Origin of the sequence: Catellatospora sp. NPDC049111, assembly GCF_040648615.1 — a bacterium.
In the GTDB taxonomy this organism is placed as follows: domain Bacteria; phylum Actinomycetota; class Actinomycetes; order Mycobacteriales; family Micromonosporaceae; genus Catellatospora; species Catellatospora aurea.
The window spans coordinates 1-54,909 of the sequence record NZ_JBEZEB010000055.1 but is presented as its reverse complement, the minus strand read 5'-3'; the positions used below and the strand labels follow the sequence as shown (position 1 = coordinate 54,909).

Sequence of the window (54,909 nt, the reverse complement as noted above, 5' to 3'; positions counted from 1 at the left end):
CGCGCGGCCGTCGTGCCGCGCGCGGGCCGGTGGCGTCGGTCAGCCGCGACGCCACTTCTGGTTGGCGCCGCCGGTGCAGTCCCAGGTCTGCAGCGGGGTGCCGGTGCCGCCCCAGGCGGTGACGTCCACGCACTTGTTGGCCTGCGGGTTCACCAGGTCACCCGCGCCGGTGAGCACGAACTGCTGGGCGGGGTTGCCACTGCACCCGACGATCTGGATCGCCGCGCCGGCCGCGGTCGAACCCCAGGCGACGTCCATGCACAGGCCGTTGACGGTGCGGATGGTGCCGTCACCGGGGAAGGTCCAGTTCTGCGCGTTGGTGCCGTTGCAGTCCCACAGCTGCAGGCGCTGGCCGTCGACGAAATTCGAGTTCGGCACGTCGATGCACTTGTCCTGCCAACCGATGATGCGGCTGGTCGAACCGCCGCCCCCGGTGGTGGTGAGGGTGAGCCCGTACGCGCCGAGGATCTCGTTGACGGGCTGGTAGAAGGTGGTGCCACCGGTGGAGCAGTTGCCCGAGCCACCGGAAGTGACGCCCTGGGCCTGGTTGCCGCTCATCCACGCGCCGCCGGAGTCGCCGCCCTCGGCGCAGGCCGTGGTCTGGGTGAGGCCGTACACGGTCCGGCCACCGGAGTAGTTGACGGTCACGTTCTTGGCCTGGATGACGCCGCAGCGCCAGCCGGTGGTGCGGCCCGAGCGGCAGATCGACGCGCCGATCGCGGCCTCCTGCGACCCGGCGACGGCGACGTTGCCGCCTGCGTAGTTGTTGACCCAGGGCCGCGGGGTCCAGTTGGCGTTGGTGCGCACCCAGGCGTAGTCGTTGTTCGGGAACGACGACCCGGCGAAGGTGCCCTGGCTGACGTTGTTGTAGCCGAGCGTGGGGCTGCCCGCGCCGCCGCAGTGACCCGCGGTGACGAAGCCGCCGTTGTTGACCGAGAAGCCGATCGAGCACAGCGTGTTGCCGTTGATGACGTACTGGTCGCCGCCGCGGATGTCGTACAGCGGGCGCGGTGCCCGGCCGGTGACGATCCGCACGTCGGCGGCCGGTAGACCGCTCGCGGCGACGAAGCGGCGCGCGGCGGCCTCACTCGTCGCGCTGACGGTCACGGTGTTGGCGGCAACATCGACGTACCAGCCGTGCACTTCGGAGCCGGCCGCACCGGCCTTGCGGTCCAATGCCGCCTTCGCGGTGTCGAGCTGCCGTTCGGTGCGTGCCACGCGTACGGGCAGCGCGCCCGCGGCGCGGGCCTGCTCGGCGGCGGCCTCGTCAAGCACGCCGACCTTGAGCCGGCCGTCCTCGGGCGAGTACCACGCGCCGGCGAACCGGCTGCCGAGCCGGGCGCGCACGGCGCGCTCGACGACGGGCGCGCCGGCTTCGTGCGCCTGGCGGATCCGGGCCTGGGCGGCGGTCAGGCCCAGGTCGCGTTGCAGTGCCTGCTCCATGCCGGGAGCGGGGTCGGTGGTGGGGGCGGCGGAGGCGGGTGCGGGGGCGATCAGCGCCACGGCGAGCACCGCCGCGCTGGTCAGCGCAGTGAGTCTCACGTCGAGTCCTTCGGGGGTGGGACGGTTCAGGGCGTGAGAGCGCTCTCAAGAAACAGACTTTACTGTGGACCCTTCCGAAGTCAATAGATGTCGATGAATTACTCTGCGTGCCGCACGCGCCACCCCGCGCGCAGAGATCGCCCGACTTGCCAGGCACACGGGCGAAAGCGCGGTCAAGATACGCACAGGTGCCCGGCAAGTCGGGCGATCAAGCGGGCGGCCGCGCGGCGGCGGGCGGCGGGTCAGGGTTCGGGGAAGGACTCGCGGGCGAGGGCGAAGATCTCGTCCGGCGCGGCGGCGTCGTCGGCGGAGGTGACGGCGTCGGTGACGGCCATCGCGATCGCCGCCAGCCGGCTCAGCTCCTCGGCGGGAACCTGCTCGCGCAGCGCGTCGAACTCTTCCTCCTCCTCCAGCTCACCGTGCTCGATCACGGCGTCGCGCAGGTTGGCCAGCTTGTCGGCGAAGTCGTCGTGCTCCAGGCCCAGCTCGTACAGCTCCGTCAGGTCCTGCTCGGCCTGGTCCTCCTCCTCGACCCGGGCGTCCACGACGGCGTCGCCGTCGGCCAGCCGCGCCCGCGCCAGCGGGTGGACCAGCAGCTGCTCGATGCTCTCGTGCACCGCGAGCAGGCGTACCAGCTCGGCGAACAGGTCCCGGCGGCGCGCGCCGCGCGCTCCCTCCAGCTCGTCGAACAGGTCGCCGAGCTGCTGATGCTGCACCAGCAGGATGTCGATCACGTCGCCGTGCTCGTCGGGCGGCATCGGCTCGGCCGCCGGGGGCACCCGCTTGGCCGGGCGCTGCGCCTTCGGCACCTTCGAGCCGGGCGCGCCGTCGTCGGGCGGCACCACGCTCTTCTTGCCCGTGGCGACCTTCGCCATGGGGCGGGCGCGCTGGTCGGAGTGCATGGTCTTGACCAGCTCGCGGACCAGCTCGTCCTTGTGCATGTGCGAGGTCCCGGGCACGCCCGCCTCGCGCAGCAGGGCGCGCAGCTCCTGCACCTTCATCCGGTACACGTCGCGCTCGGCGCGGCCGGGCCGCTCCTGCTGGGCGTCGCCGGGCGTCTCGTCGTCCGCCGGCTCGCGCTCGGACATCCCGCGTCACCTCACAAAGTCCGTTTCGTCACCATAGTGACCGACCTCAGGGACACCGCGGGCCGAAACGGCGGCATACCCACCATGCGGGAACCCCCGCCGCCGCGGCCGCACCGCCCATGATCGCCCGACTTGCCAGGCAACCGGGCGAATGGCTCCTCAAGATACGCACAGGTGCCTGGCAAGTCGGACGACCTTGGTGTGGTGCGGCACCGCACCGCACCCGTGCCGCGCGGGTGGGCGGGGCTGCCGGAGTCCTCGCGATCCGCGAAGATGGGCGCATCCATCGACGGAGGTCGCCATGATCGATAGTGTCCGGCACGAAGGCTCGCCCGCGTTCCGCATCGCCATGGCGGTGATCGTGCTCGCGGCGGCCGGGGCGGCCGCGGCCGTCATGGCGGTGCCGGGGCGCGGCCTGTGGGCAGGCAACACCGGCACGCTGTACACGGCCCACCACAAGATCCTGGTGGGCCTGCTGGGGCTCTGCGCGCTGCTACTGGCAACCGGGCGGCAGCCGCGATTCGTCGGGGCGGCGGGAATGGCGGGCGCGATCACCGCGGCGCAGCTGTGCGCCATCGGGGTGTGGGCGGCCCGGCACTGGCGGCCGATGATCGGCATGAACGGCATCCCCGAGGCCAACCTCGGCCAGGTCCGCACCCTCGCCCTGGTCATGGCCGCGAGCGCGGCCGTCGCGACGCTCGCATGCCTGGCCGTCGTACGACGCAGCGGAGTGTGGCGGCCCGCCGCCCTGGACGGTCCCCGGCGGCGCGGGCTGCTGCTCGCCGCGACGGTCGCCGTCGCCGTCCTGCCGGTGCTCGGCATCGTCGAGCGGGACTTCCTGACGATGAAGATCGCGACGCATGTCCTGCTGTACTCGCTGCCCTGGGCCCTCGCCGTCGCGGCGTGCGTCCGGCTGCACCGGCCCGCCGCCGCGGCCGCCGCGCTCGCCGTAGGCGTGAGCGCGCTCGCCCTCACCGGCGGGACCGCCGCCAGCGCCGCCAAGTACGGCGAGGTCTCCTACCTTCTGCCCGCGCTGGTCGCGTTCTCGGCCGTCGCCGCGGTCGCGGCCGGTGTCCTCGTGATCGCCCTCCGGGACGCCGACGAGCAGCTCCCGGCGGCGCTGCCCGAGCACGGCTAGCCGAGTCAGCCCGCGGTCAGCCGCCCAGGTCGCCGGAGCGGTAGTGGCGGCGGCAGAGCACCTGATACCGAACCTCGGCCTGGTCGGCCGCGGCCGTGTCGCCGATGACGACCTGCTCGCCCTCGCGGGCCACCGAGCCGTCGACGATGCGGGCGTTGAGCAGGCCCTCCCGGCCGCACCAGCACAGCACCTCGACCTGCAGCCGGTTCACCTCGTCGGCCAGCTCGAACAGCCGCTGCGCCGCCGGGAACAGGTATGACCGGAAGTCCGACGCGAGCCCGAAGGCGTACACGTCGACGTCGTAGGAGTCGACCAGGTCGGCCAGCTGCTCGATCTGCTCGACGGTGTAGAAGCACGCCTCGTCGCAGATCAGGTAGTCGATGCGGGCCCCGTCGCCCCACTCCTTGCGCACCAGCGCGATGAGGTCCAGGTCGTCGGTGACCTCGACGGCCGCGTGGGCCAGCCCGATCCGCGTGGTGACCTGCGGGCCCATGGACCGGTCGTTACGGGTCAGCACCAGGCCGCGGCGGCCCTGGCGGCCGTGGTTGTGATCCATCTGCAGGGCCAGGGTCGACTTGCCGCAGTCCATCGGGCCCCAGAAGAACTTCAGGGCCGCGCCGTGGCGCAGTCGGCCGTCCCCCGCGGACTGGCAGTGCGCCGGGGCGATGGTGGGTTCGTCAGCAGCGGTCACGGTGGGGCAGCCTAGTGGCTGCCCCACCGTAATCGGGAATCCGTCCCGGCGATTCGCCGGCCCCGGGCGTGTCAGAGCTTCTCGGGGGGCGTGTTGCCGACCGCGGCGATGGCCCGCGCCATCGGCACCATCAGCAGCATGATGAACCCGGCGACGAAGAACACGATCAGCGAGATGATCGCGATCCGGTACGAGCCGGTCAGGTCGTACGCGAGGCCGAACAGCAGCGGCCCGAGCCAGCTGGTGCCCTTGTCGGAGATCTCGTAGAGGCCGAAGTACTCGCCCTCCTTGCCGCGCGGGATGAGCTGGCTGAACAGTGAGCGGCTCAGCGCCTGGCTGCCGCCGAGCACGATGCCGATCGCGCCGCCGAGGATCACGAACGGGACCGCCTGGCCGTATGGCAGGAAGAACGCGGCGATGAGGATCGCCGTCCAGCCGACCAGGCTGCCGAGCACCGTCTTCCACGCGCCGTAGCGCTTGGCCAGCCTGCCGAGCAGCATCGCGCCCGCGAACGCCAGGAACTGCACCATCAGGATCGTCGGCATGAGCACGGTGTTGTCGAAGCCGAGCTGCTTGGAGCCGTACGTGCCCGCCATCGCGATGACGGTCTGGATGCCGTCGTTGTAGATGAGGAACGCGCCGAGGAAGAACAGCGTCAGCGGGAACGCCCGCATCTCCTTGAGCGTGTGCCCGAGCTGCTTGAAGCCGTCGATCAGCACCGAGCCGCGCGCGGTGCCCGCCGGGGACGGCCGGTCGCGCAGCCACAGCAGCGGCAGCGTGGTGAACGCCGCCCACCACACGCCCGCCGACACCAGCGACCAGCGGGCGATCTCGCCCTGGTTCTCCTCGCCGCCGATCAGCACCACGATCACGTTGAGCAGCAGCAGCAGGCCGCCGCCGAGGTAGCCGAAGGCCCAACCGCGGCTGGACACCCCGTCGCGCTCGTTCTCGTCGGCGATCTGCGGCAGGAACGAGTTGTAGACCACGATGCTCGCGCCGAAGGCCAGGTTCGCCACCAGGAACAGCCCCGCGCCGAGCTGGTAGCGGTCACCGGTGAGGAACACCAGGCCGCAGGTCGCGCCGGCGCCGATGTACGCGAAGATCGCGAGCCAGATCTTCTTGCGCGCCGCCCGGTCGGCGATCGCGCCGACCACCGGCAGCAGCAGCACCTGCAACACCACCGACAAAGAGGTGGTGTACGCGAACAGCGAGCCCGCCTTGAACGACATGCCGAGCAGGTGCACGTCACCCGCGGCGTCGGCCCCGTTCTCGGCGATGGCGGTCAGGTAGGGGCCGAGGAAGGCGGTGACCACCGTGGTGGAGAACGCGGAGTTGGCCCAGTCGTAGAAGTACCAGCCAACCCGTTCACGTTTGGTGCTCTCGCCGTAGCCCTCAGCAGGAGCGGGGGGTGCGCTGACATCAGCGGTCATGCCTTCTCCTCGCTTTGCTCGTCGGCAGCATGGCTAAGCCCGCTGATTCGTTCGCTGCGCTCCCTCATGCAAGGTCCTTCCAGAGGCCCCGGTGCGTGAAAACTTCCCGTAACACGTCGATGCGATCGGTCATGATGCCATCCACACCGAGATCAAGTAACCCCTCCATCACGGCAGGATCGTCGACCGTCCACACGTGGACCTGGAGCCCCAGCGCGTGCGCGTGGTTCACGAACCGCCGGTCCACCAGGCGCACCGCACCGAAGCGGATCGGCACCTGAGCAGCCACGACCGAGGGCGGCAGCGCGATGCGCCGGCCCAGCCGCGAGGACAGCCAGAGCCGGGCCGTCTCCCGCTGCGCCAGCGAGGTGGCGTACGCCGGACCGGCCAGCGCCCGGGTCCGCTGCAACCGGGCGTCGGAGAAGGAGGCCAGCAGCACCTGCTCGGGGGTGGCCCGGTCGTGCACCGCGGCGACGGTCGGCTCCACCGCCGCGTCGGCCTTGATGTCGATGTTGAACCGGATCTCCGGCCAGGCGTCGAGGACCTCGTCGAGCCGCGGCACGGCGGCCGCCCCGGCGACGCGTACCGTCTGCAGGTCTTGCCAGGTCATCGAGGCGACCGCCTGCGGCTCACCGGCGACGCGGCGCAGGTTCGCGTCGTGCAGCACCACCGCGACCCCGTCGCGGGTGGCGTGCACGTCGGTCTCCACGTACCGGTAGCCGGCTTTCACCGCCCGGTCGAACGCGTCGGCGGTGTTCTCGTCGCCCTCCGCCGCGCCACCCCGATGGGCGAAGGCGAGCGGCGGCGCGGCGAGATACGGATGGGGGTGACCCTGCGGCGTCTCCATCTGGGAAAGCTTGCCACTGCCGGGTGCGGATGGATGGCCCGCGTACTGACCGCTCGCCAACAACGGGCGACATCGGTGAGAATGTCCGCACCACCGCGTCGAAACAAATCGATCTTTCCAGGGACGTTCGTGTCTTGAAGGGGTGCTCAGGTGGCCGACGACGACCCAGTGGACTGGCTGCGACAGCTGTCCCCGGTCCAGCGTGCGCTGCTGGACCGGCTGGCTGACGGCGCGACGATAGCCGCGGCCGCCGCCGCGGAATACCTGTCGCTGCGCACGGCCAACCGCCGCATCGCCGACCTACGCCAGGAGCTGGGCCTGGCCACCACCCGCGAACTGGTGGCCGCCTACCGCTCACGCCGGGGTTGACGCTGCTCAGCGCGCGGTGCGCGGCCTCGCGCGGCGGGTCTCGGTGGGGCGGGACGGGTCGGTGAAGCGGGGCGCGTCGGGTTCGTCGGCGCGCAGCGGGACCAGCTCGGCCGCGATCGCGTCGATGATGCGGTCGGCGATGCGCTGCGCGGCGCCCGGCCGGGCCTCGTCGATGCCGGACAGGTCGACCGGCGGGCCGACGTGCACCCGCACCCGCGGCCGGTGCCGCAGCGACCGCCAGACCATCGGCCACATGCCGGTCGGCGCGGCGTACGGGATGACCTCGTGGCTGCCCCAGATCGCGATCGGCACGACCGGTGCGCCGGTGGCCAGTACCAGGCGGCCGACGCCGGTGCGGCCGCGCTCGGGCCACATGCCGGGGTCCAGGCCGATCCGGCCCTCCGGGTAGATCATCAGCGGCGCGCCGCCGTTGAGCGCGGTCACGCTGTCGGTGACGGCGTTGCCGGCGGTCGGCTCACCCCGGTCCACCTGGATGTGACCCTGCCAGCGCATCAGCGGCCCGATCACCGGAGTGCGGAACAGCCCCGCGTTCGCCATGATCCGCGGGTGTACGCCCAGCCTGCGGAACGCCGCCGCGACCGCGACCGGGTCGAACGGGCTGATGTGGTTGGCCGCGAGGATCAGCGGGCGGCCGCGCAGTGCCGCGGGGATGTCCCCGGTGACCTCCATGCGGGTCAGCAGCCGCACCGCGCCCTCGGCGAGCAGCATCGCGAAGCGCAGCAGCGGGGGCGGGGACCAGTCGGTCGAGGGGCTCACGGTCCACGATCCTGCCATGCGCCGTCCACGGCCCGGGGAGTTGTTCGACGCAGGGTCCGCAAAGTCGGCTTCCCGGTCCGCCACCTGTGCTTATCGTCAGCGGAAGGGATGATTTCGGAACGGGGATTCCACGCCATGGACGCGACGGACCTGGCTCGCTGGCAGTTCGGCATCACCACCGTGTACCACTTCCTCTTCGTCCCGATCACGATCGGCCTGTCGTTCCTCGTCGCGGGGCTGCAGACGGCCTGGTCGCGGACCGGGGACGAGAAGTGGCTGAAGCTGACGAAGTTCTACGGCAAGCTGCTGCTGATCAATTTCGCGATGGGCGTGGTGACGGGCATCGTGCAGGAGTTCCAGTTCGGCATGAACTGGAGCGTGTACTCCCGCTTCGTCGGCGACATCTTCGGCGCGCCCCTGGCGATGGAGGCGCTGCTGGCGTTCTTCCTGGAGTCGACGTTCCTCGGGCTGTGGATCTTCGGATGGGAGCGGCTGCCCAAGAAGATCCACCTGGCCTGCATCTGGATCGTCGCGGTCGGCACGGTGCTCAGCGCCGCATTCATCCTGGCGGCGAACTCGTGGATGCAGAACCCGGTCGGGTTCAGGATCAACCCCGAGCGCGGGCGGGCGGAGCTGACCGACTTCGGCGCGGTGCTGACCAACAAGGTCGCCCTGATCACGATCCCGCACACGATCGCGGGTGCGTTCCTGACCGCAGGGGCGCTGGTCGCCGCCGTGGCCATGTGGCACCTGGTCCGCCGTCCGGGGCGGGACACGGCCGCGTTCCGCAGCGCGGTGAAACTCGGCTCGTGGACCACGCTGGTGGCGATGGCGCTGCTGTTCATCACCGGCGACGTCCAGGGCAAGATCATGACCGAGGTGCAGCCGATGAAGATGGCCGCCGCCGAGGCCCTCTACAACACCGAGCAGCCCGCGCCGTTCTCCCTGTTCACCATCGGCACGCTGGACGGCAGCCGGCCGGTCTGGTCACTGGACGTGCCGCGGCTGCTGTCTTTCCTGGCCACCGGCACCTTCGACGGCCGGGTCCAGGGCGTCAACGACCTGCAGGCCGAGTACACGGCGCGGTTCGGGCCGGGCGACTACGCGCCCAACATCCCGGTCACCTACTGGTCGTTCCGCCTCATGATCGGCTTCGGGGTGCTGGCGGCGCTGTTTGCGCTGTGGGCGCTGTGGGCGATCCGCAAGGGCCGCTCGCCCGCCCCCGAGCGGCGCGGCACCCGGTTCCTGATGTGGGGCATGATCGCGCTGCCGCTGATGCCGCTGGCCGCCAACTCCTTCGGCTGGATCTTCACCGAGATGGGCCGCCAGCCCTGGATCGTGTTCGGCCAGATGAAGACCGCGGTCGCGGCCTCGCCTGCCGCCTCGTCCGGCGACGTGATCACCTCGCTGATCGTGTACACGCTGCTCTACGGCGTGCTCGCCGTCGTCGAGGTGGGCCTGCTGCTGTACTACGCCCGCGCCGGGCTGCCCGACGTCACCCCGCCGCCCCCGGCCGAGTCCGACGAGGACCGGCCACTGGCGTTCGCGTACTAGGAGGACGCCGTGGAGCTGTCGACCGTCTGGTTCATGCTGATCGCGCTGCTGTTCATCGGCTACTTCGTGCTGGAGGGCTTCGACTTCGGCGTCGGCATGCTGCTGCCCGTGCTCGGCCGCGACGAGCGCGAACGCCGCGTGATGATCAACACGATCGGGCCGGTCTGGGACGGCAACGAGGTCTGGCTGATCACCGCGGGCGGGGCGATGTTCGCCGCGTTCCCCGAGTGGTACGCCTCCCTGTTCTCGGGTTTCTACCTGCCGCTGCTGCTGATCCTGCTGGCGCTGATCCTGCGCGGGGTGGCGTTCGAGTATCGCGGCAAGCGCCCCGCCGCCTCGTGGAAGCGGCGCTGGGACTGGTGCATCGTGTTCGGCTCGGCGGTGCCGGCGTTCCTGTGGGGCGTCGCGTTCGCCAACATCGTGCGCGGCGTGCCGCTCAACGCCGAGCACGACTTCACCGGCAACCTGTTCACGCTGCTCAACCTGTACGCCATCCTCGGCGGTCTGACCACGCTCGCGCTGTTCCTGACCCACGGCGCGGTCTTCGTCGCGCTGAAGACGGTCGGCGACATCCGGCACCGGGCCAACCTGCTCGCCGAGCGCCTGGGCGTGTTCGCGGTGATCGCCGCGGCGCTGTTCCTCGGCGTGACCCTGCTGCGGCGGGCCACCCCGGCGGCCGTGGTGCTGGCCGTGCTCGCCGCGCTGTGCCTGGTCGGCGGCCTGGTCGCGAACCGGATGCCGTCGCGCACCGACCCCGCGGGCCGCCGCGAGGGCTGGGCGTTCGCGGGCACCGCCGCGGCGATCGCGCTGGCCGTGGCGTCGCTGTTCGCCGACCTGTACCCGTTCGTGCTGCCGTCGACGGTCGACCCGCTGACCAACAGCCTGACCGTGGACAACGCGTCGTCCACGCCGTACACCCTGAAGATCATGACCTGGGTCGCGGTGGTGTTCACCCCGCTCGTGCTGCTCTACCAGGGCTGGACGTACTGGGTGTTCCGCAAGCGCATCGGCACCAGCCACATCCCCGAAGAGGCGGCCCCGGTCCCGGGCCGCGCCGCCTGAACACAAGCCCTGCTCACAGGCGCGCAGCGTTAGGAAGGGCACCTTCTACATCGCGAAGCGATGTGAAGGTGCCCTTCCTAACGGACCGCTCGGCGCGGTGGGGGTGCCGCTCGCCGACGGGGGGGGCGGCACGCGCTGCCGGGGCATTCATCGCCGCCACTACACTCGCGGATCGGGAGCAGCGACCGTCCACCCGGGTGGCGGCGACATCCGACTGCCGAGGGCACACCGGGCCGAGCCCGCGTGGCGGCAGCGACCCCCGCACGTCACGGCCGGACCGGCCGGTGACCGTGCATCTCCTCGGCAAGGAGCAAGCTCCATGACCCCACGCAGAGCCCTGCACGCCCTGTGGCTCGCCGTCGTCCCCCTCATCGCCGCGGTGGTCCTCACCGTGGCCTCCCCCGCCGCCGCCGCGACGCTGACCGAGGTCACCGGCTTCGGCGCGAACCCCGGCGGCCTGCGCATGTTCCTGTACGTCCCGAACACCGTCGCGCCCCGGCCCGGCCTGCTGGTCGCGGTGCACTGGTGCCACGGCGACGGCCCCGCGATGTACAACGGCTCCGACTACGCCCGGCTCGCCGACCAGTACGGCTTCATCGTGGTCTACCCGTCGGTGACCCGCAGCGACGGGTGCTTCGACGTCGCCTCGACCGCCACGCTCACCCACGACGGCGGCGGCGACTCGCTGAGCATCGTCTCGATGACCAGGTACGTGCAGCAGAACTTCAACGCCGATCCGGCCCGCACCTACGTCACCGGTGTCTCCTCCGGCGGCATGATGACCAACGTCCTGCTCGGCGCGTACCCGGACGTGTACCGGGCGGGCTCGGCCTTCGCGGGGGTGCCGTTCGGCTGCTTCGCCGGCACCGAGAGCTGGAACAGCGCCTGCGCCCAGGGACAGGTCGTGAAGACCCCGCAGCAGTGGGGCGACCTGGTCCGCAACGCGTACCCCGGCTACACCGGCGCGCGGCCGCGGATGCAGCTGTGGCACGGCGTCAACGACGAGGTCCTGTCGTACGTCAACTTCGGCGAGGCGATCGAGCAGTGGACCAACGTGCACGGCGTCAGCCTGACGCCGACCTCGACCGACACCCCGCAGTCGGGCTGGACCCGCACCCGCTACGCCAACGGCTCCGGGCAGGTGCTGGTCGAGGCGATCAGCATGGCCAACACCCCGCACAACCTGCCGGTGCAGTACGGCGCGGCGGTCGCCTTCTTCGGCCTGAACACCACGGCCAGCCCGTCGGCGAGCCCGTCCGCCCCGCCGAGCGCCTCACCGTCGGTGTCGCCTTCGCCGTCCCGACCGCCGTCGCCCAGCGCGTCGCCTTCGCCGAGCACCTCACCGTCGCCGAGCGGTTCGCCTCCGGCACCCGGCGGCTGCACCGCCGTGTTCACCGTGAGCAACGCGTGGACCGGCGGATTCGTGGCCGCGGTGCGGGTGACCGCGGGCAGTGGCGGCGTCAACGGCTGGCGGGTCGCGCTGGCGCTGCCGTCCGGGGCGAGCCTCGTCAACGGCTGGAACGGCCAGTTCACCGGCACGACTGGCACGGTCCAGGTGGGCAACCTCAGCTACAACGGCAAGCTGGCGGCGGGGGCGTACACCGAGTTCGGCTTCCAGGCCAACGGCGCCCCGGCCGGCACCACGGTGTCGTGCACGGCACTGTGACCGTGCCAGGCGCATTCAGCTCGGGACGCTCCTGCCCCAGGAGGAGCAAGCCGCTTTGCGGCACCTCCGCCGGGCGAGCCCGGCACTGATCACGCCCCGGCTGTCGCACCCACCGGCACGCACGAAGAAGCGGGGTGGCCGTCACGGCCACCCCGCTTCGCGAAGAACTCAGGCGCCTGCCGCGCCCAGTTCGGCTAACTTGGCCTCCAGCTCGGCCAGCTCGGCGCGCAGCTTCAGCGCGTGCGCCTCGGCCTCGGCCCGCTCGGCGGCCAGGATGTGCTCCACGGCCTCCTGCACACCGGGCACGTCGAGCATCGACACCATCTTCAGCGCCTCCTGCGCCTTGATGATGTAGGGCTTGGCGAGCGCCTTGGTGCCCTGGACCGCGCCGACCGTCCACTCGCCCTCGGTGTAGGCCAGCGTCACGGTCAGCCCGGCCGGCGGCTTGACCTTGGGGCCCTTGCCGGCGGCGGGCTTGCGCGGGGCGGGCGCCACGGCGGGGGTCTCCGGTTCGGACACCTCGGGATTCACGGACACTGGTCGCTCCTGACGGACGGGCTTCTCACGGATGATCATGAACTCGGGCTCGGGCGGGGCGACGGGCTCCGGCACCGGCTCGGGCGCGGGCTTGCGACCCGTGGCGCCCTTGGGCGGGATGCTGAGATCGCCGGGAGCGAAGGGCAGCACGTCGCTGCCGAACTTCACCATGATCCACTCATCGTGGGTATCGGGGTCGTCGAGCTGCACGACCTGCCCCAGCTGGCCCGCGATCTGGCCGGCCGCCTCGGTGAACATGACCCGGGGCCGCTTGCCCGACGCAAGCGTCTCCTGGATCTGCGTCAACTCCTGAGTCGACAGTCCCGCCATAACCGCGCTCCCACACCCTCGCCGAACACATGTTTGATACGCATGTTCTATCAGAGCCCACCGACAACAGCGGAACTGACACCATGCGGAAAGTGGGGACATCTTCGCAGCACCGGCCCGTTCCGCGCACCGGGTGTGTCGGCGGTGACAGTGTCACGGTCGCGTGACGGTTGTTCTAATGGACCGATGGGGATCATCATCGTGACCGGCGGCAGCCGCGGCATCGGCGCTGCGACCTGCGTGAAGCTCGCCGCGGCGGGACATGACGTCGTGGTCGGCTACCGCGGGGACGCCGACGCGGCGGCCGAGGTCGTGGCGAAGGTGGCCGCGGCCGGACGGCGCGCGATCGCGGTGCGCGTCGACGTGTCCGACGGCGCGCAGGTGCGCGAGCTGTTCGACCGTACGCAGGCCGAGCTGGGCACGCCCACCGGCCTGGTCAACAACGCCGCGGTGAGCAGCGCCATCGGGCCGTTCACCGAGCTGTCCGAAGCCGACCTGCGCCGCGTGGTCGAGGTCAACGTCATCGGCGCGATCCTCTGCGCGCAGGAGGCGGCCCGCCGGATGGGCCCCGGCGGCGCGATCGTCAACGTCTCCTCGGTCGCCGCGACGCTGGGCAGCCCCGGCGAGTACGTGCACTACGCCGCCTCGAAGGCCGCGGTGGAGACGCTGACCGTCGGCCTGTCCAAGGAACTCGGCCCGGCCGGGATCAGGGTGAACACGGTCTCCCCCGGCGTGATCCACACCGGATTCCACGCCGGCAGCGGCGAGCCCGGCCGCGCGGACCGGCTCGGACCGGCCGCCCCGCTCGGCCGCTCCGGGCAGCCCGAGGAGGTCGCGAACGCGATCGCCTGGCTACTGAGCGACGAGGCCTCGTACATCACCGGCGCGACCCTCAAGGTCTCCGGCGGCCGCTGACCCGCCCCGGCGCGGCGCGGCTCATGATCCACCGACTTGCCAGGCACCTGGGCGAATGGCGTCTTCAAGATACGCACGGGCGCCTGGAAAGTCGAACGGTCATGGTGCGGCCCGCGCCCGCACCGGCAATGCGGGCAAGGGAAACGTGGCAAAGGCGGTTGACGACATCAGGCACATGCTAGATAGTGATGCTATCCATTATCGGCCACCCCCAGCGAGGCCCTCATGTCCCACGCCACCCTGCTCACCGCGGGCATCCTGCTCATCACGGTCTCGACCATCGTCTTCGGCGGGCTGTCGCTGCTGATGAGCATCGTCAAGCGGATCCCCGGCTACCTCGACAACCCGGTCCGGCGAGCGCTGTGGACCGCCGGGCACGCCCACGCCGGCGTGCTGGTGATCTTCGCGCTGGTCGCCCTGCCCTACCTCGACCAGACCGGCTACAGCCCGGGCACGCAGACCCTGGTCCGCGCCCTGCTGGTGGCCCCGCCGATCGTGATGTCGCTGGGCTTCTTCCTGTCCGTGGTGCGCCCGACCGACACCAAGCCGAACAAGCTCATCTGGCTCGTGCCCCTGGGCGGGGCATCGCTGGTGGCGGGCACGCTGACCCTGGGCCTCGGCCTGGTCTGACCCGGACCGCGAGCACAAGAACATGAGGGGGCGGCTACCGTCCCCTCATGTTCTTCGACGGCATGCCCGGCTCCTGGGAACCAATGCCCCTGGCCCAGGCGGCGCGGCGCTACGACCTGGGCGAGGCCAGCTACGACAGCGTCCACCTGGAGGACCTGTTCGGCGAGGAGCCGGAGCACTTCCACGTCCACTCCGGCAACCTCGTGGTCGACGGGCCGCTGGCCCTGGGCAACCTGCCCGGCGAGGACGACGACACCGTGTACGTCGTCGACGGCGACCTCACGGTGCACGGCCCGGTCGGCTTCCGCAACCTCGACGTCTACACGTCGCTCTACGTCACCGGCACCGTCACCGTGCACGACCTGGTCTGCCTGTGGGACAGCTGCCTGTTCGTCGGCGGCTCGCTGCACGTCGGCGGCCTGCTGGCGACCTCGCTGACCGACGCCGGCCACCTTGTCGTGAAGGACCGGCTGACCTGCCCGGTCTGGCTGGACGATCGCGGCCGCGGCGCGATCTACGTCGACCCGGAGCCGGGAACCCGCTTCCTCGGCGACGCCGACAACCCGCTGCGCCCCGCCGACTCCCCCGCCGAGGAGGTCGCCGCGGCGCTGCGCCCGGAGTTCCTGGAGAAGGGCCGCGTCGACGTGGACGAGATCCACGGCGCAGTGCTGTCAGGCCGGCCCGTGCTGCGCTGAGGGCGGCCGGTCAGGGGTGATCGTGGGGGACGGGCAGCCCCGCAGCCACGATCACCGGCTCGGCGAGCGGGTGCGCGGAGCGGGGCAGGATCACCCGTACCACCAGGCCGCCGCCGGGGCGGGGCACGGCGACCGCGTCGCCCCGGTGGGCCTGCGCGACCGCGCGCACGATCGACAGCCCGAGGCCGCTGCCGCGCGAGGAGCCGACCCGGTCGGTGAGCCGCCGGAACGGCTCGAACAGCGTCGGCACCTCGTACGCCGAGATGACCGCGCCGGTGTTGCTCACCACGATCTCGGCGTGGCGGGGCCGGGCGATGGTCTGCACCCGCACCCAGCCGCCCTCGATGTTGTAGCGCGTCGCGTTGTCGATCAGGTTGCGGATCAGCTGCTCCAGCAGGATCGGGTCGCCGGTCACCGGCGCCGGGGCCAGGTCGCGGCCGATCTGCACGGACAGCCGCCCGGCCAGGGCCTCGGTCGTGTCGGCGGCGATGCCGGCCAGCTCCGCGATGTCGACCAGGCGGCGCTCGGTCACCGCGTCCTCGGCGCGGGCGAGCGTCAGCAGGGCGTCGATTAGCCGCTCGTGGCGCTGGTTGACGGCGAGCAGGTTCTGGCCGAGCTGGTGCACCTGCGGCGGGCTGTCCGGGCGGCTCATCGCCACTTCGACCAGGGTGCGGTTCAGCGCGATCGGGGTCTTCAGCTCGTGCGCGGCGTTGGCGATGAACCGGCCCTGGCCCGCGAAGGCCTCGTCGAGCCGGTCGAGCATGCTGTCGAAGGAGTCGGCGAGGCTCTTCACCTCGCCGGGCGGGGCGTCCAGGTCGATGCGCTTGTGCAGGGTGCGCCCGGCGATGCGGTGCGCGGTCGCGGTGATCATGCTGAGCGGGCGCAGCAGCCGCCCGGCCACGAACCAGCCCGCGGCGGTGGCCAGCACCCACATCGCCAGCAGCGTCAGGCCGCCTTTGAACAGCAGGTTGGCCTGCATCGAGTCCATGATCGTCTGCTTGGAGGCCTCGATGGAGCCGGGGTTGATCGTCCCGGCGCTGGTGTAGTCGAACGGAGCGCCGTCGCGATACTTGTCGGCCAGCAGGATGCCCATGCTGTACTCCATGGCGTTGTCGACCAGGATCAGCACGCCCGCCAGCACCGAGCCGCCCGCCAGGGCGAACACGAGGCTGAACACGACGGTCAGGCGTACCCGCAGATTGCCCCGCCACTCGCCCATCAGCGGATCCGGTAGCCGACGGCGGTGACCGTCTCGATCGGCTGCGGCTCGCCGAGCTTACGGCGCAGGCCGCTGATGGTGACCCGGACGATGGTGGTGAACGGGTCCATGTTCTCGTCCCAGACCTTCTCCAGCAGCGTCTCGGCCGACACCACCGCGCCCTCGGCCCGCAGCAGCTCCTCGAGCACCGCGAACTCCCGGCGGGACAGGCTCACGTAACGGCCGTCCCGGTAGGTCTCGCGGTGGTGCGGGTCGAGCCGGATGCCGGCCCGCTCCAGCACCGGCGGCGCGGCCGGGCGGGCCCGGCGGCCCAGCGCCCGCACCCGGGCCACCAGCTCGGCGAACGCGAACGGCTTGGGCAGGTAGTCGTCGGCGCCGAGGCTCAGTCCGGCGACCCGCTCGGCGACCGTCACCGACACGGTGAGCATCAGCACCCGCACGTCCAGGCCCTGCGCCACGACCTGGCGGCACACCTCGTCGCCGTGCACGCGCGGCAGGTCCCGGTCCAGGATCATCACGTCGTACGCGTTGACCGAGAGCTTCTCCAGCGCCGCCGCCCCGTCGTAGGCGACGTCGACGGCGATGGCCTCCTGCCGCAGCCCCTCGGCGACGGCCTCGGCCATCAGCTCCTCGTCCTCCACGACCAGGACCCGCACCCCGCCACCTCCTCGACGAACCGACCGCCAAGTATGCACGGCCGGTGTTAGCGCAGTGTTAGTGAAATCCCTCTCGGCACCCTCACACCCCCTGCTGTTGGCTACCCACCGTGACTGGAGAGCTGGCTGAGGCGGTCGTCGACCTCGCGGCGATCGAGGCCAACGTCGGACGGATCGCCGGGGCCACGACCGCCGCGGTGATGGCCGTGGTGAAGGCGGACGGATTCGGCCACGGCGCGGTGCCGGTGGCGCGGGCCGCGCTGGCCGGCGGCGCCACCTGGCTCGGGGTCACCAGCGCCGCCGAGGCCCTCGAGCTGCGCGGCGCAGGGCTCACCGCGCCGGTGCTGAGCTGGCTGCACAGCCCGCGCACCGACTTCGCCGCGCTGGCCGCCGCCGACGTCGACGTGTCCGTGGCCGCCTCGGAGCTGCTCGACGCGGTCGCCGCCGCGGCCCGCGCCACCGGCCGCCCGGCCCGGATCCACCTCAAGATCGACACGGGGATGTCACGGCACGGCGCGACCGCCGCGGGCTGGCCGGAGCTGGTCGCCTGGGCGCGCAAGTACGAGCGGGAGGGCGTGCTCGCCGTGCGCGGCGTGTGGTCGCACCTGGCCACCGCCGACTCCTCGCCGGACGGCGTGACCGCGCAGACGGCCGCGTTCACCGAGGCGGTGGCGTACGCCCGCGACGCCGGGCTGGAGCCCGAACTGCTGCACCTGGCGAACTCGGCGGCCGCGTTCACCGCCCCGCACACCCACTTCGACCTGGTCCGCGCCGGCATCGCGGTGTACGGGGTCGAGCCCGTGCCCGGCCGCGCCTTCGGACTGCGCCCGGCGCTCACCCTGCGTACCGAAGTGATCATGACCAAGCGGGTGCCCACCGGCACCGGGGTCTCCTACCAGCACACCCACGTCACCGACCGGCCCACCACGCTCGCGCTGATCCCGCTCGGCTTCGCCGACGGCATCCCGCGCGGCGTCGACGGCCGGGCACAGGTCCTGCTCGGGGGGCGGCGACTGCCGATCATCGGCCGCGTCGCCATGGACCAGTGCATCGTCGACGCCGGCGACCTGGACGTCCGCATCGGCGACCCGGTCACCGTGCTCGGCCCCGGCGACACCGGCGAACCCACCGCCACCGACTGGGCCGAGTGGGCCCAAACCAACCCCCACGAAATCCTCACCGGCATCGGCACCCGCGTGCCCCGCCACCACCGAAGGAAGGGCACCTTCACATCGCACGTCCGTGTAGAAGGTGCCCTTCCTCACCGCACCACGGAAGGAAGCGTTCGATGAGGCTTGGCGTGATCTATGGCGGGCGGAGCGGGGAGCACGACGTGTCGTGCAAGAGCGCGCGGAGCATCCTCGCCCACCTGGACCGGAGCCGGTACGACATCACCGAGGTGGTCATCGGCCGCGACGGGGCCTGGCATGTCGACGGCATCCCCGTGAGCATGGGCGACGCGCTGCGCACGCTGGGCCGCGTCGACGTGGTCTTCCCCGCGCTGCACGGCCCCTACGGCGAGGACGGCACGGTGCAGTCGCTGCTGGAGATGGTCGGCGTGCCGTACGTCGGCAGCGGTGTGCTGGCCAGCGCCACCGGTATGGACAAGGAGTTCACCAAGAAGATCCTCGCCGCCGACGGGCTGCGGGTGGCCGACGGCGTGGTGCTGCGGCCCGGCCAGGACGACGTGTCGCCGGCCGACCGCGAGCGCCTGGGCCTGCCCGTCTTCGTCAAGCCCGCCCGGGCGGGGTCGAGCATCGGGGTCACCCGCGTCGACGACTGGGCGCAGCTGCCCGCGGCGCTGGCCGCGGCCCGCGCGTGCGACGGCAAGGTGCTCGTCGAGGCCGGCGTCGCCGGGCGCGAGGTGGACGTGGCGGTGCTCGAACACCCGGACGGCACGCTGCAGGCCGGGCCGCCGCTGGAGATCCGGGTCGCCGACGGGCACGGCTTCTTCGACTACGACGCCAAGTACACCGCCGGTGAGGTGGTGTTCGACATCCCGGCCCGGCTCGACCCGTGGGTCATCGCGCTGCTGCAGTGCCGGGCGCTGCAGGCCTTCGCCGCGCTGGAGTGCCGGGGGCTGCTGCGGGTGGACTTCTTCCTGCCCGAGGGAGGCGGCGAACCGGTCCTCAACGAGGTCAACACGTTCCCGGGGTTCACCTCCGCGTCGCAGTACCCGCGGATCTGGCAGGCCGCCGGGATCTCCTACCCGGATCTGCTGGACACCCTGGTGAACACGGCGGCCGCGACGGCGGCCCGCTCCCTGACCGCCCTGGCCGGGCGGCGCTGAGACGCCGCGGAGCCCGGCCACTGGGGTAGTGCCGGGCTCCGCGGACACCTCGCGCCGGCCCGGGGAACGCCGGCCGCCCGAACCTGGCGGCTTAGGCGGCACGGCTTCCCCGGGCCGGCGCACCACGCTCAGGAGTGCAGCACCTCGGCGAGGAAGGCATCGACCCGCGCCTCGACCTGGTCACCGGGCACGCACGCCAGGTCGGCGCACATGTAGGTGCCGACGGTGTCGCCCCGGCGTCCCGCGTCGCCCTTGCGGCGAGCGGTGAACAGGGTCACCTCGTCGGACGGGCGTACCGCCTGGCACAGCAGGCACATCGCGGCCCGCCGCCGTGACATCACCGAGTCCGCGGCGCGCAGCAGCAGCCCCACCGGCCTGCCGTCGCGCCAGCCCAGCAGGTAACCGCGCTGCTCCAGCTTGCCGTCCCGCCAGCCGAGGAAGGTCCGCCCCGCCCAGTCGAGCTCCGCGAAGTCCTTCGGCAGGGTCATCGCCGACGCGTCGCCCCGCGAGCAGTTCGCCATGGCCCGTCTGATCTGCGGTTCTGTCATCGGTTCCACCCGGCGCACGGTACGCGCGGCCCGTCGGCGCGAGCCACCCGTTTTCCGCCGGTGACCGGCGGCACCCAGGCCGCACCCGTGCGGGGTATCCGCCCCCGCGCCCGATATCCTGGGCAGATGATCAAGGCAGTGGTGTTCGATGTGGGCGAGACGCTGATCGACGAGACCCGCATCTGGAGCCGCTGGGCCGACCGCCTCGGCGTGCCCCGCTTCGCCATGCTCGGGCTGCTCGGCGGCATGGCCGCGATGGACCGCCCGCACGGCGACGCTTTCGCGCTGCTGCGCCCCGGCCTCGACGTCGACGCCGAGATGGCCGCCTGGGCCGCCGACGACCCCGACGGGCTGCGCGAGAACTTCGACGAGGCCGACCTCTATCCCGACGTGCGCCCGGCCTTCGCCGAACTGCGCCGCCGCGGCCTCACCGTGATCATCGCCGGCAATCAGCCGCCGCAGGCCAAGGCCGCCCTGGAGCGGATGGACCTGCCCGTCGACGCGATCTACACGTCGGCCGAGTGGGGCATCGAGAAGCCCCACCCGAGCTTCTTCGCCAAGGTCGCCGAAGTCGCCGACCTGGCCCCGGCGGCGATCTGCTACGTCGGCGACCGGGTCGACAACGACGTGCTGCCCTCCACCCGCGCGGGCATGAAACCGGTCCTGGTGCGCCGCGGCCCGTGGGGCTACCTCGGCTCGGAGAAGCCCGAGGCGGCCCGGCACGCAACCATCGTCGACGGCCTGGAAACCCTGCCCGAACTGCTGCGACCCGCCTGATCGGGTGCTGATTCGCCAACCGCCTGCGCCCGCCGTCCGCGCTCCTTAGCGTGGAGGTGATCCGTCGAGGAGGAGCGATGCCCAAGAACAACCAGTCCCGTCGGCACCCGCGCCAGGACAAGCCGCGTGTCGAGCAGGACCAGCCCGGAACGCCGCACGCCGAGCACGACCACGCGCCCGGCGAGCACGCGGCCTGGGCGTCGGAGCACGCGCAGGAGCAGTCGCGCCAGCGCGCCATGGCGGCGCGGGAGAAGGCGACCCGTACGCAGATGTCGGTCGGCCAGTCCGGTGTGATGCGCCTGAAGAAGGGCAACCAGCCCCGCGGCGGCCGCTGACCGGTCCGGCAGACCCGGCCCCAGGGCCGTGACCTGCTGCTACCGTTGACCGAATGGAAGGCTGTGATACCAGGCCGGGCCGACGCCCGGCCTGCGCGTACCGGCTGTCACTCCAGGCGGGCCCCAGGTGATCGATGGTGGGCGACCACTGGATACAACTGGTTCTGGTAGCCGTACTGATCGTGTTGAACGCGCTGTTCGCCGGCAGCGAGATGGCGCTGGTCTCCCTGCGTGAGGGCCAGCTGCGCCGGATGGAGCAGCAGGGTGGCGGCGCCGCGGCCGCCGCGGCGCTGGCCCGGGATCCGAACCGGTTCCTTGCCACCATTCAGATCGGCATCACCCTGGCCGGCTTCCTGGCCTCGGCGACCGCCGCCATCGCCTTGGCCGAGGTGCTGCAACCCGCCCTGGGTTTCCTCGGGGCCGCCGCCCGGCCGGTCGCCGTCGTCGCCGTGACCCTGGTGCTGACGTTCCTCACCCTGGTCTTCGGCGAACTCGCGCCCAAACGCGTCGCCATGCAGCACGCCGAGCGGTGGGCACGCGTGGCGGGCCGCCCGCTGACCGTGCTTGCGACCATCTCCCGGCCGTTCGTCTGGGTGCTGAGCAAAGCAACAGACCTGGGCGTACGCCTCATGGGCGGCGACCCGCACCGGCACCGCGGCGACGAGATCACCCCCGCGGAGGTGCGCGACATGGTCAGCGTGCACCGCGGCTTCACCGCCGAGCAGCGGCTGATCATCGCCGGGGCGGTGGAGATCACCGAGCGGGTCCTGCGCGAGGTGCTGATCCCGCGCCGCAACGTGTTCACTCTCGACGCCGACATGCCCGTCGAGGTGGCCCGCAAGGAGCTTGCCGGCTCGGGTTTCTCCCGCGCTCCGGTCGTACGGCGGCGCAACCTCGACGACACGCTCGGCATCGTGCACCTGCGGGACCTGCTCGCCGACGACGTCGCGGGCCTGGCCGACCTAGCCCGCCCCGCGCTGCTGCTGCCCGACTCCCTGCACGCGGCCGACGCGCTGCGCAGGTTCAAGCTCGAACACCAGCAGTTCGCGCTGGTCGTCGACGAGCACGGAGCCGTCGACGGCATCGTGACCCTGGAGGACCTGCTGGAGGAGGTCGTCGGCGAGATCTACGACGAGACCGACCGGGACGTGATGGCGGTCCAGCAGGGCGACGACGGGGACATGCTGCTGCCCGGCACGTTCCCGATCCACGACCTGCCCGATATCGGGGTCAACCTGGACGAGCGGCCCGGCGGCGACTACATCACCATCGCGGGGCTGGTCATCGCGATGCTCGGGCACGTGCCGACCCGGACCGGCGAGATCGTGCACCTCGACGGGTGGACGGCACAGGTCACGTCGGTGGACCGGCACGCCATCACCGAGATCCGGCTGCGCCCCTGCGGCGGCCCCGCAGGCGACGCGCTCTGCCCGCCGAAGCCGCGCACGGGGTGACCCCGGACCGGCCCTGCGCGGCGGCGTCTCGGACTACGCGGGCGCGAGCAGGGTGTCGAACACGGTCGTGAAGAAGGTGTCGAAGGCCGCCGGCGAGCGGTCGGTGCGCGCCCTGATCAGCGTGCCCTCCCAGGCGTCGACTAGGAAGCCGGCGGTAGTGGCGGGGTCGAGTCCGGCGCGGACCGCGCCGGTGCGCGCGGCCTCGGTCAGGGCCGCCGCGACCAGCGCCGTCCACGCGTCGAGACTGCCGCCGACGGCCTCGCGGACGGCGTCGATGTGGTCGGCGATCTCAACGCCGAAGTTGCCGTAGAGGCAGCCGCGCCCGTACCCGTGCCGGACGACGTCGTCGCGCAGGAACGTGAAATGCGCCCGGAGCCGGTCGAGCGGCGCGACGCCGGTGTCGGCGAGGTCCTGCAGGCGACGGCTTTCGCCGTAGCGTTCGAGCACCACCACGGCGAGGTCTTCCTTGCTGCCGAAGTGGTTGTAGAACGAACCCTTGGGCACCCCGGCGGCGTCGGTGATGTCCTTGACCGCCGCGGCGTGGTAGCCGCGGCTGTGGAACTGGTCGAGCCCGGCCGCCACGATCTCCTCGCGCATGCTCTTCCTGCCCATCACCCAGCACCTCCGTCCCGAATATGACCGGTCGTCTCGCTATCGTCAAGCCCTCCCCGCCGTGATCCAGCGCTCGTTGCCGCGACTTAAGACGACCGGTCATATTTGAGTCCCAGCCGGGTCGACAGGCCCGACGATCCCGCCACGGAGGCAGCGCAGTGAACGACCTGACCGACTTCGTCATCGAGGCCCACGGTGGCCTCGACCGCTACCGCCGGTTCACCTCGGCGACGGCCCACTTCCGCACCGGTGGGGCGCTGTGGGCGGTGAAAGGCCGGGCGGGGATCCTCGCCGAGGCCGAAGTGCGCGTCGACCTGCAGGAGCAGCACGCCTCCCACCGCCCCTTCCCCGCACCCGGCCTGCGCACCTCGTTCACCGCGCAGCGGGTGGCCATCGAGAGCGACACCGGCGAGGTGAAGGCCGAACGGCTCGACCCGCGCGCCGCCTTCGCCGGCCACACCCTGCACACCCCTTGGGACGACCTGCACGTCGCCTACTTCGCCGGTTACGCCATGTGGACCTACCTGACGGCCCCGTTCTCGTTCGCCTCGCCAGGGTTCCGGACCGAGCAGTTGAGCCCGGTGCAGGAGGAAGGGCAGACCTGGCAGCGGCTCAAGGTCACCTTCCCGGACCATGTCGCCACCCACTGCCGGGAGCAGACGTTCCACTTCGACGAGTCCGGGCTCCTGCGCAGGCACGACTACACGGCCGAGGTCATCAACGCCGGTCCGGCCGCCCACTACTGCTCCGACCACCGCGAGTTCAACGGGATCATGGTGCCCACCCGGCGGCGCGTCCACCCGGTCGGCGCGGACGGGGCGGTGGACCGCGACCTCGAACTCGTCACCATCGACATCGACGAGGTCTCGTTCACCTGATCCGCACGCCGGGTCCGGTCAGCGCGGCGCTCCGGCCCGGCTCGACGCCGTCCGCCTGATCCGCTTGGTTCTGCCGTGGTGCGCCAGCAGTTCCAGCACCCCGGGGACCGTGGAGACCTCCGACAGCGTTCGCTGCAGCCAGTCGGTCCAGGTCGGGATCATCGCGGGGCCGAGGCCGGGCACGTCGCCGTACGCGTCGAGGATCGCGTGTTCGGCGGCGCGGCGCGACGCGTACGCGAGGTCCTTCTCATCGCGGGCCAGCGCCACCCAGTGGTCCCGGCCATCGCGGTCGATCTCGAGCATCTGCAGCACCACCGCCAGCACGAGGACGGAATCGGGATCGGCGGCGACCGTGGCCATGAGCTGTGCGTGGCACTCGGGCCGCGCCATCGTCCGCTGGTAGAGCGGCCAGCGCTGATGCTCGTCGTGCGGATCGGCGGGCACCGGCACGCCGGCCCGCTCGGCGAGCACGGTCAGCTCACCGAGCAACGCGTCCACCACACGGCCCCTCCGGTGCATGGCTCATCCGGAGGATCATCGCAGAAGCGTTCGCCGCGCCGCCGTGCGATTCGGTGGGCCAAGCCCGGCTCAGCCGAGGTACGGGGTGTCGCGGTCGTCGAGGTGGTGGCGCAGGCGCAGCCGGGTCGACTCGTGGATCGGCAGCGTGTCGAACTCGGCCGGGTCGACGTAACGCAGGTCGGTGGACTCCTCGCTACGCGACAGCCCGCCACCGACGACCCGGGCGCGGTACACGAGGCTGAACTGCTGGCGGACCTCGCCGTCGGCGTACGCGATGACGTGGTCGGGGTCGGTGTAGACCCCGACCAGGCCGGTGATCTCGACGTCGAGCCCGGTCTCCTCGCGGACCTCGCGGACCACGCACTGTTCGAGGGTCTCGCCGACCTCCATGGTGCCGCCGGGCAGCGACCAGTTGCCCGAGTCGGCCCGCCGTTGCAGCAGCACCCGTCCCCGCTCGTCGACGATGACGGCGACCCCGCCGGGCACGATGCGGGTGGCCGCGGGCGCGTCCGGGTCGTGGAAGTGGTCGCGGCGGGTGGTCATGCCGCAGGCCTCAGGCCGGCGAAGACGACGGCCAGGGTGCGGGCCTGCAACCGCTCGTCCCAGCCGCCGGTGACCGCGCCCTGGCAGACGGCGCCGAGCAGCGCCATCACCTCGGGCAGTTGCACGTCGGGGCGGACCGTGCCCGCGTCCTGCGCCGAGGTCAGCAGCCCGTCCACGGAGCGTTCCAGCATGCCGACCGCGTCGGGGATGCTCAGCTCCGTGCCCGCCTCGGCGAGCAGGTCGAGCACAGTCTTCTGCCGTGCCGCCTGGGCGACGAGTGTGGTGAAGAAGGCGAACAGCGCCGTGCCCGGCGGGCTGTCGCGCCGCAGCGTCTCCACATCGGAGACCAGCCGAGCCAGCAGGCCCTTCATGATCTCGCGGAGCAGGTCGGCCTTGGTCGGGAAGTGCCGGAACACGGTGCCGATGGCGACACCGGCCCGGTTGGCGACCTCCTCGGTGGAAGCGGCCGGTCCGCGCTCGGAGAACACCTGCTCCGCGGCTTGCAGGATGCGGTTGCGGTTGCGCAGCGCGTCCGCGCGCAACGGCTTGTCATCAGGCGGCACGGCTCTCCCCTTGAAAAAATGAGTCGACACTCATTATCGTACGAAGTCGAGTCGTCGCTCATCTTATCCGGAGGTGTCCCATGTCCACACCCCACGAAGCGTTCGATCGGTTGCGCCGGCAGTGGTTCCTGTCTGACGGGCCCGCCCTGGACCCGGAGTTGTTCACCGAGGACGTCGTCGTCGAGATGCCGTTCGCGGCGCCCGGCCGGCCCGACCGGATCGAGGGCCGGGCGGCGTTCGTCGCGTTCGCCGAGGCCGGACGGGCCGCGCTGCCGGTGCGCTTCGACCGGTGCCAGGTCACCGCGGTGCACGAGACCGTCGACCCGGACGTCATCGTCGTGGAGTACGAACTCGGCGGCACCGTCACGACAACCGGCAGGCAGGCGTCCGCGCCGTTCGTCGGCGTGCTGCGCGCCCGCGACGGGCGCATCGCACACTGGCGGGAGTACCAGCACACGCTCGCCATCGCCCAGGCCCTGTCCGCAGCCTGAGCCGCCTACCCCGGCAGTTCTCCGGTCTTGCAGTAGCTGCCGAGCACGTCGATCGCGACGTTCATGGCGATCGCCGCGCCGGGCGGGTAAACGGGCTGCCCGCCGTCGGAGAGAACGACCGGCTCCGTACGCAGCCCCTCCGGACCCATGATCACCACGTGCGCGGGTGCGCCGTCGCGCGGTGCCGTGACCAGCAGGCTCTGCTCGTCACCGAGGCCGATCCGCACCGGCACACCGGACTGCGGCACGAATTCGGCGGACCGCGGCAGCACGACCGTGCTCAGGTGCAGGCGGCGCACCTGAGCACGGAGTTGCTCGGCGGTGCTCATCTCGCAGCTCCGGGCTCCCTCATCCCACGTCAGCAGCCCGAGAACGACCGGCACCGGGCCGGCCACCGGCAACCGTTCCGGCTTCCTCGCGGACGCCTGGATCGGACGCGGCCGCGCTCGCGAGTCGCCCTCGAACCAGCGGATGATGACCCAGAAGACCGCCGAGAACAGGACAGTCCACAGCGACAACAGCAGCAACACCCCGCGCCGCCTTGCCGAACGAAAACTCCGCACCGGGCCTCGGCTGTCCGGAACCCTCCGCGCCGCCGTAGACGGCCTCCCGTTCGACGTGAAGCCGCCCCGCCTCCCTCATGACGACGCGCAGCAGGTAGAACTGCACTGCCATGGACGCCGTGGTAACCGCGAAGGTAGGAACATTGCCGTCCTCCGGAACCAGCGCAATGATGGCCAGCACACTCAGAACGTTCACCGAGATCGCCGCCAGCAACGGGTGCTGCCCGAACCATCTCCACAGCCGACTCATCACCGCACGCCCCCGCGTCTGTCGATCATCGGCCAGGCCGTAGCGGATCCACGCCAGGCGGTGGGGTCAGCGCATTTCGTGCTGCGCACCCGCGAGCTCAATGGCGGGAGTGCCGGCACACCCTCGCCGTCGCCGAGGCGCTCGGCGCATCCTGAACAGCGCCTACCCCGCATCGCCAGCAGGCCGGACATCCGGTGCCACGTCATCCGTTGCGGTGGCGGCACCCGGCAGCACGCCGGTCGCGCAGTATCTGCGGAGGATCTCCACGGCAAGGTCGAAGGGCAGGTAGGCGTGGGACGGGTAGGTGTGAACCTGCGGGTCGGCGAAGGCCTTCGCCAGGCCTGACATCGTGACGACTCTCGACAGAGCCGGGTCGTCGGGGTCGGTCAGCAGGACGGTTCTCTCCTCGCCGAGACTGATCCGCACGGTCATACCCGACTCGGGCGTGAAGTCGGCGGTCCTGGGCACGGTGACCGTGCTCAGATGCAGCCGCAGCAGTTCGGCGTGCAACTGCGCCGAACTGCGCACCACACGGTCTCTGCTGCCTTCATCCCACGTCAGGAGACCGCCGCCGCGATCTTCGTACACGGGCCGCGCGCCCCACAGCGGGACCGGCTCGAGCCGTGGCACCGGCAACGACGGGTGCTCGGGCTTCGCTCGCTTCGGAGCGGTGGGCGCGGCCGCCTGAGGCGGTGCCGGGTGCGGACCCGCGGTCTTCGGGCCGGTCGCCTCCCTCCACAGCCGGGCAATGACGTCGCTCTTCGGGTCGGTCGCGCTCGTCCGCAGCCGGGCGATGATGACGCGGAGAGCGACGTACCACACGACCAGCCAGAGTGCCCACCCGGTCACCAGCGCCGCCCGGTCCGTCCCGACGGAGGGCACTAGTTGCTCGATGAGCAGCAAGCCCAACGGCAGAGCAGCGAATGCGGCCGCCAACAGCGTGAACGGCCGAGTCCGCGCTCGGCGGTGACGACGTCGCTCCGCGGCGGATCCGGACTCCGGCTCCGCTTCGATCAGCAGCAGGAGGTGCGGGAGTCCCCCGATGAGGGCGATGCTCAGCAAGAAAGTCATCATCGAGTACAGGCCGCTGGTCACCGCGAGCCCAAGCCGGTCGAACCAGGCAGTCGGGGCACTGAGCGCGAACACCGCGAAGGCCAGGTGCAGCAGCAGAAGCACCGTGTACGGACCGAGCCTGAACTCCCTGAACGCTGACTTGACGGCAGGAACCACATCCCACACCGGCGAACCGTCGCGGAGCGGGTCACCTTCTACCGCGGCCTGCCGCTCTGCGCTGCGGGCAACCATCCGAGCACTGATCGCCTGGTAAACGGCGAGCGGCACCGTCAAGAACGCCATCGCGAAGACGCCTCGTGGCAGGTTGCCGTCCTCCGGCACCAGCCGGACGAGGGCGAAGGTGCCTCCCCCGTACAGCGCCACAAGCAACAGAATCGAGAAGTACGCGCTGAACGATGACCGGCTCCGGTTGATGGAACCGGCCCTCGACTTCCACAACCGACTCACGCCTTGACGCCCCCGTCATGTCGATGATCACGTAGACAGTAGTGGGACGCGCCAAGCGGTGGGCGTCGAAGAGCTGCTCGGTCGAGCTGGCGGCGAAGCAGCCCACCGTTCCTGTCAGGTGCTCGTCACAGCCATTCGATCCGCCACTGCGAAGTGCGGAACAGGGTCCGCAGCTCCGCCATGTCCTTGGCCCAGTGGTCGCCGCCGGCGGAGGGATTATCGATGTCGTCCACAAAGAACACGTAGTAGCCGCGCGTGTGCTCGGCGTCGAACTGGACGCGCAGAAAGAATCCCTCGTCCTCACCGGCCACGATCCGGCCGTGCCGGTCGAGGTGGATGTCGGTCGTCGGCACGGCCATCAGAGCAGTTTCTGCTTCTTCAGGTAGGAGACCAGCTCGTCGTACGCGCCGCCCTCGTTGGCGAACATCGCGACGTTGCGGGCGGTGGTGAACCACGGCCCGGTGGACGGGCGCACCTCGCGCAGCGCCGCCTCGAAGTCGCGCTGCTCGATCATCCGCAGGTCGCCGCTGGTGATGGAGTCGTGCATGGCGTACTCGGTGGCGGTCTCGCACAGGTGCGCCAGGTCCGCGCCGGAGAACTGCTCCGTGGACCCGGCCAGTTTCTTCAGGTCGATGCCCGCGATGGGCCGCTGCCGCAGGTGGTACTCGATGATCGAGCGCCGGGCGGCGGCGTCCGGCGGCGCGACCAGCACGGTGCGGTCCAGGCGGCCGGGGCGGCGCAGCGCCGGGTCGACATCCCAGGGGGCGTTGGTCGCGGCGAGCACGAACACGCCCTCGTTGGCGCCCTCCATGCCGTCGAGCTCGGCCAGCAGCTGGTTGCCGAGGGTGCGCATCGCCGAGGACTTCATCTGGCTGCGCTTGTGCCCGAGCGCGTCGACCTCGTCGAGGAAGATCACGCACGGGGCGTTGCGCCGGGCGGTCTCGAAAATCTCGTGCAGGTTGCGCTCGGATTCGCCGATCCACATGTTCAGCACGTCGACCAGCGAGATCGTGGTGAACTTGGCACCCATCTCCCCGGCAACCGCGCGGGCCAGGAACGTCTTGCCGCAGCCGGGCGGGCCGTAGAGCAGCAGGCCGCCGCGCAGGCTCTTGCCGTACAGCTCGCGCAGCTTCTTGTTCTTCATCGGCGCGAGGAACGACAGCTCCAGGCGCTTCTTCACGTCGGTCATGCCGCCGACGTCGGCCAGGCGCACGTCGCTGCTCTCGACGTCGAAGACCCGGTCGCCGTCGCCCTTGACGGCCTCGGGCTCGTCGTCGGCGGAGGCGAAGCGCAGCGGCACCGAGTCGGCGAACTGCGCCTCCAGGGCCAGCCAGTTCAGCTCGCCGCCCGGCGCGGCGGGCCGCGGGGCCTCGGCGGCCGGATCGGCCTGCCCCGGCTGTTGGGGCTGCGGAGCCTCCGACGCCCGCGCCGCGGGCTTCGCCGGGGCCGGGCCGCCCAGGGCGCGGGCCATCAGCGCCTGGGCCTGCTCGTGCTGCGGCTGCAGCGCCAGCACCGCCGCGAGCTGAGCGATCGCCTCGCCCGGCCGGTCCGCGGCGACCAGCAGCTCGGCGACGTGCAGCCGCAGCGGCAGGTCGTCGGGGCGGGCGGCGACGGCCGCGAGCAGACTTTCGATCAGCGAGGAGCTCATGGCGTGCCATTATGCTGGCTCGTCGCAGCTCGCGGTGCCCCCTACCCGCCGGTTCGGAACGGCCCGAACAGCGGCCCCCGCAGCTGCGGTGAAGTCACTATGCTGTGCCGACCCGGCCACGTGCCGACGTGACACCCCACCCCGAGGACCGCATGAACGACGACCTGTTCCGCCCGACGATCACGGCCGCGCCCGTGGCCGCCGGCGATCCGCCGTGGCGGCCCTCCTCGATCGTCTACCCGGCGTTCTTCGGCGGCCCGCTGGCCGTCGCGGTGCTCGGGGTGCTCAACGCACGTCGGCTGTCGCTGGGCGTCAACCAGCAGCTCGCCGTCGCCGCCGCCGGGCTCGCCGCCGTCGCGGCGCGGCTGGCCATGACGGCCCTGCTCGGGCAGACCCAGGCCCGGATCCTGGGCACCGTCTTCGGGCTGCTGGTCTGGGGCGTCGTCAGCATGACCCAGAAGAAGGCATTCCGGGCGTACGAGTACGGCAACGGTGAACCGGCGAGCCTGTTCGGCCCCGGCCTGGCCGCCGTCATCGGCTGCGGCCTGCTGGAGAACATCCTGATCGCGGTGGTGGTGGACTGATGACCGAGCACGCCCACGCCCCGGCGCTGCTGCGCGCGCACGCCCTGCTGGCCGCCGCCCGGCCCGAGGACGCGCTGCGTGAACTCGCCGTGCTGCCCGAGTCCGACGCCGGGTCGGCGCTCGTGTTCGAACTGCGTGCGGCCGCCCTGCTCCAGCTCGAACGCTGGGGCGAGGCGCGCGACGCGGCCCGGGCGGGCCTGGCCGCGGGCGGCCCCGACCCTGACCTGCTCTGCCAGCTCGGCCTCGCCGAGCACCGGCTCGGCCGACCCGAGACCGCCGAGCGGGCGCTGCTCGACGGGCTGGCGATCGCACCTGAGGACGTCAGCCTGCTGTGCGTGTACGCCCGGCTGTGCTTGGAGCACGGCCAGCTCGACAAGGCCCGCCGCCTGGTGGAGCTGGCCGCGGCGCAGGACTCCGACGCGCCGATCGTGTTCTCGACCCGAGTCCAGCTCGCCCACGCGAGCGGCGACGACGTGCTCGCCCAGCGGATCAGCCGCGAGTTCGTCGCCGCCCATCCCGACAACGCCCAGGCGCACGCCTTGCTCGGCGGGACCAGCGCGGCTCGCGGGCAGGTCCGCTCGGCGTACTCGGGGCTGCGCCAGGCGGTCGCGAACGACCCGACCGACCGCGACTACGCGCAGGCCGCGTACGAGGCCCGGATCGGGCTGCACCCGCTGCTGGTGCCGCTGCGCCCGTTCACCCGGTTCGGGCCGGTCAAGACGTGGATCGCCGCGATCGTCGTCATCTACGGCCTGCGCAGCCTCGGACTGCCGACGCTGTCGGCGGTGGCCGCGGTGGCCTGGTTCGCGCTGTGCGTGTACTCGTGGGTGGTGCCGCCGCTGCTGCGCCGCTGGCTGATGCGCCGCTGGCGCTGATGCGCCTGCTCGACGACGAGGCCCTGGAGCGGTCCTCGGTGGTGGCCAACAACGCCATGAACCGCGAACGCGGGCTCGACGGCGTCAACAGCTACGCCCGCGACCTGGGCCTGCACCCGCTGGACCGGCTGCTGCCCCGGCTGGCCGAACATGGCGCGGCGGCATGGCTGGACCTGTGCTGCGGCCAGGGCCGGGCCCTGGTCGAAGCCGCCGGTCAGGCACCGGACGGGCTGGAGATCGTCGGCGTGGACCTGGTGGACCACTTCGACCCGCGGGCATCCGCGCTGAACGGGCTCACCCTGGTCACCGCCTCGCTCGCGCAGTGGCAGCCGGACCGCGCCTTCGACCTGATCACCTGCGTGCACGGGCTGCACTACGTCGGGGACAAGCTCGGCGTGCTCGCCCGCGCGCTGACCTGGCTGTCTCCCGGCGGCACGCTCGCCGCGCACCTGGACCTGGCGAGCATCCGGCTGGCCGACGGCACACCGGCGGCCCGGCTGGTGCGCCGCCTGCTGCGCGAGGCCGGCGTCGCCTACGACGCCCGCCGCCGCATCGTCACCCGCACCGGCCCGGCCGTGCTGGACCTGCCCTTGGAGTACGCCGGAGCCGACGACCAGGCGGGCCCGAACTACACCGGCCAGCCCGCCGTCGACTCCTACTACCACCCGCTGCGCACCGGCACCCGCCCCGAGCCGACGCCGCCGCCGCGCCGCTCGGTGCTGGTGGACGACCGCGGTGTGCACGTCGACTCGCTCGAACCGATCCCCTGGGAAGACGTCTACCACGCCTCGGTCTGCCGGTTCGTGGTCGAGATCGCGGGTGTCGACCACATCGAACTGACCGTCGACCTCGTGTACGGCCATTACGTGACCGTCCTCGACAGCGATGAGGGGTTCGGCGCGGCCGTGGCCGAGTTCGCCCGCCGGTCCGGCCGCCCCGCGCCTGACCTGTCCTGCCTCGACGCCGGGCACGATGGCATCGAGCTGTGGCAGCAGCAGTTCTGACGCACCCGGGTCCACCGACCCGGGATTGGCCGTGCCGCAGGCCGCGCCGACCGGGTTAGGGTGCCGGTATGCGGATCAGGATCATCGACGCGTTCACCGACCGGCCGTTCGGCGGCAACCCGGCCGGGGTCGTCGTGCTGGCCACGGACACATTCCCGGACGAGGCGTGGATGCAGCGCGTCGCCGCCGAGATGAACCTGGCCGAGACCGCGTTCGCGCACCCCCGCGGCGGGCAGGACTGGGCGCTGCGCTGGTTCACGCCGCTGTGCGAGGTGAACCTGTGCGGCCACGCCACCCTGGCCATGGCGCACGCCCTGGTCGAGGACGAGCTGATCGGCGACCTGGTCGCGTTCGACAGCCGCAGCGGGGTGCTGACGGCCGCCGTCACCGGCGACGGCGCCATCACCCTGGACTTCCCGGTCTCGCCGCTGACGCCCGCCGAGCCGGTCGGGGTCGCCGAGGCGCTGGGCGCGCCGGTGCTCGCCGCGTGGGAGACCGGCCCGGCGCTGGGCGACCTGCTGGTCGAGGTCGCCGACGAGCAGACCGTCCGCGACCTGCGGCCGGACCTCGCCAGGGTCGCGGCGCTGGCCACCCGCGGGGTGATCGTCACGGCGGCCGCCGCCGACACGTCGTCCGGGTACGACTTCGTGTCGCGGTTCTTCGGCCCTGCCGTCGGCGTCCCGGAGGACCCGGTGACCGGCAGCGCCCACACCGCGCTCTCGCCGCTGTGGGCCGGGCGGCTCGGCCGCGACGACCTGGTCGGCCTGCAGGCCTCGGCCCGCTCGGGGCTGGTCCGCACCGCCCTGCGCGGCGACCGCGTCGAACTGACCGGCCGCGCCGTCACCGTCCTCGACGGCACCCTGCACGCCTGATCAGTCGACCAGTGTGAACATCCGCGGTCCCGCCGGCCCGGGTCACCGCTCGCGCCGCGTCAGCTCGGCCAGCCGCAAGTCGAGCTGACGCCGCCGATCCGGATCCGAACGTCGGGCATCTGCCTCGGCAACCGATCGCGCTATCCGCGCGTACTCGTCACGTGGCACCTGGCCGACTCCGACGGCAGCGAGCACGTTCCGCGTCGCCTCCCTGATGTGCTCGGAGGCGATGCCACCAGCCGAACCCGCGGCGGCAAAGTCATCGGGCAGGCCGATGGAATCGGCAGACATCTCCGAAGGCTATCCGGCATGACCGCCTGCCGTCATCGGGCGGCGCGCTGGCGGGCCTTCTCGCGGACCTTCTCGGGAAGCGCGTCGGCGGCCAGCAGTCGCGGCAGCAGTTCGGGCTCCAGGGTCAACGCGCGGAATGCCAGCGCGACGGTCACGTCGTGGTCCGGGCGGTGCAGCACGGTCACCGGGTCGCCTTCCCTCACCCGGCCCGGGACGATCACGCGCAGGTACGCCCCCGGCAGGGCACGCTGCGTGAACGTCTTGATCCAGCCCTGCTCGCGCATCTGGTCGGCGAACGTACGGCACGGGATGCGCGGCAGCGACACCTCCAGCACCGCCTCGTCGCCGACCTGCCACCGCTCGCCGATGCGCGCCCCGTTGACGTCGACGCCGGACGTGGTCAGGTTCTCGCCGAACACGCCGCCGGCGATGTCGCGGCCCAACTCGGCCGCCCAGCCGTCGAGGTCCTCCCGGGCGTACGCGTACACGGCCTGGTCGTCGCCGCCGTGGTGGCGCCGGTCGCAGATCTCGTCGCCGACCACACCGCTGCCCAGCCCGCCGTCCTTGGGCCCCGGCGCCCGCAACTCGACCGACCCGGCCACCGGGTGCTTGTCGATCGCGGTGACGCCGACGTCGGCGGCGTCGCAGCGCTTGGCCCTGCCCAGGTTGACGGAGAGTACGGTGCCCATCCGGCCAGCCTAGCCGCCCTCACCTGGACGGCCACCGAGTATCCTCCCCGCCATGATCCGCCCCGCTGTGCCGGCCGACGTCCCGGTGCTCATCGACCTGATCCGCGAGCTGGCCGAGTACGAGAAGGCCCCGCAGGAGGCCAAGGCGACCCCGGCGCAGCTGCACGAGGCGCTGTTCGGGCCGCACCCGGCCGCGTTCGCGCACGTGGCCGTCGACGACGAGTCCGGCGAACCGGTCGGCATGGCGCTGTGGTTCCTGAACTTCTCCACCTGGCACGGCGTGCACGGCATCTACCTGGAGGACCTGTACGTGCGCCCGGCGGCCCGAGGCAAGGGCCACGGCAAGGCCCTGCTGCGCGAGCTTGCCCGCATCTGCCGCGAACGCGGCTACACCCGCCTGCAATGGTGGGTTCTGAACTGGAACACCCCCGCGATCGACTTCTACCGGTCGATCGGCGCGAAGCCGATGTCGGACTGGACCGTCTACCGGCTCGACGGCCCGGCCCTGGCCGGCCTGGCGGACCCGCCGGGCCCGCTCAGCTGATGGGTGGCGTCGGAGCACCCCCGGTCGGGCGGCCGTTGCGAGACCTGGGCCGGTTCGCCGTCGAGCTGCTGGCCGGGCCCATCGCGGCGTACTTGAACCGCGGCAGGCCCGTCGAACGGCACACGACGGCACGGGAAGTCAGATCCGATGCGCGGGCCCGACCGCAGACACGAGACGACGCGCTGGTCAGCTGTGTGCTGCGGTTCATGGCCTGGCTGGCGATATGCGGAGTGAGCCTGCCCGCGTACATTCTCGCCGCGACGCTGCGTCCGCTGGCCCCGTCCCTGTCAGTGATCATGGTGGTGACGATCGTCAGCGGCATGTTCTCCAGCAGCTCCGCGTTCTTCCAGATCGGCCGGCTGACCCTGCTCTGGATGATCAGCATGCGCGGCTTCCCACCGGACACGTACGGGCGCCGCAAGCCGAGGGGCGAGATGGAGCGCAAGCACCATCAGATCTTCCTCCGCCAAGGGGCCCGGTCCAACCGGTTCGTCAGGTGGCTCTGCTCGCCGTCGCACCTGGACGCGGGTTTCGCCGTGCTGTGGACGCTGATGTTCGCTCCGCTGCTGATCGGGGACATCCCGTCCTGACCCGGCGGCGCACCGGCCGAGTGAACCGGGCCGTCCGAACATCGCGCGGCCGCAGCGGTCACCCGCGTGATTCGCACCCGCCCACCTGGTGTTCGACCCGGTGCCTCAGGTATTCGTCGGAGCTGGTGCGGGCTATGCGGATCGCCTCGTCGACCAGCGGGCGCAGCTCGGCCGGGTAGGCGTCGGCGGCCAGCGGCAGCATCGGCAGGATGCGGCGGCGGGCGTCGAGGTCGGGGTCGGCGAGGAACACCCGCAGCGCGGTGTGCCGCCAGACGACGGCGAGGTCGGCACACCGGTCGTCGTCGGGCTGCTGCGGCATGGCCGTGTAGTCGTCGTCGCCGAATCCGAGGTCGCGGGCCCAGTACCACGCGCCTGCCGCGCCGGCCCGTTCGGCGCTGGTGCCGTGTGCGAGCAGTTCGATAAGCGCGTGCTGCACGCGGCGCATGCCGTAGGCGGCCAGCATGGGCTTGACGAAGGTCCGGTTGGCGCTCGGGTTCGGGTCGTGGACAGTCGCACGCAGCAGCGCCTCGAACCATGCGGGCTCGGCTGGGCGGGCGAGGAACACCTGGCGCAGCGCCTCACGCGCCCGGGTCTGCGGTGTGCACCACGACGGTTCGTCCGGCGGCTGTGCACCGGTCAACACGATCAGGTCGCGCAGGCACTGTGCGAACTCCTGCTCGCCGCCGACCGGACCAGGCAGCGCCGCGAAGGATCGCGCCTGATGGGTGCTCGTGTGCTCTGCTGCCGGCATGTCGAGCAGTATCCACCCCGCTGCCGCACTCCCGTGTGTGGACGGTGACCAGGGTGTTTGACTGACGGCGGCCGATACCGAAGGCTGGCGGCCATGCTTGATCCGGGGTTGACGCTCGGCGGCCGGTACACGTTGCAGGTGCTGATCGCGCGCGGCGGCATGGGTGAGGTGTGGCGCGCCGAGGACACGGTGCTGGGCCGCCGGGTGGCGGTGAAGGTGCTGCTGCCGAACCTGGCCGTCGATCCCGGGTTCGCGGCCCGGTTCCGGGCCGAGGCGCAGGCCATGGCGGCGCTCAGCGACCCGGGCATCGTCGAGATCTACGACTACGGCCAGGCCGACGGCATCGCGTACCTGGTGATGCAGTTCGTGGAGGGCGAGTCGCTGCTGTCGCTGGTGCGCCGCGTCGGCCCGCTGGAGCCCGCGCGGGCGATGCGGCTGCTGGCCATGGCCGCCGACGCGATCCACGCCGCGCACCTGCAGGGCATCGTGCACCGCGACGTGAAACCGGCGAACCTGCTGCTGCGCCCGGGCGGGCGGCTGGCGCTGACCGACTTCGGCATCGCCCGGATCGTCGCCGCCGACCGGCTCACCGCCGCGGGCGAGATCTTCGGCACCGCGTCCTATCTGGCCCCGGAGCAGGTGACCGGTGCCGACATCGGTCCGGCGACCGATGTGTACGCCCTCGGGGTGGTCGCCTACGAGATGCTGACGCAGCGCCGCCCGTTCGCCGGGGACACCCCGCTCGCGGTGGCGCTGCAGCATGTCAACGAGCCGCCGCCGGAGCTGCCCGACGGCATTCCGGAGCCGGTCCGGGCGGTCGTCATGCGGGCGCTGGCGAAAGATCCGGCCGACCGGTGGCCGAGCGCGGCGGCCCTGTCCGCGGCTGCTTCGGCGGCGGCCGCCGAACCGGCGGGTGGTGTGGCGGCTGGGGCACGCCCTGGTCTGCCGCGTGCCGAGCCAGGGGATGCGGCGTCGGACACCCGGCGGCGGCCCGTGCTGGTCGGCACCGCGGCCGTGCTGTCGCTGGTGGCGCTCGCCGCCTTCCTCCTGTCCCGGGGTGGGGCCGAGGAGTCGCCGGCACAGGGCCCCGCGACGTCCCCCTCGGTGGCGGTCTCCGGTTCCGCGGCCCCGGCCACCACCCAGGCGGCGACGCCGGTCGCGGGTGCCACGCCGACGCACCGTGCGTCGCCCGCAGCGCCTGGCGGGACCGAGCCGTCGGACGCCCCGGTCGACCCACCCGAGCCCGCCGAGACGGCGAACCCCGCCGGATCGCCGAGCCCGCAGTCCACGAATCGCACCGTGCCCGGCATGTTCAGCTGGCGGGAGGTCGAGGTCAAGGAGGCGATGGAGCGGCTCGGGCTGGTGGCGAACATCGAGTACCGGTCGACGCTCGACCAGTGCCACGTCCTGGAGCAGAGCCCCCCGGGCGGCACGGTCGTCGCGGCAGGCTCCACCGTCGACGTGGTGATCGGCAAACCAACCGGCACCTGCAAGGTCACCTGACCGAACCGGACCCGATTCCGCGGATCTAGAAGCTTTATGGCTGCCCCAACGACCATAGAGCTTCTAGATCCGCGGCCGAGGAGCTCTGCACGGTGGTCTGCTGTCTCAGTGGGTCGCCGTGGCGAAGGCCCGCCGGGCCGCGATCCGCACCGACACGGCCCCGACCAGCAGCGCTCCGGCGGCCACGTGCAGCAGTCTCACCCCGGTCGCCGAGGGAAGCCCGGAACCGGGCAGCGACGGCACCGCGACCAGTCCCGCCAGCGCCGCCAGCGCCACCGCCGTCCAGAAGATCCGGGGCCGGTTGCGGAACGGCTCCGCACCGCCGCTGACGGCGAGCCCGGCACTGACGGCGAGCTCCGCACTGATGGCGGGACCGGTGCTGGCAACTGGTCCCGCGCTGATGGTGGGACCGGCGCTGTCGGCGGGAACTGCGTCAGCGGCGGCGGCCGTACGGCTGGCTGCGGCATGATCGTGTCCGGATCGCCGGGCGGCGCGGGCCGCGACGGTGAGGACGACGGCCGCACCGAGGACGGTGCCGGCCAGGTCGGACACCGTCCACCAGGCGATCGGGCTGACATCGGCCCAGCGCACGCCGAACACGGTGTGGATCCAGCCGTCGGTGTGGGTGATCCGGTCCCACCCGACGTGACTCGCGGCCCCGAGCAGGCACGATGCCACAGTGATCGACCAGTGGTGCCGGTGGTCGGCGAGTTCGGCGTACGCCCGCCAGGTCAAACGCCGGGTTTCGGGCAGGTGGGCGGCGATCGCGCCGATCGTGCGCCGGGTGATCCAGGTGTAGGCCAGCGCGACCGGCAGGCACCACCACAGCAGCGCGTGCCAGGCGTGGGTGTCGGCGAACAGCCGCCCGTCGGCGTCCAGCGCCAGGTAGGCGACGTCGGGCGCGACCGCCCCGGCGGCCAGTGCCACCCCGTCGAACCAGCGCGGCCGCCACAGTTTCAGCGGCAGCACCGGTGCCAGGTGCGAGGGGAACGTCAGCGGCACCGCGGGAGCATAGCCCCAGGTGAGCCGATGACCTGCACAGCCTCGACCGGGTGGCCGCGCGTGTAGCGGGCCGGCGGCGCGGGTAGACGGGCGGCATGACGAAGGATGTGGTGGCACCGCCTGGCGGGGTGATGACGGACGAGGTCGGCACCATCACCGGTGAACTGACCCTGGAGCCCAAGGTCGGCAAGGACGGCACGGTCACGCTGCGGGCGCAGTACAAGGGCGCCGAGGAGTGGTACACCGTCACCGGCGCGCAGATCAAGGTCCCCGACCCGGGCAACGGCGCGGCCGTCGACCGCGCCGCCCAGGACCTGCTCGCCCGCTTCGTCCCCTGACGATGGACGCACCGGTGGGGTCCGGGCCGGGCGAGATAGTGTGGCGATCATGCGCTATCGGGCACTGGGAAAGTCAGGGCTGGTCGTCTCGGCGGTCGGGCTGGGCTGCAACAACTTCGGGTGGCGGCTCGACCTGGACGGCACGCGTGCCGTGGTCGACGCCGCGATCGACGCGGGCATCACGTTCTTCGACACCGCGGACATCTACGGCCGGGCGACCGCGATCGGGGCGTCGGAGTCGATGCTGGGCGAGGTCCTCAAGGGACGCCGTGACCAGGTCGTGCTGGCGACCAAGTTCGGCCACCAGGGCGCGGACATGGGCTACGGCCCGGCCGCGGGAGCCAAGGGCGGGCGGGCCTACATCCGCCGGGCCGTCGAGGAGTCGCTGCGGCGGCTGAACACCGACCACATCGACCTGTACCAGCTGCACACCCCGGACCCGGTGACGCCGCTGGCGGAGACCCTGGCGGCGCTGCACGAGCTGGTCGTCGAGGGCAAGGTCCGCTACATCGGCAGCTCGCAGTTCGCGGGCTGGCAGATCGCCGACGCGGCGCGGCTGGCCGAGATCATGGGCGTGACACCGTTCGTCAGCGCGCAGAACCACTGGTCGATGCTGGAGCGCGGCAGCGAGATCGAGGTCGTGCCCGCCGCCCGGCACTTCGGGCTGGGTGTGCTGCCGTTCTTCCCCCTCGCGAACGGCCTGCTGACCGGCAAGGTGCGCCGCGGGCAGGGCGCGCCGTCGGACAGCCGGCTGGCCAAGGACCAGGCCGCCTTCATCACCGACGAGCGGCTCGACACCGTCGAGGCGCTCGCGGGCTGGGCTGAGGCCAACGGCCACGAGCTGGGCAAGGTCGCGATCGGCTGGCTGGCGGCGCAGCCGGGCTGCGGGTCGGTCATCGCCGGGGCGACCAGCCCCGCGCAGGTCGCCGCGAACGCGGCCGCCGCCGACTGGGAGCCGACCGCGGCGGAGCTCGCCGAGCTGGACAAGCTCGCACCGCTGCCGACGCTGTGACGGAGAGGGGGAGGTCCGTGGCCGAGGTCGAGGTCGTCGAGGTGCCCGAGAGCAGCCGGTACGAGGCCCGCGAGGGCGGCCGCCTGCTGGGCGTGCTGACGTACCACCGCAAGCCAGGGTCGATCGTGTTCGACCACACCGGAGTCGAGCCGGAGGCCCGCGGGCGCGGCATCGGCGCGATGCTGTGCGCGGCGGCGCTGGCCGGGGCCGCCGCCGACGACGTGCAGGTGGTGCCCCAGTGCTCGTTCGTGCGCCGCTGGGTCGAGGACAACCCGCAGTACCTGCCGCTGATCGAGCGGGCGTAAATCACTGGCAGCCTCGTGGGGCCGGCCGTTAGGCTGGCCCCACTATGGAGCTGTGACATCACCGACCGGCCTGTGACCTGAGGCGACGACGACCCGACCGCTGTGCGGGGGCGTCGCGGATGCCCGGCAGGCTTCGAAATCGAGATCCCCTCGGTGGTGTTCATGCCTGCGCAAACCCTCATCGCGACCGACCTTGTCAAGATCTTCGGCGACCGTCGTGTGCTCGACGGCGTCAGCCTCACCGTGTCCGCCGGCCGCCGCGTCGGCCTGGTCGGCGAGAACGGCGCGGGCAAGTCCACGCTGCTGCGCCTGCTCGCCGGGGCCGACAGCCCCGACTCCGGCACGGTCGTCCGCCCCGACGACCTCGGGCTGCTGCACCAGGAGCTGCCGTACTCGCCCGGCGACACCGTCGGCGACGTGCTCGCCGAGGCGCTCAAGGAGAGCCGCGAACTGCTCGCCCAGCTCGACGAGCTGGCCCGCGACCTTGGCGACGCGGACCGGCTGGACGCGTACGCCCAGGCCCTGGCCCGCGCGGAGCAGCTCGACGCGTGGGACGCCGAACGCCGCGCCGAACTCGTCATGCACGGCCTCGGCCTGGCCGACGTCGCCCGGGAACGCACCCTGGGCACCCTGTCCGGCGGCCAGCGCTCCCGGGTCGCCCTGGCCGCCCTGCTGGTACGCCGCCCCGCCGCGCTGCTGCTCGACGAGCCCACCAACCACCTCGACGAGGACGCCGTGGCGTTCGTGGAACAGCAGCTGCGGCAGCTGCCCGGCGCGGTCGTGGTCGCCAGCCACGACCGGGTCTTCCTCGACGAGGTCTGCACCGACATCGTCGACCTCGACCCCAGCGACGACGCCCCCGGCGGCCTGGTCCGCTACGGCGGCGCGTACACCGAGTACGTGCGGGCCAAACGGGAGCGGCGGGCCCGCTGGGAGCGCGCGTACGCCGACCAGCAGGACGAGCTCGCGGCGCTGCGGCTGTCCGCGGCGACCACGGCCCGGCAGGTCGCGCCCGGACGGCCGCCACGCGACGCCGACAAGATGGGCTACAAGTTCCACGGGGCCCGGGTCCAGTCGCAGGTGTCGCGGCGGGTCCGCAACGCCGAGCAGCGCCTGGCGGTGCTCGAACGCGATCCGATCCGCAGACCGCCCGCGCTGCTGCAGTTCCAGGCCCCCGCACTGACCTCCGCCGGGGCGGGCGAGGACGCCGCGCTGACCCTGCGCGACGTGCACGTGCCCGGCCGGCTGCGACTGGACCGCCTCGACCTGCCCGCCGACGGGCGGCTGCTGATCACCGGGCCTAACGGCGCGGGCAAGTCCACGCTGCTGTCGGTGCTCGCCGGGCAGCTGCGCCCCGCGCAGGGCAGCGTCACCCGCCGCCGCGGGCTGCGGGTCGGACTGCTCGCCCAGGACGACCGCTTCGACGACCCCGCGGCCACGCCCCGCGCGCTGTACGACCGCTGCCACGCCGAGACACCGCTGGTGGAGCTGGGCCTGGTCGCCCCGCGCGACCTGGACCGGCCCGTCGGCGCGCTCAGCGTCGGCCAGCGCCGCCGGGTCGCGCTGGCCCTGCTCATCGCCGACCCGCCGCACCTGCTGCTGCTCGACGAGCCGACCAACCACCTGTCCCCCGCCCTGGCCGACGAACTCGAGGACGCGCTCGGCCGGGCGCCCGGCGCGATCGTCGTCGCCAGCCACGACCGGTGGCTGCGCCGGCACTGGGCCGGGGCGCGACTGGACCTCGTCTGCTAGGAAGGTGTGAGCGCAGGTCGAGTGGACCCGCACCCAGAGGAGATGCAGTTCAGTGGTTTTCAAGAAGATGCTCGCCGCGTTCGGCGTCGGCGGACCGTCGGTGGACACCGTGCTCGCGACCCCCGTCGTACAGCCTGGGGGCACGCTCAGCGGCACCGTGCACATCAAGGGCGGCGACCATGACACGCTGATCGAATACGTCTCCGTCGGCCTGGTCACCCGGGTCGAGGTGGAGGGCCACGACAGCGAGTACGACGCGACCGTGGAGTTCCACCGGGTCCACCTGACCGGCTCGTTCACGCTGGCCGCGGGCGCGCAGCAGTCGCTGCCGTTCTCGTTCGACGTGCCCTGGGAGACCCCGGTCACCCGGTTCTACGGCACGCCGCTGCACGGCATGACGATGGGTGTGCGCACCGAGCTGTCGGTGGCCAAGGCCGTCGACAAGACCGACCTCGACCCGGTCGGCATCGAGCCGCTGCCGCTGCAGGCCGCCGTCATGGAGGCGTTCAGCCGGCTCGGCTTCCACTTCACCCGCGCCGACCTGGAGCGCGGCCGCATCCACGGGGTGCACCAGACGCTGCCGTTCTACCAGGAGATCGAGTTCCACCCGTCCCAGGCGTACGCGGGCCGTATGCGCCAGCTGGAGCTGACCTTCGTGACCAGCCCGCAGGGCATGGACGTGGTGCTGGAGTTCGACAAGCGCGGCTTCCTCGGTTCGCACGACACGTTCAGCCGCCACCACGTCAGCCACGCCGACGCGGCCACCACCGACTGGCCCACCGTCGTCGACGGCTGGATCCGCGGGGCGCTGGACCGCCACGGCTCGGGCCACGGCGGCTACGGCCACGGCGGCGGGCACGGCTTCCACGGCGGGCACGGCGGCCACCAGAGCCACCGCGGCCACGGCATGGGCGGCGTCGCCGCCGGTGCGGCCGCAGGCTTCCTCGGCGGCATGGTCGCCGGTGAGGTGGCCGAGGAGGTCTTCGACATGGACATGGACTTCGGCTTCGGCGACGAGTGACCCGACGGCCCGCACCATGACCATCCGACTTGCCAGGCACCTGTGCGTATCTTGAACCCGCTTTCGCCCAGGTGCCTGGCAAGTCCAGTGATCATGGTGCGCGTCGTTCCCGGCCCGACGCCCGTCGGCCGAGTAGCCCGCCCGGCCGACCGTGCGCCGGTGCGGCCCTGCTCGCGGGCTGCTACTGCACCGTCGCGGCCGCGTTCTGGATGAGCTTCGCGACCTGGTCGGGGTGGGAGATCATCACGACGTGGGATGCGCCGTCGACGACGACGGTCTCCTTCGAGCCGGCCCGCTGCGCCATGAACGCCTGCGCCTGGGCGGGGATGTTCTTGTCCGCCGATCCGTACACGAACCACGACGGGATGTTCTTCCACGCCGCGTTCGCCGACGCCTCGTTCAGCGCCGCCTCGGTGATCGGGCGCTGGCCCGCCGCCATCAGCGCGGCCTGCTCGGCCGGCACGTCGGCGGCGAACTGGTCGCGGAACTTCGCCTGGTCGATGAACAGGTCGTTGCCGCCACCCGGCAGCGCCACCGGCTTGGCCAGCGCCGGTCCGAGCGTGCTGCCCGGGAACTTGGCCGACAGCGCCGCCGCCGACTCGCCCACCTCGGGGGCGAACGCCGCGACGTACACCAGGGCCTTGACGTTCGGGTTGCCCTCGGCCGCGTTGGAGATCACACTGCCGCCGTACGAGTGGCCGACCAGCACGATCGGTCCGGTGATGTTCTTGAGCACGGCGGCGACCTCGGCGGCGTCGCCCTTGACGCTGCGCAGCTCGTTCGGGACGGCCACCACCGGATATCCCTGCGCCTGCAGCAGCGGGATGACCCCGTTCCAGCTCGACGCGTCCGCGAACGCGCCATGAACCAGTACGATAGTCGGTTTTGTCTGTTTCTGCGCGGCTGTGGCCGGCGTGGCCACCACCGCGAGCGCCGTGACGGCGGACAGGGCGAGCACGCCCAGGAATCTGCTGCGACCGATCATGGCCGACTCCTTCCGAACCCGGTTACGGCCCGGGGGTCGGCCACGACCCAACCTACGCCAGGCCGCCGGGGCGGCACCGGACTTCGCCGAGACCGCCCACCGCCGCCCTCGATCACCGGCCGCGCAGTCGCTATGGTTGCCGGGTGTTCAAGGCCCTCGTCTGCTTCATGCTGCTCTTCATCGCCATCGGGGCGATCGGGATGTGGCTCGCCACCCAGCGCCGCAAATCATCATGATCCACAGCACCCCCACGCCGGCCCGTGGACGCCGGTAGCCTCAGCCTGCTGCTGACCGCCGCCACCGCCGCCGGGTGGGTGGACGCCGTGGTCGGCGGCGGCGGACTGCTCCTGCTCCCGGCCCTGCTCATCGGCCTGCCCCCGCAGGTGCCGCTGGCGACCGCCCTGGGCACCAACAAGATGACCGCCATCGCCGGGACCACCAGCGCCGCGATCACCTACGCCCGGCGCACCCGCATCGACTGGCGCGTCGCCGGACCCGCCGGGGCCATCGCCGTGTTCGTGTCCGGCCTCGGCGCGTGGCTGGCCATCGAACTGACCCCGAACAAGGACGTCTACCGGCCCGTCGTGCTGGCCATCCTGGTCGCCGTGGCGCTGTTCGTCACGTTCCGCCCGAACAACGGCATCTACGCCCACCCCGAACGCCGCACCCGCGAGCGCGCCGCGCTCGCCGTCGCGCTCGCGGGCGGCGTCATCGCCCTGTACGACGGCATGATCGGCCCCGGCACCGGCACCTTCCTCGTGCTCACGTTCACCACCGTCATCGGCGCGGACTTCCTGCACGGCTCGGCCATGGCCAAGATCGTCAACGCGGGCACCAACCTCGGCGCGCTCATCGTGTTCGCCGCGGGCAATCACGTCTGGTGGCAACTCGGCGCGGCCATGGCCGTCTGCAACATCATCGGCGCGCAGCTCGGTGCCCGGATGGCCCTCAAACGCGGGTCCGGCTTCGTGCGCATCGTGCTACTCGTGGTGGTGCTCGCCCTGATCGCCCGGCTGTCCTACGACCAGTGGCTGGCCTGACCGCCACCGCTCCGCCAGCGCGTGCGCGGCGACCCGCTCGATCACCAGGCTCACCGCGGGCCAGTGCTCCCGGCCCGGCCTGGTGATCGAGAACATGCGCCGCCGCACCGGCACCCCCGGCATCGGCACGAACCGCACCCCGGGATGCTCCGGCAGGTGACCGGGCACCAGCGCCACCCCCAGATCCGCCGACACCAGGTCCAGCACCAGATCCATGCTGTCCGCCCGATGTTCGATCATCGGCTGGTACGCCGCCAGCGCGCACACCCGCACCGCCAGCTCGTCGTCGGCCGGACCGCGCGAGTTCACCACCCACGACTGCCCCGCCAGCGCGCACAGCCGCCCCGGCTCGTCGATCCGCTCCGGCAGATCCCGCTCCGCCGGCACCGCCAGCACCATCGGCGTCTCGCACAGCTGGCGCACCGTGTACCCGTCCCACCCGCGCGGCACCAGGTCGTAGTCGTACACGAAACCCAGGTCGACGCGGTCCTCCCCCAGCAGGCGCAGCACCTCCGGCGGCTCCTGCTCCTGCAGCAGCAGCTGCAACCCCGGAAACGACACCGCCAGCTCCCGCACCACCGGGATCAGGTCCCCCGAAAGCACCGACGCGTACGCCGCCACGTGCACCGCCCCGCCCGGCTCCCCGCCCCGCGCCAGCGCCGCGCGGGCCGCGTCCACCGCCGCCAGGATCGGCCGCGCGTGCGTCACCAGCCGGCGCCCCGCCGGAGTCAGCCGGACCGTCCGCCCCGTGCGCTCGACCAGCGGCGCGCCCACCTCCCGGGTCAGCGTGGCCAACTGCTGCGACACCGCCGACGTGCCATACCCGGTGGCCTCGGCGACCGCGCGCAGTGTGCCCCGGTCCGACAGCTCGACGAGCACGCGCAGCAGCCTGGTGTCCACGCCTCCATCATCCGCGAATCGCGGACGGTCCATCCGCAGACCCGTGGTGGACGGCATGATCTTCATCCGGTGACATGGAGTGGTGACCGCAGTCGACATCGCCACCAGCACCACCCGCCGCCAGAGCACCGCCCCCGCCATCGGGCTGATCATGGGGTCGATGCTCTCCGTGCAGGTCGGCGCGGCCGCCTCCACTCGCCTGTTCGACGACATCGGCCCCGCCGGCACCGCCTGGCTGCGCGGCTGCTGGGCCGCGCTCGCCTTCGTGCTCATCGCCCGCCCCTCGCCGCGCTGGCTGCGCGCCCAGTCCCGCCACGACCTGCTCAGCGCGATCGGCCTCGGCGTCGTCAGCGCCGCCATGAGCGTCGCCTTCTTCGAATCCATCGCCCGCATCCCGCTGGCCACCGCCGTCGCCCTGGAGTTCCTCGGCCCGCTGTCGCTGGCGGTGCTGCGCCGCACCGGCCGCTGGGGCCTGCTCTGGCCCGCGCTCGCCCTGGCCGGCGTACTCGCGCTGACCCGGCCCTGGCTCGGCGACATCAACCTCACCGGCGTCGCGCTCGCCCTCGTCGCCGCCGCGGGCTGGGCCGGCTACATCGTGCTCACCCAGCGCGTCGGCGACAGCTTCAGCGGCGTCAAAGGCCTCGCCATCGCCATGCCCGTATCGGCCGTCGCCGCCGCCGCCATCGGCGCACCCCAGGCCCTGCCGAACCTGACCTGGGCCGTCCTCGTCCAGGCCGCCTGGCTGGCCCTGCTCCTGCCGGTGCTCCCGTTCGCCCTGGAACTGCTCGCCCTGCGCCGCCTCACCGTCGCCGCCTTCGGCACCCTGATGTGCCTGGAACCCGCGTTCGCCCTGCTCGTCGGCGCGACCGTGCTCCACCAGACCCCGCACCCGCTCCAGGTCGCCGGCGTCGCCTTCGTCATCGCCGCCGGCATCGGCGCCCAACGCTCCGGCCACCGCTGAGAACGAAGGAAGGGCACCTTCACAACGCTCCGCGTTGTAGAAGGTGCCCTTCCTAACCATTCACCGCCGCAAGCAGCGGTTATGGAGCTGCGGTCAGGGTCTGCTCGCGGTCGGCGGCGAGTTGGGCCAGGCGGGCCCGGACGCCGGCGTGACGCCCATCGAGCTGCTCACCGATCCGGCCGACCTGCTCATCGCACTGCTTCGCGCCGACTAGCGCCTGCTTGATCCGGTCGCGTACGGCCAGGTCGGTGAAGATGTTGTCGAACCAGACATCCAGGAAACGGGTCAGCCCGCTGATGGTCAGCGCGGCCGCCGCACCGCCTCCCGGCACGTCGGCCAGTTCGGCGTTCAGCACGGCGATGCGCTGGTCGGCCAGGGCCGCCGCCTTCGCCGCCTCGTCGAGCCGGTCGTGCTTGATCGCGCTGCTGATCATCCCGCCGCCGAAGAACGTGTCGTACGTCGACCAGCCGTCGGCGCTGTCGAGCAGCTTGCGCAGGTCGTGCAGGGCCTTCGACGCTGCCGCCGCCGCGTGCTGGGCCTCGCGGATCTCTTTCAGCTCCGCTTCGGCCACACCGCGCGCCTCGGCGAGGTCGAGCAGCCGCCGGGCGCGGTCACCACCGCCGGCCGCCAGAACCCGCTCCTTCTCGTCGAGCATCGCCGCATACCGGCCCGGCGCGTCCTCCAGGGCCGTCAACCGGGCGGCGACCCCGTCGAGTTCCCGGCGCAGGGCGCCCTCGTCGGCTTCGGCACGGGCCAGCCGGTATGCCGCCGCGTCGGCCTCGGCCCGCTCCCGCGCGATCGCGTCGTGGCGGGTGCCGCGCAGCGCCGCGATCACCCGGGTGAGGGTGACCGTCTCCAGGCGTACGACGTCGCGGGCCTCCCGCGCGTGGGCCTGCGTCAGCTCCCGCACCAGCGTCTCGGCCTGCCCGATCAGCCGCAGCAGTTCGCGATGCCGGACGGCGGCGGCCTGCCGCTCGCGGTGCGCCTCGGCCGCGGCCGCCAGCCGCGCTTCCATGTCCCCGTCTGCCATGACCCACATTGCAGCAGCCCCAGGCAAGGGCCTGGCCCAGGCGCGTGACCCGGAGCAGCCGTGATCGGTCGCCCGGCGGCGTCCCGGGGGCGTCACTCCGGCTACGCGATCCTAGGACGCTAGGCTGAGCGCGGGCGCTGGCAGGCGGCCGCCCCGGTGGTCCACACTGGATCTCTGCCGAGCCCGCCGGACGAGGGAGTGGACCATCAACACCGTGCCGAGTGTGTCCGAGACGCTCCCCGGGGCCCGCGCGGCGATCCTGGCCCGGCTGTGGGGCGCGCTGGTGCGCGAGCCGCTGCCCGGCGTCGAGCGCCAGGTGTACGGCGGCGACGTCCGGGTCACCCTCGCCGGAGGCAAGCGGGTGATCGGTTCCGCCGCCATGGCCGAACCCTTCGCCGTGCCGCCCGAGGGCCTTCGCGTCGTCACCGACGCCGGCGCCTTCGACGACCCGGTCGAGCTGCTGCGAGCGCTGAACCTGCCCGGTGACGGCGCACGCCTGACCGCGGAGGTCGCCGACAGCGTCGCCGGGCTCGCCCTGGCCCGCGCCGACCAGCCCTACCGGCCCGGCGGTGAGCCGACGCTGACCGTCCTGGCCGGACGGCCCGACGGGCTGGCGCTGCTGGAGCAGTCCGTCGTGGACGGCCACCCGCTGCACCCGTGCTGCCGCACCCGGCTGGGCATGTCCCAGGCCGAGGTGCTGCGCTACGCCCCCGAGCACCGGCCCACGGTCGAGCTGGAGGTGTTCACCGTGCCGGCCAAGCGCTGGCTGACCACCGGCGCGGGCCTCGCGCCGCGGCTGCCGGTGCACCCGTGGCAGCGCGAGCACGTGCTGTCGGCGTACCCCTTCCTCAAACCCGACGGCGCGCGGATCGCGGCCAAACCGCTGATGTCGCTGCGCACCCTGGCCGCGGCCGCCGACCCGACGCGGCACTACAAGACCGCGGTCGACGTGCAGATGACCAGCGCGGTGCGGATCGTCTCCCCCGCCGCGGTGCGCAACGGCCCGGTCGTGTCGAAGCTGCTGGCCGTCGTCGCCGCGGACCTCGGGCTGCAGGTGTGGCCCGAACTGGCCGCGGGCGCGGTGCTGGACACCGATGGCACGCCGCTGCGCAGCCTGGCCGTGGTGGTGCGGCGCGCCCCGAAGCCCGGCCCGAACGAGGTGATCCTGCCGGTCGCGGCGCTGGCCGCCCCGTCCCCGGCGGACGGCCGCCCGCTGATCCGGGAAGCGGTCCTGCTCGGCTACGGCGGCCACCCGGCCGGTTTGCTCGCCGACCTGGCCGCGCTGATCGTGCCGACGCTGCTGACCCTGCTGCACCGTGGCGTCGCGCTGGAGGCGCACGGGCAGAACCTGCTGGTCACGCTCACCCACGGGCGGCCGACCGGGCTGTCCTACCGCGACGTCGGCGGGGTGCGGCTGAGCCCCGAGCGGCTGCGCCGCCACGGCGTGGACGTGCCCCGCCTACACGGCGACCTGGCCAGCGACGACCCGGCCCAGCTGCGGGCCAAGGCGCTGGGCTCGGGCCTGGCGGTGGCGCTCGGCGAGCCCATCGCGGTGCTGTCCCGCGAGTACGGCATCGAGCCGCGGCAGTTGTGGCGGCTGGTCCGCGACCGGGTGGAGCAGACGTACGACAACCTGCCGCCGTCGGCGGCCGCGGACGCGCGCTCGGTGCTCGGCGACCCGCTGCCGCTGAAGGCGACGACCGCGATGCGGCTGGCCGACGACCCGCTCGACGACGCCTGGGCGCAGCTGCCCAACCCGCTGGCCGCGTGATGCGCCCGCTCGCCGACCCCATCGCCGCCGAGCTGGCGGACCTGGCCCCGCAGCTGCTGGCCGGCTACTTCGACGCGCTGCCGCAGGCCCGGGTCACCGTGGCGACCCGGCTGGCCGAGGCGCTGTGGCGCGAGGACCTCGGCGACGCGCGCGCCCGCTTCCACGGCGAACGGCACGGCTTCGACCGGGTGCTGCTCGGCCCGGTGGACGTCGACCCGGTCACCCTGGTCACCCACGAGGGCCTGCGCGCGGAGCTGGACAGCGCGGTGCACGGGCTGGCGCTGGCGTACGCCCGCCGGGCGACGATAGACCCCGGTCACCGGGCCGCGGCGACCGTCGCGGGCGCCGCCGACATGCTCGCGCTGCTCGACGGCACCGCGCCCGACGAGCGCACCGCCCGGCTGGAGCAGCTCGCGGTCGAGGGGCACAACCTGCACCCGTGCGGGCGCACCCGGCTGGGGTGGGGCACCGGCGACCTGATCGCGCACGACCTGGAGAGCGAGTCGACCGCGATCGGCTTCCTGGCCGTGCCCCGGGAGCTGGCGCTGGGCGACGACCTGTCCGAGCGGCTGGGCGTGCCGGCTCCCGGCGGGCGGCGGCTGCTGCCGGTGCACATCTGGCAGTTGCGGCACCTCACCGGCCGGCACCCGGCGCTGTTCGCCGACGGCACGCTGCGGGTGCTCGACGAGGTGCTGCCCGCGCGGCCGACCGCCGCGCTGCGCACCGTGCTGCCGCCGGGGTCGACGTACCTGAAGCTGTCGCTGGACATCCAGGTCACCTCGACCCGGCGCAGCATCTCCATCGCCTCCACCCGCAACGGCCCCGCGCTGAGCGAGGTGCTGGCCCGGCTGCTGGAGCTGGTGCCGGGCGGCGACCGGGTGCTGCTGATGGCAGAGCCCGCGGGCGTCGCCGGACTGCTGGCGGACGGCCGCCAGCTCAGCACGATCGTGCGCGACGGGCTGGGCGGCCGGCTGGCCGCCGACGAGCAGCCGGTCCCGGCGAGCTCGCTGGCCGCCGTCGACCCGGTCACCGGGCGCACGCTGCTGGCCGGGGTCGTCGACCGGTACGCGGACACCCGTGCGCCGGCGGACCCGAGGGCGGCCGCGTCGGGCTTCCTGCGGGAGTACGCCGCGCTGCTGCTGCCGCCGGTGCTGGCGCTGGCCGCCCGGCACGGCATCGGCCTGGAGGCGCACCTGCAGAACTGTGTGCCGACCTTCCGGCACGGCGTCCCGCACCGGCTCGCCCTGCGGGACCTGGCCGGGCTGCGCGTGCACCACCCGCGGCTGGCGGCTTCCGGGGCCCGACTGCAGCTGTGGCCCGGCTCGGTGATCGGCACCGAGGACGAGACGGTGCTGCTGTCGAAGGTGGCGTACACCGCGTTCCAGGCGCACCTGGGCGAGCTGGTGCTGCGGCTGGGGCAGTCGCACGGCCTGGCCGCCGACGCCGCCTGGCGGATCGTGCGCGAGGTCGTGGACGAGAGCCTGGCCGGGCATCCCGACCACGCCTTCTACACGGCCGCGACGGTGCCGCACAAGGCGCTGACCCGGATGCGCCTGGTCGGCGCGGGCGACCTCTACGTCCCGGTGCAGAATCCGCTGTATGCCCTCTGATCAGCGCTCCCCGCACCGCGACCCCCGCCGGACGGCTCCCTCGTCCGGCGGGGCCGCATCCGTCCCGGAAGTGTCCGGATCATGGACACCCGGGATGACGGACGCGGCTCCGGCAGGCCCGCACGGGGTCCCGGAGCGGATCGCGGCGGCGTTGCGCGGCCTCGACGGGCCGGTCTGCGCCTACGTCTACGACCCCGGCGTGCTGCGGGCGCGAGTCGGTGAGCTGCGGCGGGCGCTGCCCGGGGTGACCGTCTGCTACGCGGTGAAGGCCAACGGGCACCCGGCGATCGTCGGCGCGGCCGCCGACGCCTGCGACGGGCTGGAGGTCGCGTCCGGCGGCGAGCTGGCCCTGGCCGAGGCGGCCGGGGCACGCCGGATCGTGTTCGGCGGCCCGGCCAAGACCGACGCCGAGCTGGCGTACGCGCTGCGCCTGAGCGCGGCCGCGGACGTGACCGTGAACGTGGAGAGCGTGCACGAGCTGCGCCGGCTGAGCCTGCTCGCCCAGCGGGCGGGCACGACCGCGACGATCACGCTGCGGGTCAACCGCGCCGACGCCGGGCTGCCCGGCACGCACGCGATGACCGGCGCGCCGACCCCGTTCGGCGTCGAAAAGGCGCAGCTGCCGGAGGCGGTCGCGCTGGCCCGCTCGCTACCCGGCCTGGACCTGGCCGGGTGGCACCTGCACGCGGTCTCCAACAACCTCGACGCCGCCGCGCACTCGGCCTTCCTCGCCGAAGCGCTGCGCTGGTCGGCAGCCACCTCGCGGCGGCTGGGCGTGCCGCTGCGCGCGGTGAACGCGGGCGGCGGCTTCGGCGTCGACTACGCCGGTGACGCGGTGTTCGCGCTGGACGAGCTGCGGGTGAGCGTGCCGGACGGGGTCGAGCTGGTCGTCGAGCCGGGACGGTGGCTGGCCGCGGACGCGGGCTGGTACGCCGCCGAGGTGCTCGACCTCAAGCGCACCCACGGCCGCTGGTTCGCGGTGCTGCGCGGCGGCACGCACCACTTCCGGCTGCCCGCGGCCTGGGGGTACGACCACCCGTTCACGGCGCTGCCGGTGGACCGGTGGGAGTACCCGTGGCCGCGGCCGGAGGTCGCCGGGGTGGCGGTGGACGCCGTCGGCGAGCTGTGCACGCCCCGCGACGTGCTCTGCCGGGGCCGGCGCGTGGACCGGCTGCGGGTCGGTGACCTGCTGGTGTTCGGCCGGACCGGGGCGTACGGCTGGGACATCTCGCACCACGCGTTCCTGCGGCATCCGGAGCCGGATTTCCTCGTCATCTGACCGCGCAGAGTGACCCCGCGATCTACCCAGCGAATCGGATGATCACGAGATGGTCCGCCCTGTTCGACCTGGCTTGACAAGGTCCTAGACTGTGCCGGTTCCACCACGAGTTGTGGTGCGCAACACCCCCCTCTCACCCCCCTCGACACCCCTCGAAAGCGGAGGCCCCGATGCCGAACGGCCGTAGTTCCACGGTCCGATCGCACCGGCGCGGTGGTGGCCGTCGCCGCAGCATCGCACCGTGGATCGTCATCCCGACGGCGCTCGTGCTGATCGGTTCCGGTGCGACCATCGGCTACGTGTACGTCATCAAGGACTCGTGCAGCGGCAGCACCCAGGCCACTGTCGTGGCCGAACCGGGAACCGCCAACCTGCTGCGCGCGCTGGCCGGCAAGTGGGCCGAGACCAACCCGTCGGTCGACGGTGTCTGTGCCTCGGTGACGATCGGCGAGCAGGACACCGCCGCGACCGTACGCGCGCTGACCCGCGAATGGGACACGGCCGTCTCCGGCCCGGCGCCCGACGTGTGGGTCCCACCGTCCAGCGCCTGGGTGAAGGCGGCCGCCGCCACCAGCGAGGCAGCCGACAAGGTCCTGCCGGACCGGCTGCCGAGCGTGGCGCGGACGCCCGTGGTCATCGCCATGCCGCAGGCCGCGGCCGAGAAACTCGGCTGGCCCGACGCGAAGCTCGACTGGAAGGACCTGCTCGACAAGCTCGCCAAGGACAGCTCCGTCAAGGTCGGCATGAGCGACCCCGCGGCGTCCACGGCCGGCCTGCTCGCACTGTCGGCGATCATCGACGCCGACGACAACACCGAGGTCGACCCGGAGGAGCTGGGCCGCGTCTTCGCGCTGGAGCAGCGCATGGCGCTCTACAAGACGACCACCGAGGAGCTGTTCGCCGAGTACGTCAGCGGCGGCGGCAAGACGGTGAACGCGTTCCCCGCCCTGGAGCAGGACGTGGTGCGGCACAACGCCGAGCACCCCGACCTGCCGCTGGTGGCCGTCTACCCGCAGAACGCCACCACCGAGGCCGACAACCCGTACCTGGTGCTCAAGAACGCTGCCTGGACCACCCCGGAGCGCTCCGCCGCGGCCGAGGCGTTCCTGAGCTACCTGCGCGGCGACGCTGCCCGCGGTGAGGTGCAGAAGCAGGGCTACCGCGACTCCAACCGCCAGCCCGGTCCGCAGCTGTCCCCCGCCAACGGCGTGATCAGCAAGCTCACCGCCCTGCCGGGCGGCGTGCTGCTCACCGAGTCGATCACCAAGACGACGGAGACCTGGACGGCGCTCACCCGCCCCACCAACATGCTGCTGGTGCTCGACGTGTCGGGCTCCATGGGCGGTGTGGTGCGGGGCACCGGCGGCCAGACCAAGCTCGACCTGACCAAGGCGGGCGCGCAGGAAGCCGTCGACATGTTCGGCGACGACGCGCAGGTCGGCCTGTGGAGCTTCTCCTCCAAGCAGACCGGCAACCGGGCGTACAAGGAACTGGTGCCGCTGGGCAAGATGACCGAGGAGGTCTCGGGCAAGCCCCGCCGCGACCAGCTCACGTCGAAGCTCAAGGCCCTGGAGCCGGGCGGCGCCACGGGCATGTACGACACGGTCTGGGCGGCGTACCAGAACATGCAGAAGAACTACGTGCCGGGCGCGACGAACATGATCGTGCTGCTGTCCGACGGTGCGGACGACGACCAGTTGGCGGGCCTCAAGCTCGAGCAGCTGATCGAGAAGATCAACGGCGCGGACAAGGAGCGGCCGGTCAAGGTCGTCACCATCGCCCTGGGCAAGCCGTCCAACAGCGAGGCCCTCGCCAAGATCTCGGCCGCCACGAAGGTCAGCACGTACAGCTCCGAGCGCTCGTACGACATCGGCAACGTGCTGCGCGCCGCCATCTTCGACTTCCAGTGACGGTCGCCCCACCCGCATGACCGAGCCGCGCCGGCGTCCGCCCCCTCCTCGGAGGCGCTCGCCGGCGCGGCCTCGTTTCACATAGACGTGTGGGGGTAGCTGCGGAAGACCGCCCCCGGGAAAAGAAACCGTAAGGCCACAGCACAATAAGG

58 protein-coding genes and 1 pseudogene are annotated in these 54,909 nt (G+C 72.4%); 33 read left to right on the top strand and 26 right to left on the bottom strand.

Going from position 1 to position 54,909, the window contains the following annotated elements:
* Positions 1 to 39: 39 nt before the first annotated feature.
* Positions 40 to 1,542, bottom strand: a complete 1,503-nt coding sequence (locus AB0B66_RS39865) for a ricin-type beta-trefoil lectin domain protein (RefSeq protein WP_360540155.1) — start codon at positions 1,540 to 1,542, stop codon at positions 40 to 42.
* 242 nt (positions 1,543 to 1,784) lie between these two features.
* On the bottom strand, positions 1,785 to 2,630 hold the full coding sequence (locus tag AB0B66_RS39860) for a hemerythrin domain-containing protein (RefSeq protein ID WP_360540153.1): 846 nt from the start codon (positions 2,628 to 2,630) through the stop codon (positions 1,785 to 1,787).
* A 301-nt stretch (positions 2,631 to 2,931) separates the two neighbouring features.
* Between AB0B66_RS39860 and AB0B66_RS39855 the strand changes: the two genes are divergently transcribed.
* Complete coding sequence (locus AB0B66_RS39855; RefSeq protein WP_360540151.1) at positions 2,932 to 3,768, top strand: hypothetical protein; 837 nt, start codon at positions 2,932 to 2,934, stop codon at positions 3,766 to 3,768.
* Positions 3,769 to 3,784: 16 nt separating this feature from the next.
* Here AB0B66_RS39855 and AB0B66_RS39850 read toward each other — a convergent pair whose 3' ends face one another.
* The 3 genes from AB0B66_RS39850 to AB0B66_RS39840 all read right to left on the bottom strand — a co-directional run bounded on the left by AB0B66_RS39850 (position 3,785) and on the right by AB0B66_RS39840 (position 6,736).
* Complete coding sequence (locus tag AB0B66_RS39850) at positions 3,785 to 4,435, bottom strand: thymidine kinase (RefSeq protein WP_360540161.1); 651 nt, start codon at positions 4,433 to 4,435, stop codon at positions 3,785 to 3,787.
* Between the two features lie 95 nt (positions 4,436 to 4,530).
* Positions 4,531 to 5,889: an MFS transporter gene (locus AB0B66_RS39845; protein ID WP_360540149.1), complete on the bottom strand. Its 1,359-nt coding sequence runs from the start codon at positions 5,887 to 5,889 to the stop codon at positions 4,531 to 4,533.
* Positions 5,890 to 5,953: 64 nt separating this feature from the next.
* Complete coding sequence (locus tag AB0B66_RS39840) at positions 5,954 to 6,736, bottom strand: glycerophosphodiester phosphodiesterase (RefSeq protein ID WP_360540147.1); 783 nt, start codon at positions 6,734 to 6,736, stop codon at positions 5,954 to 5,956.
* 150 nt (positions 6,737 to 6,886) lie between these two features.
* Between AB0B66_RS39840 and AB0B66_RS39835 the strand changes: the two genes are divergently transcribed.
* Positions 6,887 to 7,105, top strand: coding sequence for a hypothetical protein (locus AB0B66_RS39835; protein ID WP_230686784.1), 219 nt, complete (start codon positions 6,887 to 6,889; stop codon positions 7,103 to 7,105).
* Between the two features lie 6 nt (positions 7,106 to 7,111).
* Here AB0B66_RS39835 and AB0B66_RS39830 read toward each other — a convergent pair whose 3' ends face one another.
* Entirely contained in the window at positions 7,112 to 7,882 is a 771-nt protein-coding gene (locus tag AB0B66_RS39830) for a lysophospholipid acyltransferase family protein (protein ID WP_360540145.1), read from the bottom strand.
* A 135-nt stretch (positions 7,883 to 8,017) separates the two neighbouring features.
* Here AB0B66_RS39830 and AB0B66_RS39825 point away from each other — a divergent pair, with 135 nt between their 5' ends.
* The 3 genes from AB0B66_RS39825 to AB0B66_RS39815 all read left to right on the top strand — a co-directional run bounded on the left by AB0B66_RS39825 (position 8,018) and on the right by AB0B66_RS39815 (position 12,164).
* A complete protein-coding gene (locus AB0B66_RS39825) occupies positions 8,018 to 9,436 on the top strand; it encodes a cytochrome ubiquinol oxidase subunit I (RefSeq protein ID WP_360540143.1) in 1,419 nt (472 codons plus the stop codon).
* Between the two features lie 9 nt (positions 9,437 to 9,445).
* Positions 9,446 to 10,498 carry a cytochrome d ubiquinol oxidase subunit II gene (cydB, locus tag AB0B66_RS39820; protein ID WP_360540141.1) on the top strand — a complete coding sequence of 351 codons (1,053 nt, stop codon included), beginning with the start codon at positions 9,446 to 9,448 and terminating at the stop codon, positions 10,496 to 10,498.
* A gap of 319 nt (positions 10,499 to 10,817) precedes the next feature.
* A complete protein-coding gene (locus AB0B66_RS39815) occupies positions 10,818 to 12,164 on the top strand; it encodes a PHB depolymerase family esterase (RefSeq protein WP_360540139.1) in 1,347 nt (448 codons plus the stop codon).
* Between the two features lie 168 nt (positions 12,165 to 12,332).
* Here the strand turns inward: AB0B66_RS39815 and AB0B66_RS39810 are convergent, their stop codons facing one another.
* Entirely contained in the window at positions 12,333 to 13,031 is a 699-nt protein-coding gene (locus AB0B66_RS39810; RefSeq protein ID WP_360540137.1) for a hypothetical protein, read from the bottom strand.
* Between the two features lie 186 nt (positions 13,032 to 13,217).
* On the opposite strand from AB0B66_RS39810, the gene AB0B66_RS39805 reads away from it, so the two are divergent.
* From AB0B66_RS39805 to AB0B66_RS39795, 3 genes are all read left to right on the top strand, one after another.
* Complete coding sequence (locus tag AB0B66_RS39805; RefSeq protein ID WP_360540135.1) at positions 13,218 to 13,946, top strand: glucose 1-dehydrogenase; 729 nt, start codon at positions 13,218 to 13,220, stop codon at positions 13,944 to 13,946.
* A 225-nt stretch (positions 13,947 to 14,171) separates the two neighbouring features.
* Positions 14,172 to 14,576, top strand: coding sequence for a hypothetical protein (locus AB0B66_RS39800; protein WP_360540133.1), 405 nt, complete (start codon positions 14,172 to 14,174; stop codon positions 14,574 to 14,576).
* 47 nt (positions 14,577 to 14,623) lie between these two features.
* Entirely contained in the window at positions 14,624 to 15,271 is a 648-nt protein-coding gene (locus AB0B66_RS39795) for a hypothetical protein (protein ID WP_360540131.1), read from the top strand.
* Between the two features lie 10 nt (positions 15,272 to 15,281).
* On the opposite strand, the gene AB0B66_RS39790 is transcribed toward AB0B66_RS39795, so the two are convergent.
* Complete coding sequence (locus tag AB0B66_RS39790) at positions 15,282 to 16,490, bottom strand: ATP-binding protein (protein ID WP_360540129.1); 1,209 nt, start codon at positions 16,488 to 16,490, stop codon at positions 15,282 to 15,284.
* A complete protein-coding gene (locus AB0B66_RS39785) occupies positions 16,490 to 17,146 on the bottom strand; it encodes a response regulator transcription factor (protein WP_360540127.1) in 657 nt (218 codons plus the stop codon). The genes AB0B66_RS39790 and AB0B66_RS39785 overlap by 1 nt, the downstream gene beginning before the upstream one ends.
* A 110-nt stretch (positions 17,147 to 17,256) precedes the next feature.
* Between AB0B66_RS39785 and alr the strand changes: the two genes are divergently transcribed.
* Both alr and AB0B66_RS39775 read left to right on the top strand, forming a co-directional pair.
* Positions 17,257 to 18,438 (top strand): alanine racemase, encoded by a 1,182-nt coding sequence (alr, locus tag AB0B66_RS39780; RefSeq protein WP_360540125.1) that lies wholly within the window; start codon positions 17,257 to 17,259, stop codon positions 18,436 to 18,438.
* A complete protein-coding gene (locus AB0B66_RS39775; protein WP_360540123.1) occupies positions 18,435 to 19,436 on the top strand; it encodes a D-alanine--D-alanine ligase family protein in 1,002 nt (333 codons plus the stop codon). Before alr ends, AB0B66_RS39775 begins: the two co-directional genes overlap by 4 nt.
* 128 nt (positions 19,437 to 19,564) lie before the next feature.
* On the opposite strand, the gene AB0B66_RS39770 is transcribed toward AB0B66_RS39775, so the two are convergent.
* Positions 19,565 to 19,984, bottom strand: coding sequence for an FBP domain-containing protein (locus tag AB0B66_RS39770; protein ID WP_360540121.1), 420 nt, complete (start codon positions 19,982 to 19,984; stop codon positions 19,565 to 19,567).
* A gap of 126 nt (positions 19,985 to 20,110) precedes the next feature.
* On the opposite strand from AB0B66_RS39770, the gene AB0B66_RS39765 reads away from it, so the two are divergent.
* The 3 genes from AB0B66_RS39765 to AB0B66_RS39755 all read left to right on the top strand — a co-directional run bounded on the left by AB0B66_RS39765 (position 20,111) and on the right by AB0B66_RS39755 (position 22,550).
* The gene (locus AB0B66_RS39765) at positions 20,111 to 20,761 is read left to right on the top strand and encodes an HAD family hydrolase (RefSeq protein ID WP_360540119.1); all 651 of its coding nucleotides are present in this window, start codon (positions 20,111 to 20,113) and stop codon (positions 20,759 to 20,761) included.
* Positions 20,762 to 20,838: 77 nt separating this feature from the next.
* Positions 20,839 to 21,096, top strand: coding sequence for a hypothetical protein (locus AB0B66_RS39760; RefSeq protein ID WP_191839921.1), 258 nt, complete (start codon positions 20,839 to 20,841; stop codon positions 21,094 to 21,096).
* A gap of 137 nt (positions 21,097 to 21,233) precedes the next feature.
* The gene (locus AB0B66_RS39755) at positions 21,234 to 22,550 is read left to right on the top strand and encodes a hemolysin family protein (RefSeq protein WP_360540159.1); all 1,317 of its coding nucleotides are present in this window, start codon (positions 21,234 to 21,236) and stop codon (positions 22,548 to 22,550) included.
* 33 nt (positions 22,551 to 22,583) lie between these two features.
* Here the strand turns inward: AB0B66_RS39755 and AB0B66_RS39750 are convergent, their stop codons facing one another.
* A complete protein-coding gene (locus AB0B66_RS39750) occupies positions 22,584 to 23,162 on the bottom strand; it encodes a TetR family transcriptional regulator C-terminal domain-containing protein (protein ID WP_360540117.1) in 579 nt (192 codons plus the stop codon).
* A gap of 158 nt (positions 23,163 to 23,320) precedes the next feature.
* Between AB0B66_RS39750 and AB0B66_RS39745 the strand changes: the two genes are divergently transcribed.
* Positions 23,321 to 24,040 carry a hypothetical protein gene (locus AB0B66_RS39745; RefSeq protein ID WP_360540115.1) on the top strand — a complete coding sequence of 240 codons (720 nt, stop codon included), beginning with the start codon at positions 23,321 to 23,323 and terminating at the stop codon, positions 24,038 to 24,040.
* Positions 24,041 to 24,058: 18 nt separating this feature from the next.
* Here AB0B66_RS39745 and AB0B66_RS39740 read toward each other — a convergent pair whose 3' ends face one another.
* The 3 genes from AB0B66_RS39740 to AB0B66_RS39730 all read right to left on the bottom strand — a co-directional run bounded on the left by AB0B66_RS39740 (position 24,059) and on the right by AB0B66_RS39730 (position 25,665).
* A complete protein-coding gene (locus AB0B66_RS39740; RefSeq protein WP_360540113.1) occupies positions 24,059 to 24,538 on the bottom strand; it encodes a hypothetical protein in 480 nt (159 codons plus the stop codon).
* Positions 24,539 to 24,628: 90 nt separating this feature from the next.
* A complete protein-coding gene (locus AB0B66_RS39735; RefSeq protein ID WP_360540111.1) occupies positions 24,629 to 25,102 on the bottom strand; it encodes an NUDIX domain-containing protein in 474 nt (157 codons plus the stop codon).
* Positions 25,099 to 25,665 (bottom strand): TetR/AcrR family transcriptional regulator, encoded by a 567-nt coding sequence (locus tag AB0B66_RS39730; RefSeq protein WP_360540109.1) that lies wholly within the window; start codon positions 25,663 to 25,665, stop codon positions 25,099 to 25,101. Before AB0B66_RS39730 ends, AB0B66_RS39735 begins: the two co-directional genes overlap by 4 nt.
* A gap of 80 nt (positions 25,666 to 25,745) precedes the next feature.
* On the opposite strand from AB0B66_RS39730, the gene AB0B66_RS39725 reads away from it, so the two are divergent.
* Positions 25,746 to 26,156: a nuclear transport factor 2 family protein gene (locus AB0B66_RS39725; RefSeq protein WP_360540107.1), complete on the top strand. Its 411-nt coding sequence runs from the start codon at positions 25,746 to 25,748 to the stop codon at positions 26,154 to 26,156.
* Positions 26,157 to 26,161: 5 nt separating this feature from the next.
* Here the strand turns inward: AB0B66_RS39725 and AB0B66_RS39720 are convergent, their stop codons facing one another.
* The 5 genes from AB0B66_RS39720 to AB0B66_RS39700 form a co-directional block, all read right to left on the bottom strand.
* Entirely contained in the window at positions 26,162 to 26,485 is a 324-nt protein-coding gene (locus tag AB0B66_RS39720) for an Imm1 family immunity protein (RefSeq protein ID WP_360540105.1), read from the bottom strand.
* A gap of 19 nt (positions 26,486 to 26,504) precedes the next feature.
* Complete coding sequence (locus AB0B66_RS39715; protein WP_360540103.1) at positions 26,505 to 26,933, bottom strand: hypothetical protein; 429 nt, start codon at positions 26,931 to 26,933, stop codon at positions 26,505 to 26,507.
* Between the two features lie 198 nt (positions 26,934 to 27,131).
* On the bottom strand, positions 27,132 to 28,490 hold the full coding sequence (locus tag AB0B66_RS39710; RefSeq protein WP_360540101.1) for a hypothetical protein: 1,359 nt from the start codon (positions 28,488 to 28,490) through the stop codon (positions 27,132 to 27,134).
* Positions 28,491 to 28,615: 125 nt separating this feature from the next.
* Complete coding sequence (locus AB0B66_RS39705) at positions 28,616 to 28,849, bottom strand: hypothetical protein (RefSeq protein WP_360540099.1); 234 nt, start codon at positions 28,847 to 28,849, stop codon at positions 28,616 to 28,618.
* Entirely contained in the window at positions 28,849 to 30,138 is a 1,290-nt protein-coding gene (locus AB0B66_RS39700) for an AAA family ATPase (protein WP_360540097.1), read from the bottom strand. The genes AB0B66_RS39705 and AB0B66_RS39700 overlap by 1 nt, the downstream gene beginning before the upstream one ends.
* Positions 30,139 to 30,266: 128 nt before the next feature.
* On the opposite strand from AB0B66_RS39700, the gene AB0B66_RS39695 reads away from it, so the two are divergent.
* From AB0B66_RS39695 to AB0B66_RS39680, 4 genes are all read left to right on the top strand, one after another.
* Positions 30,267 to 30,722, top strand: coding sequence for a hypothetical protein (locus tag AB0B66_RS39695; protein WP_360540095.1), 456 nt, complete (start codon positions 30,267 to 30,269; stop codon positions 30,720 to 30,722).
* On the top strand, positions 30,722 to 31,597 hold the full coding sequence (locus AB0B66_RS39690) for a tetratricopeptide repeat protein (protein ID WP_360540093.1): 876 nt from the start codon (positions 30,722 to 30,724) through the stop codon (positions 31,595 to 31,597). Before AB0B66_RS39695 ends, AB0B66_RS39690 begins: the two co-directional genes overlap by 1 nt.
* Positions 31,534 to 32,601 carry a methyltransferase domain-containing protein gene (locus AB0B66_RS39685; RefSeq protein ID WP_360540091.1) on the top strand — a complete coding sequence of 356 codons (1,068 nt, stop codon included), beginning with the start codon at positions 31,534 to 31,536 and terminating at the stop codon, positions 32,599 to 32,601. Before AB0B66_RS39690 ends, AB0B66_RS39685 begins: the two co-directional genes overlap by 64 nt.
* Positions 32,602 to 32,669: 68 nt before the next feature.
* Positions 32,670 to 33,473: a PhzF family phenazine biosynthesis protein gene (locus AB0B66_RS39680; protein WP_360540089.1), complete on the top strand. Its 804-nt coding sequence runs from the start codon at positions 32,670 to 32,672 to the stop codon at positions 33,471 to 33,473.
* A 42-nt stretch (positions 33,474 to 33,515) separates the two neighbouring features.
* Here the strand turns inward: AB0B66_RS39680 and AB0B66_RS39675 are convergent, their stop codons facing one another.
* Both AB0B66_RS39675 and AB0B66_RS39670 read right to left on the bottom strand, forming a co-directional pair.
* A complete protein-coding gene (locus AB0B66_RS39675; RefSeq protein WP_360540087.1) occupies positions 33,516 to 33,764 on the bottom strand; it encodes a hypothetical protein in 249 nt (82 codons plus the stop codon).
* Positions 33,765 to 33,796: 32 nt separating this feature from the next.
* Positions 33,797 to 34,453, bottom strand: a complete 657-nt coding sequence (locus AB0B66_RS39670; protein WP_360540085.1) for an MOSC domain-containing protein — start codon at positions 34,451 to 34,453, stop codon at positions 33,797 to 33,799.
* A 52-nt stretch (positions 34,454 to 34,505) separates the two neighbouring features.
* Here AB0B66_RS39670 and AB0B66_RS39665 point away from each other — a divergent pair, with 52 nt between their 5' ends.
* The gene (locus AB0B66_RS39665) at positions 34,506 to 34,997 is read left to right on the top strand and encodes a GNAT family N-acetyltransferase (RefSeq protein ID WP_360540083.1); all 492 of its coding nucleotides are present in this window, start codon (positions 34,506 to 34,508) and stop codon (positions 34,995 to 34,997) included.
* A complete protein-coding gene (locus AB0B66_RS39660) occupies positions 34,997 to 35,587 on the top strand; it encodes a hypothetical protein (protein ID WP_360540081.1) in 591 nt (196 codons plus the stop codon). Before AB0B66_RS39665 ends, AB0B66_RS39660 begins: the two co-directional genes overlap by 1 nt.
* A 58-nt stretch (positions 35,588 to 35,645) precedes the next feature.
* Here AB0B66_RS39660 and AB0B66_RS39655 read toward each other — a convergent pair whose 3' ends face one another.
* Positions 35,646 to 36,338 (bottom strand): hypothetical protein, encoded by a 693-nt coding sequence (locus AB0B66_RS39655; protein ID WP_360540079.1) that lies wholly within the window; start codon positions 36,336 to 36,338, stop codon positions 35,646 to 35,648.
* 93 nt (positions 36,339 to 36,431) lie between these two features.
* Between AB0B66_RS39655 and AB0B66_RS39650 the strand changes: the two genes are divergently transcribed.
* A complete protein-coding gene (locus AB0B66_RS39650) occupies positions 36,432 to 37,841 on the top strand; it encodes a protein kinase (RefSeq protein ID WP_360540077.1) in 1,410 nt (469 codons plus the stop codon).
* Between the two features lie 105 nt (positions 37,842 to 37,946).
* Here the strand turns inward: AB0B66_RS39650 and AB0B66_RS39645 are convergent, their stop codons facing one another.
* The gene (locus tag AB0B66_RS39645) at positions 37,947 to 38,843 is read right to left on the bottom strand and encodes a DUF4184 family protein (RefSeq protein WP_360540075.1); all 897 of its coding nucleotides are present in this window, start codon (positions 38,841 to 38,843) and stop codon (positions 37,947 to 37,949) included.
* A gap of 98 nt (positions 38,844 to 38,941) precedes the next feature.
* Between AB0B66_RS39645 and AB0B66_RS39640 the strand changes: the two are divergent.
* The 5 genes and pseudogenes from AB0B66_RS39640 to AB0B66_RS39620 form a co-directional block, all read left to right on the top strand.
* Positions 38,942 to 39,181: pseudogene (locus tag AB0B66_RS39640) on the top strand (hypothetical protein); the annotation flags it as partial.
* Positions 39,182 to 39,230: 49 nt separating this feature from the next.
* Positions 39,231 to 40,193 (top strand): aldo/keto reductase, encoded by a 963-nt coding sequence (locus AB0B66_RS39635; RefSeq protein WP_360540073.1) that lies wholly within the window; start codon positions 39,231 to 39,233, stop codon positions 40,191 to 40,193.
* Between the two features lie 17 nt (positions 40,194 to 40,210).
* The gene (locus AB0B66_RS39630; RefSeq protein WP_360540071.1) at positions 40,211 to 40,498 is read left to right on the top strand and encodes a GNAT family N-acetyltransferase; all 288 of its coding nucleotides are present in this window, start codon (positions 40,211 to 40,213) and stop codon (positions 40,496 to 40,498) included.
* A 162-nt stretch (positions 40,499 to 40,660) separates the two neighbouring features.
* Positions 40,661 to 42,250, top strand: coding sequence for an ABC-F family ATP-binding cassette domain-containing protein (locus AB0B66_RS39625; RefSeq protein ID WP_360540069.1), 1,590 nt, complete (start codon positions 40,661 to 40,663; stop codon positions 42,248 to 42,250).
* Positions 42,251 to 42,302: 52 nt separating this feature from the next.
* Positions 42,303 to 43,271: a sporulation protein gene (locus tag AB0B66_RS39620; protein WP_360540067.1), complete on the top strand. Its 969-nt coding sequence runs from the start codon at positions 42,303 to 42,305 to the stop codon at positions 43,269 to 43,271.
* A 181-nt stretch (positions 43,272 to 43,452) separates the two neighbouring features.
* Here AB0B66_RS39620 and AB0B66_RS39615 read toward each other — a convergent pair whose 3' ends face one another.
* Positions 43,453 to 44,256: an alpha/beta hydrolase gene (locus AB0B66_RS39615; RefSeq protein WP_360540065.1), complete on the bottom strand. Its 804-nt coding sequence runs from the start codon at positions 44,254 to 44,256 to the stop codon at positions 43,453 to 43,455.
* A gap of 260 nt (positions 44,257 to 44,516) precedes the next feature.
* Between AB0B66_RS39615 and AB0B66_RS39610 the strand changes: the two genes are divergently transcribed.
* Complete coding sequence (locus AB0B66_RS39610) at positions 44,517 to 45,296, top strand: TSUP family transporter (RefSeq protein WP_360540063.1); 780 nt, start codon at positions 44,517 to 44,519, stop codon at positions 45,294 to 45,296.
* Here AB0B66_RS39610 and AB0B66_RS39605 read toward each other — a convergent pair.
* Complete coding sequence (locus AB0B66_RS39605) at positions 45,237 to 46,196, bottom strand: LysR family transcriptional regulator (RefSeq protein WP_360540061.1); 960 nt, start codon at positions 46,194 to 46,196, stop codon at positions 45,237 to 45,239. The genes AB0B66_RS39610 and AB0B66_RS39605 overlap by 60 nt on opposite strands.
* Positions 46,197 to 46,278: 82 nt before the next feature.
* On the opposite strand from AB0B66_RS39605, the gene AB0B66_RS39600 reads away from it, so the two are divergent.
* Positions 46,279 to 47,157: an EamA family transporter gene (locus tag AB0B66_RS39600; RefSeq protein WP_360540059.1), complete on the top strand. Its 879-nt coding sequence runs from the start codon at positions 46,279 to 46,281 to the stop codon at positions 47,155 to 47,157.
* Between the two features lie 79 nt (positions 47,158 to 47,236).
* Here AB0B66_RS39600 and AB0B66_RS39595 read toward each other — a convergent pair whose 3' ends face one another.
* On the bottom strand, positions 47,237 to 48,187 hold the full coding sequence (locus tag AB0B66_RS39595; protein WP_360540058.1) for a hypothetical protein: 951 nt from the start codon (positions 48,185 to 48,187) through the stop codon (positions 47,237 to 47,239).
* Positions 48,188 to 48,410: 223 nt separating this feature from the next.
* On the opposite strand from AB0B66_RS39595, the gene AB0B66_RS39590 reads away from it, so the two are divergent.
* The 4 genes from AB0B66_RS39590 (at position 48,411) to AB0B66_RS39575 (ending at position 54,757) form a co-directional block, all read left to right on the top strand.
* Positions 48,411 to 49,958, top strand: coding sequence for an IucA/IucC family protein (locus AB0B66_RS39590; RefSeq protein WP_360540056.1), 1,548 nt, complete (start codon positions 48,411 to 48,413; stop codon positions 49,956 to 49,958).
* Complete coding sequence (locus AB0B66_RS39585) at positions 49,958 to 51,568, top strand: IucA/IucC family protein (RefSeq protein ID WP_360540157.1); 1,611 nt, start codon at positions 49,958 to 49,960, stop codon at positions 51,566 to 51,568. Before AB0B66_RS39590 ends, AB0B66_RS39585 begins: the two co-directional genes overlap by 1 nt.
* 94 nt (positions 51,569 to 51,662) lie before the next feature.
* Positions 51,663 to 52,847 carry an alanine racemase gene (locus AB0B66_RS39580; protein WP_360540054.1) on the top strand — a complete coding sequence of 395 codons (1,185 nt, stop codon included), beginning with the start codon at positions 51,663 to 51,665 and terminating at the stop codon, positions 52,845 to 52,847.
* 170 nt (positions 52,848 to 53,017) lie between these two features.
* Positions 53,018 to 54,757, top strand: a complete 1,740-nt coding sequence (locus AB0B66_RS39575; protein WP_360540052.1) for a substrate-binding and VWA domain-containing protein — start codon at positions 53,018 to 53,020, stop codon at positions 54,755 to 54,757.
* Positions 54,758 to 54,909: the final 152 nt, after the last annotated feature.

Bases quoted from the DNA above. Each gene is read 5' to 3' on its own strand.
- AB0B66_RS39860 (WP_360540153.1), bottom strand. From the start codon at position 2,630: ATGTCCGAGCGCGAGCCGGCGGACGACGAGACGCCCGGCGACGCCCAG.
- AB0B66_RS39855 (WP_360540151.1), top strand. From the start codon at position 2,932: ATGATCGATAGTGTCCGGCACGAAGGCTCGCCCGCGTTCCGCATCGCC.
- AB0B66_RS39845 (WP_360540149.1), bottom strand. From the start codon at position 5,889: ATGACCGCTGATGTCAGCGCACCCCCCGCTCCTGCTGAGGGCTACGGC.
- AB0B66_RS39840 (WP_360540147.1), bottom strand. From the start codon at position 6,736: ATGGAGACGCCGCAGGGTCACCCCCATCCGTATCTCGCCGCGCCGCCG.
- AB0B66_RS39825 (WP_360540143.1), top strand. From the start codon at position 8,018: ATGGACGCGACGGACCTGGCTCGCTGGCAGTTCGGCATCACCACCGTG.
- AB0B66_RS39815 (WP_360540139.1), top strand. From the start codon at position 10,818: ATGACCCCACGCAGAGCCCTGCACGCCCTGTGGCTCGCCGTCGTCCCC.
- AB0B66_RS39810 (WP_360540137.1), bottom strand. From the start codon at position 13,031: ATGGCGGGACTGTCGACTCAGGAGTTGACGCAGATCCAGGAGACGCTT.
- AB0B66_RS39805 (WP_360540135.1), top strand. From the start codon at position 13,218: ATGGGGATCATCATCGTGACCGGCGGCAGCCGCGGCATCGGCGCTGCG.
- AB0B66_RS39800 (WP_360540133.1), top strand. From the start codon at position 14,172: ATGTCCCACGCCACCCTGCTCACCGCGGGCATCCTGCTCATCACGGTC.
- AB0B66_RS39795 (WP_360540131.1), top strand. From the start codon at position 14,624: ATGTTCTTCGACGGCATGCCCGGCTCCTGGGAACCAATGCCCCTGGCC.
- AB0B66_RS39790 (WP_360540129.1), bottom strand. From the start codon at position 16,490: ATGGGCGAGTGGCGGGGCAATCTGCGGGTACGCCTGACCGTCGTGTTC.
- AB0B66_RS39775 (WP_360540123.1), top strand. From the start codon at position 18,435: ATGAGGCTTGGCGTGATCTATGGCGGGCGGAGCGGGGAGCACGACGTG.
- AB0B66_RS39770 (WP_360540121.1), bottom strand. From the start codon at position 19,984: ATGACAGAACCGCAGATCAGACGGGCCATGGCGAACTGCTCGCGGGGC.
- AB0B66_RS39765 (WP_360540119.1), top strand. From the start codon at position 20,111: ATGATCAAGGCAGTGGTGTTCGATGTGGGCGAGACGCTGATCGACGAG.
- AB0B66_RS39760 (WP_191839921.1), top strand. From the start codon at position 20,839: ATGCCCAAGAACAACCAGTCCCGTCGGCACCCGCGCCAGGACAAGCCG.
- AB0B66_RS39750 (WP_360540117.1), bottom strand. From the start codon at position 23,162: ATGGGCAGGAAGAGCATGCGCGAGGAGATCGTGGCGGCCGGGCTCGAC.
- AB0B66_RS39735 (WP_360540111.1), bottom strand. From the start codon at position 25,102: ATGACCACCCGCCGCGACCACTTCCACGACCCGGACGCGCCCGCGGCC.
- AB0B66_RS39725 (WP_360540107.1), top strand. From the start codon at position 25,746: ATGTCCACACCCCACGAAGCGTTCGATCGGTTGCGCCGGCAGTGGTTC.
- AB0B66_RS39720 (WP_360540105.1), bottom strand. From the start codon at position 26,485: ATGAGCACCGCCGAGCAACTCCGTGCTCAGGTGCGCCGCCTGCACCTG.
- AB0B66_RS39705 (WP_360540099.1), bottom strand. From the start codon at position 28,849: ATGGCCGTGCCGACGACCGACATCCACCTCGACCGGCACGGCCGGATC.
- AB0B66_RS39700 (WP_360540097.1), bottom strand. From the start codon at position 30,138: ATGAGCTCCTCGCTGATCGAAAGTCTGCTCGCGGCCGTCGCCGCCCGC.
- AB0B66_RS39690 (WP_360540093.1), top strand. From the start codon at position 30,722: ATGACCGAGCACGCCCACGCCCCGGCGCTGCTGCGCGCGCACGCCCTG.
- AB0B66_RS39680 (WP_360540089.1), top strand. From the start codon at position 32,670: ATGCGGATCAGGATCATCGACGCGTTCACCGACCGGCCGTTCGGCGGC.
- AB0B66_RS39675 (WP_360540087.1), bottom strand. From the start codon at position 33,764: ATGTCTGCCGATTCCATCGGCCTGCCCGATGACTTTGCCGCCGCGGGT.
- AB0B66_RS39670 (WP_360540085.1), bottom strand. From the start codon at position 34,453: ATGGGCACCGTACTCTCCGTCAACCTGGGCAGGGCCAAGCGCTGCGAC.
- AB0B66_RS39665 (WP_360540083.1), top strand. From the start codon at position 34,506: ATGATCCGCCCCGCTGTGCCGGCCGACGTCCCGGTGCTCATCGACCTG.
- AB0B66_RS39660 (WP_360540081.1), top strand. From the start codon at position 34,997: ATGGGTGGCGTCGGAGCACCCCCGGTCGGGCGGCCGTTGCGAGACCTG.
- AB0B66_RS39655 (WP_360540079.1), bottom strand. From the start codon at position 36,338: ATGCCGGCAGCAGAGCACACGAGCACCCATCAGGCGCGATCCTTCGCG.
- AB0B66_RS39650 (WP_360540077.1), top strand. From the start codon at position 36,432: ATGCTTGATCCGGGGTTGACGCTCGGCGGCCGGTACACGTTGCAGGTG.
- AB0B66_RS39635 (WP_360540073.1), top strand. From the start codon at position 39,231: ATGCGCTATCGGGCACTGGGAAAGTCAGGGCTGGTCGTCTCGGCGGTC.
- AB0B66_RS39625 (WP_360540069.1), top strand. From the start codon at position 40,661: ATGCCTGCGCAAACCCTCATCGCGACCGACCTTGTCAAGATCTTCGGC.
- AB0B66_RS39615 (WP_360540065.1), bottom strand. From the start codon at position 44,256: ATGATCGGTCGCAGCAGATTCCTGGGCGTGCTCGCCCTGTCCGCCGTC.
- AB0B66_RS39595 (WP_360540058.1), bottom strand. From the start codon at position 48,187: ATGGCAGACGGGGACATGGAAGCGCGGCTGGCGGCCGCGGCCGAGGCG.
- AB0B66_RS39585 (WP_360540157.1), top strand. From the start codon at position 49,958: ATGCGCCCGCTCGCCGACCCCATCGCCGCCGAGCTGGCGGACCTGGCC.
- AB0B66_RS39580 (WP_360540054.1), top strand. From the start codon at position 51,663: ATGACGGACGCGGCTCCGGCAGGCCCGCACGGGGTCCCGGAGCGGATC.
- AB0B66_RS39575 (WP_360540052.1), top strand. From the start codon at position 53,018: ATGCCGAACGGCCGTAGTTCCACGGTCCGATCGCACCGGCGCGGTGGT.